The organism is Photorhabdus laumondii subsp. laumondii (assembly GCF_003343245.1).
In the GTDB taxonomy this organism is placed as follows: Bacteria; Pseudomonadota; Gammaproteobacteria; order Enterobacterales; family Enterobacteriaceae; genus Photorhabdus; species Photorhabdus laumondii.
On sequence record NZ_CP024901.1, the window covers coordinates 3,287,274 to 3,344,944 of the forward strand.

Here is a 57,671-nt window from a genome sequence, read left to right on the forward strand (position 1 = left end):
ATATGTCCCTGCTTTTTCAATACTAACTAATGCATTTTTCCTGCACTGCGCAACAGCACAATTACCAGCAACAATAGTAATACCTTCAATAAAAACTGAGGGTTCACGGAGCGCCATAAATAATGCAACTGCATCATCGGAAGCCGTATCTGTATCAATAATGAAATGTCTCATAGCCTATTTCCCTTTATCATATTCCTTACATTAATCTATAAATTCCGCCAAAAAAAAGTCACATGACCTTTTTCCAGAATTAAGAAACAATGTGCGCAGAGATAGATAACCAATATGTGATCTATTTCACAATTTACCATCAATAAACAATTCGCAGGAATATGTTCTATACACTATGGACTATATTTTTTTGCATTTTATCACCCGTTTAAATTCTCTTGAAAATTAAGCGATATAATCTCACAACCGTAAAGAAAACGAAGGTAACAGAAGCAGCCTCATTTGCATAATTTCTGGAGCCGACTCGAAAAAACTGACAAAAAACGCCTTAATTTGCCTTAAAAAGCGCTTCCTTGACATATTTTCCACATTTTCTCCATTTTTTAGCCTATCCTCACTGTCTAAACTAATAGCATGAGATTAAACCGATATTTCAGTCGGACATAATCAAGCAACATCTTAGCCTTGCGTTTGAGAGAATGTCGAAGAAATGAATCAAAATAATAAACACCGTACCCTCCTTTTCCGTGCAGCACTGGCCGCTATTGCCATTGCTGCCGCTATATTTTTCTGGTACCAACTTAAAACCCCTCAACAATCGAGCCCATCGGATCAATCCTCTGGTTTAAGACATTCCCCTTTACCCCCTGTACAGGTTGCCACAGCAAAAGAGCAGGCAGTCCCTCGCTTTCTGGCCGGGCTTGGCACCATTCAAGCCGCCAATACCGCCACGGTAACCAGCCGGGTTGAAGGTCAGCTTATCGCTTTGCACTTTCAAGAAGGCCAACAAATTAAACAAGGGGATTTACTGGCAGAAATTGATCCACGCCCTTTTCAGGTTCAACTAGCGCAAGCCAAAGGCCAGCTTGCTAAAGATGAAGCAATATTGGCGAATGCTCGTCAGGATCTCAATCGCTACCAGAAATTGGCAAACACTCACCTGATTTCCCAACAAGAAATGGATAATCAACGTGCACTTGTCCGCCAACACGAAGCCAGTCTGAAAGTTGATCAAGCCGCAATTGATAGTGCAAAACTTCAACTCACTTACAGCCGTATTACAGCTCCCATTTCCGGTAAAGTGGGCTTGAAACAGATCGATGTAGGAAATTTTATTTCCAGTGGTAACAGCTCCTCTATCGTGGTTATTACCCAAACCGATCCGGTAGATGTGCTGTTTTCACTCCCTGAAAACGATATCAATGCTGTTTTACAAGCTCAGAAAACGAATCATGACGTCGTTGTTAGTGCCTGGGATCGCAATAATCAGCAACAACTTGCCGCAGGCAAGCTGTTGAGCATTGATAATCAAATTGATGCCACTACCGGCACAATTAAGCTAAAAGCCCGTTTTTCCAATCAAGAAAGCATCTTATTCCCAAATCAGTTTGTTAATGTCCGTATTAAAGTCGATACACTGGAAAATGCAGTGGTGATCCCAAATGCTGCCCTGCAAATGGGTAATGAAGGGAATTTTGTCTGGATGTTAGGTAAAGAGAATAAAGTCAGCAAACATCTGGTCACGGTCAAATTGCAGGATACAAAACGTGTTGTTATCAGTGCCGGCTTAGCAGCAGGTGATAAAGTGGTCACTGATGGTATCGATCGCCTGACAGATGGCGCTAAAGTGGATATTGTCACACCGATGGTAAATAAGCCTCAACCACAAAAACACGATCAAACGGAGAATTCCTGATGCAGGCAGGCTCCCCAATCCCAGGTGGCGGACCATCACGCCTGTTCATCTTACGACCTGTTGCCACCACTCTGTTTATGGCAGCAATCCTGCTAGCAGGTATTATCGGCTATCGCATGTTGCCCGTGTCTGCATTACCGGAAGTGGACTATCCCACCATTCAGGTTGTCACACTCTACCCCGGTGCAAGCCCCGATGTGATGACTTCGGCAGTCACCGCACCACTTGAGCGCCAACTCGGACAGATGTCTGGCCTTAAACAGATGGCCTCTCAAAGTTCCGGCGGGGCTTCTGTTATCACATTACAATTCCAGCTAACTTTGCCGTTAGATGTCGCCGAGCAGGAAGTGCAGGCGGCTATCAATGCAGCCAGTAATTTATTGCCGAATGACCTGCCTTATCCCCCTATCTACAGCAAAGTTAATCCCGCTGATCCACCGATTCTAATGCTAGCAGTCACCTCCGATGCAATGCCAATGACACAGATTCAAGATATGGTGGAAACCCGTATTGCGCAGAAAATTTCACAGGTCAACGGTGTAGGATTGGTGACACTCGCCGGCGGCCAGCGACCAGCCGTCAGAGTGAAGCTAAATGCCCAAGCGGTCGCTGCACAGGGATTGGATAGCGAAACCATCCGCACCGCTATCAACAATGCTAACGTTAATTCCGCCAAAGGTAGCCTTGATGGTCCGACTCGCTCTGTCACGCTTTCGGCCAACGATCAAATGAAGTCAGTAAATGATTACCGCAACTTGATCATCGCCTATAAAAATGGCTCACCGGTACGGTTACAAGATGTCGCAACCATTGAACAAGGCGCTGAAAATACCAAACTAGGTGCATGGTCCAATAACACACAAGCGATTGTGATTAATGTTCAGCGCCAGCCAGGTGCCAATGTGATTGAAACTACAGATAACATTCGCCAGATGTTGCCGGAACTCATCAGCAGCTTGCCAAAATCCGTCGATATGAAAATCCTGACTGACCGCACAACAACCATTCGCGCCTCAGTGAAAGATGTTCAGTTTGAGCTATTACTGGCAATTGCACTGGTTGTTATGGTGATTTATCTGTTTTTACGTAACGGTATCGCAACACTTATCCCCAGTATCGCCGTTCCCCTTTCACTGATCGGCACATTCGCAGTGATGTATTTCTGCGGTTTCTCCGTCAATAATCTGACGCTAATGGCGCTCACCATTGCTACCGGTTTTGTCGTAGACGATGCCATTGTGGTCATTGAAAATATCTCTCGTTATATAGAACAAGGCGAGAAACCGATGACAGCCGCATTGAAAGGCGCGGGTGAAATCGGTTTTACCATTATCTCCCTGACTTTCTCTTTGATTGCGGTGCTGATCCCGCTGCTTTTTATGGGCGATATCGTTGGCCGCCTGTTTCGTGAGTTTGCAATTACCCTGGCCGTGGCAATTCTGATTTCAGCCGTTGTCTCACTGACATTAACCCCCATGATGTGCGCTCGAATCCTGAAACCGGAATCACAGATAAAACACAATCGTTTTGAACAAGCCAGTGGACGATTTTTTGAACAAATGATTGCCGGTTATGCTGTATGGCTAAAAAGAGCACTGAATCACCCGTGGATCACCTTTGGCATCGCCCTAAGTACATTGGCGCTAACTGCCCTGCTCTATCTGATGATTCCAAAAGGATTTTTTCCATCACAGGATAATGGGCTGATTCAGGGAACACTGGAAGCGCCACAATCCATTTCCTTCACCGCAATGGTGAATAAACAACAACAGGTTTCATCCTTATTGCTGCAAGACCCGGCAGTAGAAAATATCACCACTTTTGTGGGCGTTGATGGCAGTAACCCAACATTGAATAACGGGCGACTGCAAATCACACTAAAACCACTCAATCAGCGTGATGACAGAATCGTTGACATTATTCCGCGTTTGCAGGAAAAAGTTGCCGCTATACCCGGCATAAAGCTCTATCTGCAACCGATGCAGGATTTGACGATTGACACTCAGGTTACCCGTACCCAATACCAATTCACTTTGCAGGCAACCTCTCTGGATGAACTGAGTATCTGGGTGCCAAAATTGCTGGCTGAACTAAAGCAGAGAGCAGAGCTAGTTGATATCAGCAGTGACTGGCAAGATCAGGGGCTGATCGCCTACGTTAAAGTAGACCGAGACATTGCCAGCCGATTGGGCATCTCAATGGCTGCTATAGATAACGCACTCTATAACGCATTCGGCCAGCGGCTAATTTCAACCATTTATACGCAAGCTAATCAGTATCGGATCATCTTGGAACATGATGTAACATCGACTCCGGGGCTGGCAGCATTTGATAACATCCGCCTTAACGGAACTGATGGCCATGTCGTACCTCTCAGAACTATTGCAACTATTGAACAAAAATTTGGCCCACTGGCAATCAATCACCTAGCTCAATTTCCCTCAGCAACATTTTCTTTCAACGTTGCCGAGGATGCTTCTCTCGAACAGGCGGTCAATGCTGTTCGTGATGCCGCGCAATTGATCAACATGCCCAAAGACATTTCCACCCAATTCCAAGGAACAACACTGGCATTTGAAAGCGCACTGGGTAATACATTGTGGCTAATCGCGGCTGCCATTATCGCCATGTATATCGTGCTAGGCATACTGTATGAAAGCTTCATCCATCCGGTGACCATTCTCTCCACATTGCCAACAGCAGGAGTAGGTGCACTATTAGCGCTGATGATGGCAGGTCATGAACTGGATGTCATTGCGATCATCGGCATTATCTTGTTGATAGGTATTGTGAAGAAAAACGCCATCATGATGATCGATTTTGCGTTGGCAGCGGAGCGTGAACAGGGACTATCGCCTTACGAAGCCATTTATCAAGCGTGCTTATTGCGCTTCCGTCCGATTCTGATGACCACAATGGCGGCGTTGCTTGGGGCACTCCCCTTGATGCTCAGCACCGGTGTCGGTGCTGAATTACGTCGTCCTTTGGGTATCTGTATGGTAGGTGGATTGATTATGAGCCAGATCCTGACACTGTTTACTACGCCAGTGATCTATTTGCTGTTTGATCGTCTGGCCCACTATCGCCGCAATCGCCAGCTCTCAGTTTCAAACACGCCATCTATTGATCATCAGGAGCCGCGGTGAAATTTTTTGCCTTATTTATCCAACGCCCTGTTGCCACCACGCTATTGAGTTTAGCCATAACCCTATGTGGGGTATTGGGATTTACCCTGTTGCCGGTTTCTCCTTTACCACAAGTGGATTTTCCGGTGATCTCGGTTTACGCCTCATTACCGGGCGCTTCACCGGAAACAATGGCCTCATCTGTCGCGACGCCATTGGAGCACGCCCTAGGCCGAATTGCCGGAGTCAATGAAATGACCTCCAGTAGCTCCCTTGGTAGTACCAATATCACGCTCGAATTTGATCTCAATCGTGATATTAACAGTGCAGCACGGGATGTACAGGCAGCGCTGAATGCCGCTCAAAGTCTGTTGCCTTCAGGTATGCCTAGCCGGCCGCATTATTACAAAGTCAACCCGACTGATGCCCCAATCATGATCCTCACATTGACTTCCGATACCTATAATCAGGGGCAGCTTTATGATTTTGCCTCTACTCAACTGGCTCAGAAAATCGCCCAAGTTGAAGGCGTCAGTGAAGTCTCTGTTGGCGGCAGTTCATTACCGGCAGTCAGAGTTGAATTGAATCCTGGCGTCCTGTTTCATCAGGGGGTTTCGCTAGATGCGGTACGCAAAGCTATCAGCAATGCCAATGTTCGCCGCCCACAAGGATATGTGGATTCCGAGCAGCAACACTGGCAAATTCAAATGAATGATGAGTTAAAAACAGCCGAAAACTATCGCCCGATCATCGTTCACTACAACAACAATTCACCGGTGCGATTGCAGGATGTAGCAAATGTAAAAGATTCTGTTCAGAATGTCAGAGCAGCCGGAATGTCTGGCGGTGAGCCGGCTATTTTGTTGATCATTCGCCGTGAGGCTGGCGCGAATATTATCGCCACAGTAAACCGTATCCGTGAACAATTACCTGCATTACATGAATCTATTCCTGCCAGTATTCAACTTAAAGTTGCTCAAGACCGCACACCCACTATTCGTGCTTCAATAGTGGAAGTAGAACGAGCATTGGTGATTGCTATCGGGCTGGTCATTCTGGTGGTATTCCTGTTCTTGCGTTCTGGTCGCGCAACATTGATCCCTGCCATTGCTGTACCGGTTTCACTCATTGGCACCTTTACCGCTATGTATCTGTGCGGTTTCAGTTTGAACAATCTTTCCTTAATGGCGCTGACGGTTGCCACAGGATTTGTGGTAGATGATGCGATTGTGGTACTGGAGAATATTTCCCGCCACCTTGAAGCCGGCATAAAACCCATGCAAGCGGCCCTACAGGGTGTCCGGGAAGTGGGTTTTACGGTCCTCTCAATGAGTATTTCACTGGTAGCCGTCTTTATCCCGCTTCTGCTCATGGATGGATTGGTTGGTCGGCTGTTCCGTGAATTTGCCATTACCCTAACCACATCAATCAGCATCTCATTATTGGTTTCTCTAACACTAACGCCAATGATGTGCGCTCATTTACTAAAATCTCAGCGTCCCAAAGCACAGAAGAAAATACGAGGATTCGGTAAAGTTCTACTGAAAATTCAGCAAGTTTACGGGCGCTCCCTGATGTGGGTTCTTAATCATAGCCGTTGGGTATTGTTAATTTTGGCCGGCATCATTGCCCTAAATGTTTGGCTCTATATCAATATCCCCAAAACTTTCTTCCCAGAGCAGGATACCGGTCGGTTACTAGGGTTTGTTCGGGCAGATCAAAGTATCTCTTTCCAGTCTATGCGTGAAAAAATGAAAAACTTCATGCAGACAATCAATGCAGATCCTACGGTAGACAGCGTTATCGGTTTTACCGGTGGTGGGCGGGTAAATAATGGCTTTATGTTTATCTCTCTAAAGCCATTGAAAGAGCGTTCAGAAAACGCTGAACAGATTATCTCGCGCCTGAGAATTAAACTTGCCAATGAACCGGGAGCAAATCTATTTCTCATTCCGGTACAAGATATCAGGGCTGGCGGTCGCCAGGCTAATGCCAGCTATCAATTCACATTGCTGGCAGATGATCTGAATGATCTTCGCAAATGGGAGCCTGTTATCCGTAAAGCATTAGGGCAATTGCCGCAACTGACTGACGTGAATTCAGATAAGGAGGATAAAGGCGCTGAAATGGCAATAATCTATGACCGCGATACCATGTCTCGTCTGGGCATTAATGTCAGTGAAGCCAATAATTTGCTGAATAATGCTTTTGGTCAGCGACAAATATCCACCATTTATCAACCACTTAATCAGTACAAGGTGGTGATGGAAGTTGCACCAGAATATACACAGGATGTCAGCGCACTGGAAAAAATGTTTGTGATTAATAATCAAGGAAAAGCCATTCCGCTCTCCTATTTTGCTCACTGGCAACCGGCTAACGCGCCGCTAAGTGTCAATCATCAAGGGCTTTCTGCTGCTTCAACCATTGCTTTCAATGTACCCGAAGGCTATACCCTCTCTGATGCTATCAATGCGATTGAAAGAACCACAACCGAACTTAGGGTACCTTCAACGGTTCGTGGCACTTTTGCAGGCACCGCCCAGATTTTTCAGGAAACCCTGAAATCACAATTATTCTTGATTCTGGCGGCCATTATTACCGTCTATCTGGTGCTAGGGATACTGTATGAAAGTTATATCCATCCATTGACTATTCTCTCTACCCTGCCTTCCGCCGGTATTGGTGCCCTGCTGGCATTAGAACTGTTTGACACACCATTCAGCCTGATAGCATTAATCGGCATCATGTTATTGATTGGTATCGTGAAAAAGAATGCCATTATTATGGTGGACTTTGCGATTGAAGCTCAACGTAACGGTAATATCTGCGCCCGTGATGCGATATTCCAAGCCAGCCTATTACGTTTCCGTCCGATTCTGATGACCACACTGGCCGCCTTGTTTGGTTCCCTGCCACTGGTTTTGAGTAGTGGCGACGGTACGGAATTACGCCAACCTTTAGGAATCACCATTGTGGGTGGTTTGGTTATGAGCCAGCTTTTAACACTATATACCACACCGGTTGTCTATCTCTGTTTTGATCGACTAAGAGCCTATCCCAATAGGCGTAATTGTTGCAGGCAGTTTGAACACGGACAGCGCGGAAAAACCGGAACGTACACGTAGTACGTGAGGATTTTGAGCACTGCCCAGGTTCAAAATGGCAAATAAAATAGCCCTATTGGAATAGGCAGTAAGGGAAAAGTGGCAACAACGGCGTACTACCAAGCAAATTATGGAGCCATCATGAAACTCGGCATCAGTGGTAAACTGTTTATGGCCATTTTCGCCACTTGCATGCTAGTACTCATCACCATGCACTGGGGCGTAAGAAGCAGCTTCCAGCATGGTTTTATTGGTTATATAAAACAAAATATCCAGCTACGTACTGCCATGTTAGCCGAAGCACTGGCTGAACAATATCAACAACATGGCAACTGGAAATTCTTAAAGAGGAATGACCGGGCAATTTTTCAAATCATCCGCTCCATTGAACAAACCAGTGAAAGCCGTCAAGGTCCACCACCTCGCGGTTGGCGAACTCAATTTTGGGTGGTGGACAGTGACATGAAACTGCTGGTCGGTCATGAAGGTAAAATCCCGTCAGAGACTTATCGCAAACCGATTATCTATCATCATCAAGTCGTTGGTTGGGTCATTGTTAGCACATCAGATAAAATTACCCGTCAAGCTGATATCAGTTTTGATCGCCAGCAACAACTGACAAGCTGGATAATTGCCGGTTTATCTACCTTGCTGGCAATGATAGCCACGCTATTATTATCCCGCGGTATGTTAAAACCCGTTAAACGTTTGGTTGAAGGAACACATAAACTGGCAGCCGGTGATTTTAGTGTCCGAGTCACACCATCAAGTAAAGATGAAATTGGTCAGCTTGCCCACAATTTTAACCAACTCGCCAGTACCCTGGAAAAAAACGAGCAGATGCGTCGCGATTATATGGCCGATATTTCTCATGAACTGCGCACTCCCCTTTCCATATTGCGTGGTGAATTGGAAGCGTTACAGGATGGTGTTCACAAACCAACGCCAGAAACTCTCAATTCGTTATTGGCTGAAATTACCACATTGACCAAACTGGTTGATGATTTACATCAACTATCTCTATCCGATCGCGGGGCGCTGGCATACCGGAAAGAATTTATCAACATCAGTGAGTTAATTCAGGTTGCTATCGCATCTTATCATGGCCGTTTCCTTGATAAACAAATCCAAGTGGATGTTAAACTTCCTGAAATGATTACGTTGTTTGCTGACCCAAGCAGATTGACTCAGCTATTTCATAATTTACTGGAAAATAGTCTTCGCTATACCGCTGATAATGGAAAATTGATCATTAAAGGTTGTTCTGACGATAACCACTTCATTCTGAATTGGGAGGACAGCAAGCCCGGTTTGTCACCAGAGCAATGCCAACGGGTTTTTGAACGATTCTACCGCAGTGAATCCTCACGAAACCGCGCCAGTGGTGGCTCAGGACTTGGTTTAGCCATTTGCTATAACATCGTTGAAGCCCATAACGGTACGATCCATGCCGAACCCTCACCTTTAGGTGGCCTGAGAATTATCGTAGAATTGTCGCTCACTGAATCCCTCGACGGCGAAACGTTATGAGTACAGAATTTGAGCATTATACTGTTTTGATTGTTGAAGATGAGCCAAAACTTGGGCAATTGCTGGTTGATTACTTGCAGGCGGCTGATTACGAAACCCAGTGGCTACTGCGAGGTGATGAAGCTGTCTCCCATGTACAGCAACATAATCCAGATATTATTTTGCTGGATTTGATGCTTCCAGGCTGTGATGGCATCACTATTTGTCGGGAAATTCGCCGCTTCTCTGATGTACCGATTATTATGGTCACCGCCAAAACGGAAGAAATTGACCGTTTACTTGGATTGGAAATCGGGGCAGATGATTATATTTGTAAACCTTACAGCCCACGTGAAATTGTCGCGCGAGTTAAAACGATTCTTCGTCGCTGTTACCGACCACAAGATATTGTCAAACAAAGCGATTTACACATTGATGAAGCCTGTTTCCAGGCGCGTTACCGCGATAAAATACTGGATTTGACCCCGGTTGAATTCCGGTTATTAAAAACGATGGCAAGTCGCCCTGGGCAAGTATTTTCCCGCGATAAGTTATTGAATAACCTATATGATGATCACCGAATCGTGACAGACCGTACCATTGATAGCCACATTAAAAATTTACGCCGTAAACTGGAACAATTGGATAACAGTAAAACATTCATTCGTTCTATTTATGGACTTGGTTACCGATGGGAAGCAGATATATGCCGTTTGTTATAACTGTCACACTTTAACTGAATTAAATTTCTCTCAACCTTTCACCGGTCAGAAATTCAGCTATATTAAAAATACTTACCTGTAATTGGAGGAATTTCTTATGGCTGTGGGTCATTATGATCTTAAGAGAACAAAAAACAAGCAGTATTACTTCAATTTAAAAGCATCGAACGGTGAAGTTATCCTTACCAGTGAAATGTATACGACCAAGGCAGCAGCGAATAAAGGAATTCGTTCTGTCCAAGCAAATTCACCGGCAGAAAAAAACTTCGAAATCAGAGAAAACAAATCTGGCAAGTCCTATTTCGTGCTGAAAGCGAGAAACTATCAAGTTATCGGCATCAGCGAGTCTTACGATAATGAAGTCGCGGTCAAAAAAGGCATTCAATCTGCGATTAAACATGGCTCTAGCGTCAATGTTCGAGATCTAACAAAGTCAGAATAATATTTTTTCATGATAAACCGCACCTTATCAGTTGAAAGTCATCGTCAATTGATAAGGCGCTCTCCATCGATCAAGAGAACCGAACGTTTCATACTAATAAATTTGTATCCGCAACAAAATACGCGTTAGAATCCCCGGCCTTATCCTTACTTTTTATAGTGAAAACTCATCTCAACTCAAACCGAGAATTTTTTAACCATGTTTACTCCAGAATTACTTTCCCCTGCCGGTTCGCTAAAAAATATGCGCTATGCTTTTGCCTATGGCGCAGATGCCGTATATGCTGGTCAACCACGTTACAGCCTGCGTGTTCGCAATAATGAATTTAATCACGAAAATCTGGCACTCGGCATTAAAGAGGCTCATGAGCTTGGTAAACGCTTTTACGTCGTGGTCAATATTGCTCCTCACAATGCCAAATTGAAAACTTTTATCCGTGATCTAAAGCCTGTCATTGATATGGGACCTGATGCCCTCATTATGTCTGATCCCGGGCTGATTATGATGGTTCGTGAAGCTTTTCCTGAAATGGAAATTCATCTTTCCGTTCAAGCTAACGCGGTTAACTGGGCGACAGTAAAATTCTGGCAACAAATGGGACTAACGCGGGTTATTCTTTCCCGTGAACTTTCTCTGGATGAAATTAACGAGATTCGCCAGCAGGTTCCCGATATGGAACTGGAAATTTTCGTACATGGGGCATTGTGTATGGCCTATTCCGGTCGTTGCCTATTATCCGGCTATATTAATAAACGCGATCCCAATCAGGGAACCTGCACTAATGCCTGCCGTTGGGAATATCATGTCCAAGAAGGCAAAGAAGATGATATCGGTAATATTGTGCATATGCATGAACCGATACCGACAAAAAATATCGAGCCAACATTGGGAAAAGGCACACCAACAGATAAAGTATTTACCTTCGAAGAAGCAAAACGCCCTGGTGAATATATGTCAGCTTTCGAAGATGAACATGGTACTTACATCATGAATTCCAAAGACTTACGTGCAGTTGAGCATGTTGAGCGATTAACTAAAATGGGCGTTCACTCTCTGAAAATCGAAGGACGAACAAAATCCTTCTATTACTGCGCTCGCACAGCACAAGTTTACCGCCGAGCCATTGATGATGCCGTTGCAGGGAAACCTTTTGATCCAACGCTGCTAACAACATTAGAAGGACTTGCTCATCGCGGCTATACCGAAGGATTTTTGCGCCGTCATACCCATGATGCCTATCAGACTTATGAATACGGTTACTCGATATCCGATACCCAACAATTTGTTGGTGAATTTACGGGTGAGCGAGTCAACGGATTGGCTGAAGTGGCTGTCAAGAATAAATTCATGATCGGAGACCGTCTCGAATTAATGACACCATCAGGCAATATCCAGTTTACACTGGAAACAATGCAGGATAAAAAAGGCCAACCAATGGAAGTTGCGCCTGGGGATGGGTATATTGTCTATTTACCAATTCCTAAACAAATTGATATTAATTACGCCTTATTAATACGTAATCTAAATGGTATTAATTCTCAATATCCTCAAACGAACCGAAACTCAGACAAATAATCATCAATATCCCCTCCTGACGATGATATATTTCTTTTTTTAGAAACAGATCACATCAATACTATTTTATTTACCGTAGTATTGTTGGTGAAAAATAAAAAATTAAAAAAGTTTTACAGTAAGACTAGGAACCACCTCCTTGGCCGGCTCAATCTCCCTTGAGCTGGCCTTTTCTTTTTTGCTCTGGGAAATAAAATCAACAAGTTACAGAATTCATTTACATGATTAATTACATAGAGAAATTTAACTATTAAATCAATGAATATTTATATTCATGTGTTTCTGATACCCTACATATTAATAAGAAAATATTTCTACTTATTGAAATATCACACTATCTAAAGAAATGTAATTAAAATTTTCCACTGTTTAATCATTCAGGAAATCCATCATATTTAGACCAAATATTATACAATTTGATAGAATTAATCAGGTGAAGATTATGAAAACAGATAATTACAATTTACTTATTGTTAAAACTATTAGTTCAACATTTACCTGACTATACCCACTTAACAACCCAAAATGGATTCTGTTTTATATACCCACAATATGAGCAAGGGAAAAATAGCCAAACCACCCCAGAGCTGATAAACAACAATGCAGTACATGTTACCCTTCCATAAAGATGAAATTTAATCCCACAATAGGAGCCACTCAGTAAACCAAAAAACTAAACCTAAAAGCTAAACCTAAAAACAATAAAAACGCATTTTTACACCGGAGCAAGCATGAAAAATACCATCTAACAATAACATCAGGAAAAATCAGACTAGCAAGTAACCGCGATAAGCATTCAACCTTCATCTATCAAGCTCTCACCCTGTATCAATAGATCCAATAACTTTATAAAATATCGTTTGCAAACAAGTTACTACAGAAGAAATGTAATAAGAAATTACTCTTGGTAAATGGAAGAAACCGAAATGTCACTATTAACAATAAAAACATGAGAAATTTTCCATCTGTGATAACATCAAATTATATTGATATATTTTCTAATCAATTAATTAATTGATGAATACAAGGCAAAACTAAAAATTTAGTATAATTATTATTTTATACTATTATCATTTTTACGAAAGAATAAATAACCATATTGACTGTTGCTTACAGGATTATGTAGATTAAAAAACATTGACGTCAAAAATGGTTATTTATCATATATAATACCGCAACTTGGTTATCAATAAATTGACAAAATAAAAAATCATTCATATGAATAATTAAAATCAATTAAATTCATATCAATAGAGAGAAAGAAATATGAAAAATAATTTTTTAAAATTCATAAAAATAATAGAAAAACACATTATGTCTTTGTGAAAAATCCATATAATAAATAATCAGTTTAGCTATAAAAAGAGAAAATATAAAGACTGACTTTATTATCCGGTTAATTGAACCAGGAAAATAATTCAATATTAATCAATGAGTTATTTATTAAAATGATAAATCCATATTAGTTTTTACTCTAAAAACACTCAGTATTATTATCAATTCCACCTAACAACATTGTAATGCTATATACCCGTCATCTTTCAAGTTGTTTCTTTGTTGGCTGTACTCGCTCACCCCGGTCACATCGTTATCTATGCTCCCGGGGATTCGCTCCCTTGCCGTCGCGATCCATCTTGAAATCCATAAGGTATAAATTAACAAAAAAATAACAATGAAAAAATTCCATAGAAACAATAACATATCTCAAATATATGATAAAAACATTTAATTGTTGAATAATAAAAGCCAATAAAATATTAACAAGTTCAATAAAGACGAGCAGTTTAACCATATTTAACTATATTTAACTATATTTAACTATATTGATATTTCAATTTATCAATGCCAAATTAATATCTATATTATAAATACAGTGAATAATTTATTCTTTATCAGTATTAAATCTCATACACCTATTTATCTTATCCTAGAAAATTGTTTGTTAGCAAACGATAAGAATGATGAGAACATATAATCCAGCACATAAAGATCTTACGCTTTCGCCTCCATACTCCTTAAAGGAATGGTAATGTCACTTTTTCGCTAAATAGCCACTTTCCAGATAATAAAATACTCTTTAAAGTCCGACCTGAAGCGATCCACTACCACTTCCCCCCCAATATAACTTGTTATCCTAAAAAGGATAAATGACAATCGATAGTATCTTTTCATAACTGGAGTAAAACATGACTGATATCGCTAAGTTGTTAGGCAAAGATGCGGACAGTTTATTGCAACATCGTTGTAATACCATTCTAAGTGAAAATCTTTATCTGCCCGGTGCCGATTTTGTTGACCGCGTAATGATCGACAATAACCGACCTAATACAGTTCTGCGCTCCATGCAAACATTGTTAAATCATGGTCGCCTTGCAGGTACGGGTTATTTGTCTATTTTGCCGGTGGATCAAGGTGTAGAACATTCTGCTGCCGCTTCTTTTGCAGCAAACCCACTCTATTTCGATCCAAAAAATATCGTTGAACTGGCTATTGAAGCCGGCTGTAACTGTGTTGCCTCTACTTATGGCGTGTTATCCGCGGTTTCTCGTCGTTATGCTCATAAGATCCCATTTCTGGTTAAACTGAACCACAATGAAGCACTGAGCTATCCCGCTCAATATGATCAAACTTTATATGCTAGTGTTGAACAAGCATTCGAGATGGGTGCTGTCGCCGTTGGAGCAACAATTTACTTTGGCTCTATTGAATCACGGCGTCAAATTGAGGAAATTTCAGCCGCCTTTAAACGGGCGCATGAATTGGGCATGGTAACAGTATTGTGGGCCTACCTGCGTAATTCTGCCTTCAAGAAAGAGGGGGTAGATTATCACGCCAGTGCAGACCTCACAGGCCAGGCTAACCATTTAGCAGCCACTATCGGTGCCGATATCGTTAAACAAAAAATGGCCGAAAATAACGGCGGCTATACGGCGATTGGCTTTGGTCATACCGATAAACGTGTTTACACTGATTTAACTACCGATCATCCTATCGATCTGGTCCGTTATCAGATAGCTAACTGCTACATGGGTCGCGCCGGTATGATTAACTCAGGTGGTGCATCCGGTAATAATGATTTAAGTGACTCCGTTCGTACCGCCGTCATTAATAAACGCGCAGGCGGTATGGGGTTAATCCTCGGCCGTAAGGCTTTCAAAAAATCCATGAAAGAGGGTATTGAGCTGATTAATGCGGTTCAAGATGTCTATCTGGATAAGCAAGTGACTATCGCGTAAACCAAGCACCAAGCTTGTCAGCGTAAATCAAACTTGTCGCCGGTGATAATGAATAGATAGTAAGTCGCTACCAATGTTGAGTTATACCCGTTATCTTTCAAGTTGCTTCTTTGTTGGCTGCACTCACTCACCCCGGTCACATCGTTATCTATGCTCCCGGGGATTCGCTCCCTTGCCGCCGCGATCCATCTTGAAATCCATAGGGTATATACTACTCTCACAGCATAAACACCTTATTCTTCTTAATTCATTATCACTTTCTCATCAAATCCCAAAAACGCCAATCAGCTACTCTCACCACCACTGATGAAAATGGTGCACAGGCCCGATTCCTTTTCCTACCTCTAACGAGTCCGCCTGTTCTAACGCCGCCTGGAGGTATGATTTGGCAACAGGCAGGGTTGTTTGCCAATTCGAATAACGCGGACGCAGAGCAGCCAGTGCGGCGGAGAGCGTACATCCTGTACCATGAGTATGACGAGTATTAATTCTCGGCGCAGTAAAACGCCATTCTCCCTCAGCAGTAAATAACCAATCAGGGCTTTCATGTTCTGTAAGGTGCCCGCCTTTCAGTAAAACGGCTTCGCATCCTAGCGATAATAGTTCACGCCCTTGTTTTTGCATGTCCGTTTCAGTTTCTGCTACAGAGCATTGCAATATCACGGCGGCTTCCGGCAAATTTGGGGTAATCAACGAAACCTTCGGTAATAATCGTTCAACAACCTCGGAAACCGCTTCCGGTGCCAACAACGGATCGCCACTTTTCGCAATCATTACCGTATCCAATACAACATAAGGAACGGCATAACGGCTTATTGCATCGGCAACGACAACAACATTGGCCGCATTGGATAACATGCCTATCTTAGCGCTATCAATTCTGATATCTGACAGCACAGATTCAAGCTGTGCCGCAACAAAAGTAGGATCGATATCATAAACAGATTGCACACCACAGGTGTTTTGCGCCACAAGCGCGGTCATTACTGTTGTGCCATAAGCACCAAGTGCGGAGAAAGCTTTTAGGTCGGCTTGAATGCCAGCACCGCCACTAGGATCAGTACCGGCAATTGTCAGTGAATTGATTCTCATTATAGCTACCCTTCCAACCAGCAAAAGAAAAGCAAGTATATCCGTTATCTTTCAAGTTGCCTCTTTGTTGGCTGCACTCGCTCACCCCGGCCACATCGTTACCTATGCTCCCGGGGACTCACTCCCTTGCCGTCGCGATCCATCTTGAAATCCATACTCTGTGAAAAGCACCCCAAGTCAAAACAAAAACACCCTATCAGATAACTAACAGGGTGATATCGGTATGTCATTGTTGCCAATAAAAAATCAAACAGACAACAAATTTACTTCGTCAATCCAAAATGATTGACAAAAAGAAGTTATGCTGCTGTAACGTTTGCTGCTGAAGGACCTTTCTGACCGTCCTGAATTTCAAACTCAACTTTTTGACCTTCGGCCAAAGTTTTAAAACCCTCGCTCTGAATAGCGCTAAAATGTACAAACACATCTTTGCTACCATCAGCTGGAGTAATAAAACCAAAACCTTTAGATTCGTTGAACCACTTTACAGTACCAGTGATTTTTGCCATTTTAAGAATTTCCTTTGGATCACTTAATTCTAATTCGCCGTTCGGCGCAACATAAAAACTAGAGCAAGTTGCTGCTATTAACAGAGTTGTATAACAGAACCATACCTCGTTTACCCGAACGATTTATCACATATTCTTAATATGATGGCAAGCCATTTTTTATCAGCTATGGAGCTAACGCACATATTTAAAATTCTTAACAACAATTATTGTTTAACATAGCTGCAAAAATTTGAAAACCCAAGGTTATCCTAATTAGCTTACAGTTTATCCACTCAACAAAACCCCAGATAACATAAATAACTCTAATTTATTTTGCCTGTCTTATTATTAGATTTTCTATATCTATAGTATGGTCATAGAGACCCATCTCTACTGTTTGAGTGAAAGAAAAAATCAACACATTCCCCATATTAGTCAACTAAAATATCAGTATTTTATATACCCAGTTAATACCTATCACATCTTAATATTAATTTTTCGTTTAACTTTTATTGAAAATAGCAAGAGTAGAATTCCTGAATTTAGATGTTTGTCATATTTTACGTGATACAAAGGATCTCCCCAATTTATGCCGTCGGGAAATTGGAGCAATAAATAATGAAGTTTGATTTAACCGCAGCCTGTACCCTATCAGCCACGCTTTTAGTCTCATCTGGGACAGTATTTGCAACAACAGCAAATACTGCTAACAAATCATTAACAACCATTGAATCTCACACACCGATCAGTTATGGCAACAATTCGAGCAGTTTATGGGAAAAATTCAATAATAATGTCGCTCTTACTTGGGATGCACCCAACAATGAACTTTATCTGCCGGTAATTACTTGGCATAACAGACATACCTACGATAAAGAGAAAACCGATAGATATAATGAGCGGCCTTGGGGTTTCGGCTATGGTAAATATCGTTACGACGAAGACAACGATTGGCATTCCCTTTATGCAATGGCTTTTATGGATTCTCATAACCGTTTGGAACCCATCGTTGGCTATGGCTTTCAGAAGATGTGGATACCCGGTGATTTAGAGGGTTTCCGAATGGGAATTGGTTTCACTCTGAGCGTTACAGCTCGTCATGATTATTATTATGTCCCTATTCCACTCCCATTACCGTTATTCTCCATAGAATATGATCGGTTATCGTTTCAAGGAACGTACATTCCCGGCACATATAACAACGGTAATGTACTCTTCGCTTGGTTACGCTGGCAATGGTAATCGGATAAAAAATACCAGGCTATACCCGTTATCTTTCAAGTTGCTTCTTTGTTGGCTGCACTCACTCACCCCGGTCACATCGTTATCTATGCTCCCGGGGATTCGCTCCCTTGCCGCCGCGATCCATCTTGAAATCCATAGGGTATATATCATATCAGCCTGGTATCTTTAATAGAGATAATCCAGTTATACCCGTTATCCTTCAAGTTGCCTCTTTGTTGGCTGCGCTCACTCACCCCGGTCACATCGTTATCTATGCTCCCGGGGATTCGCTCCCTTGCCGTCGCAATGCATCTTGAAATCCATAGGGTATAGATATTATCCCAGCTCCTCTGTTTTCATTTTATCACGGCGAGAATGGGACATTAAAAACCCGAGCCATAACACCCCCACCCAGAATGGCATCAGGATGACTGAAATACGGATGCTATCCATCATTAAAATAATGACAAGTATAAAAGCAAGGAAAACCAGACACAGATAATTACCGAACGGATACCAAAATGCCTTAAATGACGGCGCTATCCCCTGTTTAACTTTTTCTGCCCGGAATTTTAAATGCGCCATACAGATCATGACCCAATTAATCACCAACGTTGTTACCACCAACGCCATTAATAACTCAAATGCTTTGCCCGGCATCACATAATTAATCAATACGCCAATGGACGTTGCTAAAGCAGACATGACAATGGCTCTGATAGGCACACCACTTTCATTAACTTTTGTCAGCATTTCAGGAGCATTACCTTGTTTTGCTAAACCGTACAGCATCCGACTGTTGCAATACACACCGCTGTTATAAACGGACAATGCCGCTGTTAGGACAACAATATTCAGAATGTTAGCCACCCAGAAACTATCCAGGTTATGAAAAATCATCACAAATGGGCTTTCACCTTCAACGACATTGCCCCACGGATAAAGCGACAATAACACCGTCAGAGAACCAATATAGAAAATCAATATTCTGTATACCACCTGATTGGTGGCCTTAGGAATGCTGATACGTGGATTTTCCGCTTCTGCTGCGGTAATACCCACCAGTTCCAATCCACCAAAAGAGAACATGATGACAGCCATTGCCATAATAAGGCTGGAGATCCCATTAGGCATAAAGCCACCATGCTGCCAAAGGTTAGTAATGCTGGCCTGAGGCCCGCCATTTCCGCTGACTAACAGGTAAGAGCCAAAAACAATCATACAGATAATTGCGGTCACTTTAATGATGGAAAACCAAAATTCTGTTTCACCATATAACCGGACATTAATTAAATTTACCGTATTGATTAAAACAAAGAAGATGGTTGCAGAAACCCAGGTTGGAATATCAGGCCACCAATAGTGGATATACATGCCCACAGCCGTTAGTTCAGCCATTCCGACCAGAGTAAACATCGCCCAATAATTCCAGCCTGATAAAAACCCGGGAAAATCGCCCCAATATTTATATGCAAAATGGCTAAACGACCCCGCTACAGGCTCCTCGACTACCATCTCACCTAGCTGACGCATAATCAGAAATGCAATAAAGCCTGCGATAGCGTAGCCTAAAATTACGGAGGGACCTGCCATTTTTATAGTTTGTGCAATACCGAGAAACAACCCAGTCCCGACCGACCCCCCCAAAGCAATAAGTTGAATATGCCGGTTTTTTAAACCGCGTTTAAGTGTTGAGCGCTGCGATTGTCCTGCCATCTTGTCCTCTTGATACAACTTCTATCTTGTTATTAGTGGGAAAACAACCGCTTCCCCTTATCTGCTTTATTCAAAGCAAACAAAACACTAGCTTTAAAGGGTGGATATTGAAGATATACCCGTCATCTTTCAAGTTGCCTCTTTGTTGGCTGCACTCGTTCACCCCGGTCACATAGTTATCTATGCTCCCGGGGATTCACTCCCTTGCCGTCGCGATGCATCTTGAAATCCATTGGGTATATATGTTAGCACAGATATATTATATGACGGGAAAATGGCTGATGAGTATCAGCAACTAATCAGAAAGGCAGATATCGAGTCACAGAACAAATACCTGAATCAAACTGTTCCCCCTGATCACAATAGCTATCCAAAGCTAGCAGGTACAAGAACAGACATATTCCAAGTAATGCTAAGATTGCAATGGTTTTTTTTATGTCCAATTCTATTTCCTTCAAGTTCGGTCAGAACGCAATACGTTAAGAATAAAGTTGGGAAATGATATTTTACAGCAATGAAACAAGAAAAATATTCATCCTGTGCTTTCATTGTGAAAAAATCGAACCAGCAACAGTATGCATGCTAACAATGTAATCAGAACGCATTTAAACAAACACTAACCATGTGGATTCTATTCACTATAACAAAAAAATCAATTGTCACATTCAGTTACAATTTAAATCGTTATGTCAAGGCTTTGTCATCTTTAGAAAAAGTTGTGTATACTTCCTTCCACTTTCAACCAGAACAAAATTGTTAATGCCACAGGATAATCACTTAGCACTTGTATGTGCTCTCAGCAAATGGATTGAGAATCACCTTGGCCGGGTAATCCACCTGGAAGAACTGGCAACTTACTCCGGTTACTCGCTTTGGCACATGCAGAAAATATTCAAGGAAGTCACCGGAATTTCTCTTGGTAAATATATCCGCCAACGACGCCTGGCTGGCGCTGTTCATCTTTTAAGAAACAGCGCGTTGCCTATTTTTGATATCGCCTTAGATTTCGGCTTTGGCTCTCAATCTCATTTCACTTATATGTTCCGCAAAGAGTATGGCATAACTCCCTATGATTTCCGGCAGAATCCAGAGATTGAGCTCGAAGTTAAATTACCGCTGCATTTCACTACTCACTGTTCATGACACGATAACCTAGAGAACAACATTGAAACGGGCAATTACCCAACCAATGCAACTGTGCTTTCCGGCGAAAGACAAAGAGCTTCAACCTTTGTGTTCTGACCTTTTATTTGATGCCAGACATCATACTTCCCTTAACAAGGCTCTCTGGGTTTCATGATTAGATGGACAGAGAGCTCTGTCGAATTTTTTAACGGCACTTGGTTTCCGTTAACATGAATTTGAAAAACGGACAACCCTGATGTCAGTACCTTTGATATTTCATCCCTGATATCCATAGGGTATATTCTTATTCTTGTTCTTTGTCATACTGAATTAAGTAAATCAATACCAGAATGATAGTGATAAAAAAACGGAAAGCACTAGACACACCATCCCATTGTTTGGACATCCACATCCCAAACCATTCTCCACCAATTGACATAAATGCCACTTGCCAAGTCAAGAATCCCAAGGTCAAACCAACTATCGCAATAGATTTCTTTTTATTAAAGACAGCAGCATTAGATTTTAAATTTACCAGTAAATGAATACCGCCAATCCAACATAACACTGCCGTTAAAGTTTCTAAAGAAATAATGACAATATAACCAATGTGGTGTAGCAACGGTGAATGAATTGCACGATAGGTAATAGTTGTATCTGGGAAAATAGTATCCATCATTAATACATGCTGTACAAATGCGAAATTAGTCGCATAGTCTGTAATATTGCCAAAAGCCGCTAATGTCGCAAACAAAGCTATTGCAAAAATCATCAAAGTCTTAGATAAGCGAATAATCATTTGTCAAGTCCTCAAAGAATGGGTTAAACACCAAAAAGATCATAAACAACACAAACTATACCCTATGGATTTCAAGATGGATCGCGGCGGCAAGGGAGCGAATCCCCGGGAGCATGGATAACGATGTGACCGGGGTGAACGAGTGCAGCCAACAAAGAGGCAACTTGAAAGATAACGGGTATATCATATAATTTAACAATCATCACCTTATTTATACATATTTATCTTAAAATTACGTTTTAAATATTCTCATATAATATCTGACTGATATTTTTCTGTTCATACCATCACTAGATCAGTTATTATCTGCTCCATTTTTATTTACCTGACCATTATTTATGGACGATTCTCCAGTTAGTGCAATGAAAAGCTATTTCAGTCAAAAATTGAGTAGAAAAGATTATATTATTAGTTTTATTAAAATAGCGGTTATTTTCGGAATATTAATCTTTCTCTCTGGTTACCTAGCAGAAAATAATTATGCCGCCCATATGCAATATGAGTTATCAGTGTGGCTGTACATGATCTCTATTGGTTTATGGGCAATGTGCTCCTTCGCTACGATTTACTATTTAATCATGAAAACAGCTTACAGATTTAATGACGTGGGGTTATATGGCTGGTTAATCTCTATTTTTATCTATCTGTGCAGCGTCTTACCAAACTATTTTTCCGAAAAAATAATAATGTATTCACCTCTTATTAGCCTAATTGGGATTATTCTTGCATTTATTCTGCCTGGAGGAAAAAATCATAATAAAGAGTAATATTCTCGCCATATTGCAAAAATTTCATTCAATCTGACTATTACTTAAACTAGTAATATACCTTATGGATTTCAAGATGAATCGCGACGACAAGGGAGCGAATCCCCGGGAGCATGGATAACGTTGTGACCGGGTGAGAGAATGCAGCCAACAAAGAGGCAACTTGAAAGATGACGGGTATAGGCTAATGAGAAAAACCATGCCATATAAAGTCACTCCAATAAAGTTCTTTCTATGGCACGATCTCATAAGATACTAAAAACTATTTTTTATATTTCTCAACCAAAGCCAGAGCTATTGATTCAGTTTGTGCATCAGGGTTACCGCTGATGTCATCTGGTCTGAAATGCATCTGGAATGCACTGATGGTCTTACGGGTATCTTCATCAAGTACACCCGTTTGTGGAATGGTGTAGCCATATTTAGCCAATGTCTTCTGAATTAACTCAACAGAAGCCTTATCATGCCATTTTCTGCCAGCCATATATTTTTCAACGGTTGCATCTTCAGGCCATGCACCGATACCTTGCTCAGCCAAATTCTTCCAAGGGAAAAGTTTGCCTGGATCATACTTTCTCAAAGGTGCAATATCACTGTGACCAACGACATTAATAGGTTCAATGCCATAACGTTGAATAATATCTTTCGCCAAACGCGTTAATAGATCGATCTGCTGCTCATTAAACGGATACCACTCTTTCTCAAGTAGCATTTCCGTAAATCCTTTATTAACAATTTCAATGCCAATCGAAGTGTCATTCAAGTCTTTCCGACCATTCCATCCACTAACACCAGCATGCCATGCCCTCTTCTCTTCAGGAACCAGTTGTAGAATAACAGGCTTTCCTCTCACATAATTCGGTAACGATGGGATTAAATAATGAGCACTAACACCGCCCTGAGTGAGTATACGTAAAGAATCTTTATCATCGACAGCGGTATAGTGGAACACCAAAAACCTTACTCTGTCATTTTGACCTTGTGAAGGAAAAGAGCTATCAACTTTATAAGCACCCCGATCTTCCAGACTGGAACACCCCGCCAATAGCATAAATAAGCCAACCAATATGATCTTCTTCATCATTTCCCTGTCCCACCTATTAATTGAATAGCAATATAATAACACAAAGAAATCAAATGAATACAAAATAAAATTTATGTTTTACATGATTTTTTTATAAAATTATCGGTTTTGTTCTTGACATAAAGCACAAATGAAGATGCCTTATTCCCATAATTTATACCCGTTATCCTTCAAGTTGCCTCTTTGTTGGCTGCACTCGCTCACCCCCGGTCACATAGTTCTCTATGCTCCCGGTGATTCACTCCCTTGCCGTCGCGATGCAGCTTGAAATCTATAGGGTATGTACTTTGTTCTAGCATTTCACTTGTGGCCAGCCACTTGGTTCGATTTGGCAAGACTTGCCGTTTCTTCCCAAATACCAACTTCGACCTTTTTCTGAATTTCAGGATACTGATTAATATCAAATGTCGGTAACTTACCGACACGTCTCTGTTGGTTGTAATCTTTTGCGAGTTTAAATGCGACGCCAGAAAGCAACAAGATAGCGGTCAGATTGGTAATTGCCATCAATGCCATAGACAAATCAGCCATTTTCCAAACTAAAGGCAATTCAGCCAACGCACCAAACATCACCATACCCAACGCCGCCAGACGTAAGATCATCAAGCCCGCGGTATGATTACGTTCAAGGAATACAATATTGCTTTCAGCATAAGCATAATTCGCAATGATTGATGTGAATGCGAAAAAGAAGATAGCCAGTGCAATAAATTCAGATCCCCAATCACCAACAGCGGAAGACAATGCCCGCTGAGTCAATTCTATTCCACTTATTCCTGAAATATTGCCATCAAGTACACCCGATGACAGGATGATAACAGCAGTCGCGCTACAGATAACCAGCGTATCCATAAAAACACCTAGCATTTGCACATAACCCTGAGATGCTGGATGAGGAGGATATGGAGAAGCAGAAGCAGCAGCATTGGGCGCTGACCCCATCCCGGCTTCATTTGAAAACAACCCGCGTTGAACACCTTGTGTCATCGCCTGTGCAACACCATAACCAACGGTCCCTGAAACGGCTTCCTGCAAACCGAATGCGCTTTTGAAAATCAATGCAAACACTTCCGGCATTCGTTCAAAGTTATGCCCGACGACCCAGAACGCCAAGATCAGATAAGCTATCGCCATAAAAGGGACAACTAATTCTGCAACCCGAGCAATAGAGCGCAAGCCACCAAAAATAATGAATCCGCTAAGAATCACCAAACCAATGCCGACATACAAAGGATCGAAATCAAATGCGAAAGCAGCAGCCTGAACAATAGAATTTGCCTGAACAGCATTAAATACCAGACCAAAAGCAATAATAAGAAATATGGAGAACATCACGCCCATCCAGCGTACTCCAAGCCCCTTTTCCATATAGTAGGCCGGACCACCGCGGTAATTCCCCTTATCGTCTTTTGTCTTGTACAGCTGGGCAAGTGTACTCTCAATAAAAGAGGTTGCCATTCCAATCAGAGCAACCACCCACATCCAAAAAATGGCACCAGGCCCACCCGCCGTTAAGGCGATTGCCACACCAGTAAGGTTGCCGGTACCAACCCGTGCAGCTAAACTGGTACACAGAGCCTGGAATGATGAAATACCTGCACTGTCAGATTTTTTACTGTTTTTCAATACTGAAAACATGTGCCCAAAATGGCGAATCTGTATAAAACCCGTGCGTATAGTGAAGTAAATACCCGCCCCAAGAAGAAGATAAATCAACACGGAGCCCCAAAGGATACTGTTAAAAAAGCTAATTAGTTCCGTCAAGTTAGTCAAGATATTTTTCCCCTTAAATTAGTAAACCCAATCTGACCATAAAATCGTATCCGGCAGAATTCATTGCGTTTAATATGCCTTTATAATTAACAAGTAACGCAATGCTGTATTAAGAAACACAGAGATACTGGTCAGAAAAACGCTATAAATGTAACACAAGTTTGAAATTAATGTGTAATGTTTACTGACCTTTTTACATTATCCATCAGATTAAATGAATGTTTGGTGTACTGTTTTTGACTGATAGTTAATAGATATGTCATTCAATCGACTATTGCCCGCCAGTCACTTCATACACTTTTAGCTATGCCTCCTATCAGTGATTCACAACAAGCAGTGATTCACAACAAGCTACATATATGAAACCCGTTACTTTAGCCCCCACACAAGTAAAAGAAGTTCTACCAATGAGCCGATTGTTAATTAAATCAACAACCCATTAATATCAAGAAAAAAATTCAAAAATAAGATATTGTGATTAATTTTGTGAGCAGATTATCAGCTTTAACAAAAAAATCCTCATTAATTTAGAAAATTTCGCATAGTGACATTTATCACATAAGACTTTAGAAATCAAAAAGATAAAAAACTCACTTATCGGATCACAATGAAATACCAACACATATGCTCAATGTAGGAAATATCATCCCAATAAATAACATAATATGCAAAAAACTAATAAACATCTCAACCTATATCTGACATTTATCTGTAGACTTCCTCAATCACAAGAGCAAATGATATTTCCCCTCAACTATTTGTGTTAAGTTATCATTAACATTAAAAAGTTTTTAACGACTGTTACCTACTTCTTTAATTAATTATAACGAATACATTTTTGCCTATTTATCTATTCTCTGAATATATTCAAATATATATCTAACCGTTCCCATTATTCTATTCTCTATAAGATGATTGTCTAATATTTCCACAAGCGGATTAAAATGAAATAACAATAAAGCCGAGATAATAAGATCCTTTTTTATAAAAGTTCGAGCAGTACTTTGATTACCTGCCAGATAGACCAAACTTTTAACAACATTTGTAGAAAATTTGCTGAATGAGCAACTGAGTTCTAAGCAAAATCGGGTACACTGCAAACCAAAATCATTACAATAATATTACCACTTTAAATTTCCCTAAGACCGGATACGACGAGCACAGATGTCTTAGATAAATCAAAAAACGCAAGACTTAACTTTGACAATTTACCGTGATGGTCAGCTAAAGACAGTTTAACTCAAATCACACCTATACCCTCTGGATTTCAAAATGGATCGCGACGGCAAGGGAGGAATCCCCGGTCACATAGCAAACTATGTGACCGGGGTGAGTGAGTGCAGCCAACAAAGAGGCAACTTGAAAGATAACGGGTATATATCAGTTACATGATTAATCGCCATCGCATTAGACGATAAAAACAACAGGCTTAACCCAACTACACATAATTAAAACCAACTTTTACTTTACATTACATTAACACTATGTTTTAATTTCATTAAAATATTATTTCATGTAAAAACAATATTGTAAAAAATATGAAAAAACTTCTCTCATATGCAACATAAAACTGGATCTTTTATTATCTACTGCTAATATTTTCATTTGTTATCTTTTACAAAAAAAATATGTTTATGAAGTTAATATTGTATAAATATCTCACTTTTATTCTAAATGCATAATTTAAACAATATACGTTGAGGTTATGAATGATGTTAAGAAGAAAAAGGAAGAATCCCACTGATAACAATTTACCTATAAGAGTCTATCGTGGGAGATCTAAATATGAATATCACCCTCCATCAGGAGGTTCAATATCCATTTGTTGTTTAAGTTCACCATTATCTGTCGTTTGGGAGGAATATGAAAAAATTCTTAATAAGGAAAAACAATAACTAAATAATAACATTTCAAATATTATACAGTAAGTACTTTATTTACAGTTATAAAACCAGCGGGAGAACAAACTCCCGTTAGCGTTTTTATCTAAATACACCAACAATAAAGATTTTTACACGACATTAAATTAACTATCCAGTTTTAACTTCTCATATACCCTATAGATTTCAAGATGGATCGCGACGGCAAGGGAACGAATCCCCGGGAGCATAGATAACGATGTGACCGGGGTGAGTGAGTGCAGCCAACAAAGAGGCAACTTGAAAGATAAAGGGTATACCTACTTATCGTTTATCAAACCAAGCTGATCATCAAATTCCTTCTCAAGATAGGAATCTTAAGTCCCCTACTTTGGTTGGCATGAAAACGCTCATCGGATTATTGGAAAAGAATAGCCAAATATTTGTCAAAAATTCGCAATTCTCTACAAATTTAGAAGATTGCGAATTGCACTTTTAAGTCCTAGCAGAGTTTTAAAGCCCTTTTCCCCTACCAGGATCAATAAACATTGTGGTACAAATTTCCAACCCGTTCTTTGAACCGTACAAGTTCTTCTGTTAACGGGGAGTCAAGCCTAAGCATATACGTCACCAGTTTAGGAATACCACCAGCAAATGGTCTTATAGCAACGTCGCCATGCCGAGCCAAATTGATCTGTGACTCTCCCGCCACACCAATCCCATACCCGGCAGCCACTAAAGTTAACAAGAGATCAAAACTGGCAACCTTTTCGGAGATACATGGAACTAACTTTGCATTTTGGAATATAGACAGAACTTGTCTCAGAAATCCCTCGTGAGTTTCCTGACCACAGACAATCAGTGAATAGCGCAAAAATTCATTCAGCGGTAATTCTTTATATGCCAAAAGCGGATGCCTGGCGGGAATAACCGCCACCAATGAATCATACCAAGCCGGTATTGCAATGATGCCATCTCGCACTATCGTAGATTGAGCGAATCCCACATCAAAAAGGTTATCACGTAATCCATTCATATGTTGAGCTAAAGGTACCTCGTGTAAACGAATATCCGTCTCCGGCTCGTCCTCACGACATTTTGCTAACAGCTCAGCTAATTTGGATGGTGTAACGCCATCAGATAACGCAATACGAAGTTGACTATGGAATCCGGCCGCAACCGCTTTCACACTATCACGAGCCTGGCCGAGTACTGAAAAGATGCGAGGAGTTTGCTCCAGTAAAATTTCCCCTGCACGTGTGAGCCGGGTATTCCTTGTAGTACGTACGAATAACATCGTACCAAGATCGTCTTCCAATTTTTTGATTATTCTTGATAACGGTGATTGTTCTATATGCAGGCGTTCCGCAGCTCTAGCAAAATGTAATTCTTCTGCTACTACTACAAAACACCGTAAATGTCGTAACTTCATATATATGTAACCTCAATCTTTCACTAAACAGACTTATGCCTATTCTTTCTAAACGCTTCTTTAATTTGAATTTGTTCTTTCAGATCATCTAAATACGTTCAGCTTTAGTTGGTATTGTCCCGTAGGTTAGATCAGGGGTGACATCTCCCATATTATAAATGCCGAATTACATAAAAACCTCCTTTGAGTAAACATGAAATAACCGATCACCAGGCAAGATCTGCCTAGTTTTAGAAGAAAATAGCATTTGATGATCTTAAAATAGTTAGCTATCTAGATACCCCAAATTCATTAATTTATTTAATCAATATTTATCAAACTGTACGTCAATACATTTACAATAACAATAAATAAAGCTCACTCTTTCCTTAACTATAACTATTCCCTAGAAAGCTAATTATTAAATATTTATATAAAAAACCGAAAAAACGGCCAAACAGATCCGACTGAATGCATGATTTCACCAATAACTAAGTGGTGGGACCAGAAAACAAGGATACCAATATCAGCTTACCTGATTAAGACCTAAAAGGTCTTAAATATGACTGCAAAGGACATGATACCCACCATTATTTTATTTAGGATTCAGATAGTAAGAAGTTAAATACCGATCCGTTAAATGGAAATATGCGTTTCTCCAAACGGATCATAATGAACCATCTAGTTACAATAACGAGGTGCCTATGCCGACGGTGGAGCCAGGAGACTTGGAAGTTGCCACACATGGATTTGCCGATGGAATATCCATGCAATTAGCAAAAAAGCGCGCATTACACGGACCCAATGAGGTTCTAACCAAAACAGAACTTAACCTTATTATAGATGAAGCTGCTATATCATTCGGAGAATTCCTGACTGCTCTTGGCGTTGACTGGAAAAATGATCCTAACTCAAAAGACACGCCGAGACGTGTTGCAAAGGCTTATGTTCTTGACCTATGGAAAGGCCGATACAAACCAATGGGACCCATCACTACATTTCCGGCAGATAACTACGATGGCATTGTATTCGACGGCTGGATAGCGCTCGATTCCATGTGCTCTCACCATCATCAAGCAATCAGTGGCTATGTTCACGTTGCCTATATGCCAAGTCAATACGGGCGTGTTCTTGGCTTGTCAAAGTTAAACCGAATAGTCGAACATTTCGGCAGACGTGGGCTCATACAAGAACGGTTAACAGCAGCAATCCACAATGCAGTAAACCAAGTATGTGAAAGAAACCAAGGCGTCGCAGTATTAGTCGATGCATCGCACAATTGTGTACGTTGCAGAGGTGTACGCCACCAGAGAAGCCGTATGAAGACACAAATGTTTTCAGGTGCATTCGCTGAAGCTGATTCACCGGCAAAACAAGAGTTCTATGAATTGATTAGAGGTATTGCATGACAATTCAATATATTACTCGCAAAGGCTCTTTTGATTCCGCTCATCGCGTAATGAATGAAAGGGTCAAATGCTTCAATATCCACGGACACACTTATCTGTATGAACTTACTTTCTCATTTGAACAGATGCAACCAATTGGATACGCGATAGATTTCAAAGAGATAAAGCGCATAGGTGCCGCATGGATTGATGAGTTTCTGGATCACGCCTCAATTCTTAATCCCAAGGATGCAGACTTTATATCCGCTGTTCATGCTACACGCAGTAAATTCCGACTGATGAGCTTAAATCGTCATGGGGAGTACTGTAATCCAACAGTTGAGAATATTGCCAAAGAAATATTCCTCACTATGGAGGTTCTTTTTAATGAATGGGATAACCTAAAAATTCATCACATCAGACTCTATGAAACACCCAATTGTTTTACAGATTGCAATGCCGAGTCAATTCATGAAGAAGAACGCAGCGCATTTCTCAGTCAACGGTTTGAGGAACTCAAAGCTTATTCACAGGCAATGGGCCGGTTTGAATATGACTCAAGAAATGTTGTGACATCCGATTCTACTCATGAGCGCTTATAAAGTAACGAATCACGATGAATGAGGGTTGACGAATATGGACAGCGATATCTTACGGACATCTCTACTAATACGAGAAACGGAAGAAGCATTGTTACGTCTTTATTCCACTGGAGAGCTCCATGGAACAGTGCATACATGCATTGGGCAAGAGTTAACAGGCGCAATAGTATGCAAGTTTCTGAAAAAAAATGACTGGGTATTCTCCAATCATAGATGTCACGGCCACTTTCTTTCGCGGACAGGCGATGTTACAGGACTGATCGCAGAGGTGATGGGAAAAGAGACCGGCGTGTGTGGAGGCCGTGGAGGAAGTCAACATCTATGCAAAGAGGGATTTTTTTCTAACGGGATTCAAGGCGGGATCTTACCGGTAGCAACCGGGGCAGCTTTCGCCAAGAAGTTACGCCATGATAATTCCATCTCAATAGCATTTATCGGAGATGGCACTCTCGGAGAGGGTGTCGTATATGAAGTATTAAATATCGCAGCAAAGTGGGATCTACCGCTATTGATCGTGTTAGAAAACAATCAATACGCACAATCTACTCATATCTCAGAGACATTATCAGGCAGCATAAGCAAACGCGCACAGGCTTTTGGCATGAGATATACGAAATCTGATGTTTGGAATTGGGAACATCTGATAGCTGAGACAGAAGAGCTGATAAATTATACTAGAAACCAAAGACACCCCGCTTTTCTACAAATCGATACTTACCGTCTCAAAGCTCACTCCAAAGGAGACGATCTAAGAAACATCGATGAAATCGAACACTTTAATACTATCGATCCCATCAATGTCATTCTGCGTGAACGTGCTGCTGAATTGGAGACAGAAGTCGCCGGAGTTCAAGAAAGAGTAAATGACGCAATAAGAAAGGCAAAACAGGCTCGCTCATCACCGTTTTACGGCGCTGAAACACAATTGCAATCGCGATCTTCCACATTTCATCCGCTACCCAGCCAGGGGTCTAAGATTCGGCTATCCCGTGCAATCAATAAGGCATTTTTGGAAATCATGGAGCTGGATAAAAATATCCTGTTCATAGGAGAAGACGTGAAAGCGCCTTATGGCGGCGCATTTAAGATATCCGATGGCCTGTCCGATAGCTTTCCCGAACAAGTCATAAATACTCCCATCTCCGAAAGCGCTATTGTCGGCATCGGATGTGGGCTCGCCATGCATGGATATTGTCCTTTTGTGGAAATCATGTTCGGCGACTTCTTGACTTTAGCGTTTGACCAAATATTGAATCACGCAGCCAAGTTCAGGGACATGTACAACGATCAGGTGAAAGTTCCATTAGTGATCCGGACACCAATGGGCGCTGGCCGCGGTTACGGGCCTACCCATAGTCAAACTCTGGAAAAGCATTTCATGGGAATACCAGGTCTGACGATACTGGCAATTAACAATCTTATCGATCCGGCAATAGTCTATAAAACACTTGCAAAACAGGAGGAAGGTCCTGTTCTTCTTATTGAAAATAAAATCCTCTATACCAAGAGCATTCGAAATGCTCCATTGGGGTTCACAAGCTATGCCTCTGACGATCCATTCCCAGCGGTCGTTGTAAGCCCTCTGTCAACAAACGTCGACGTTGTAATCTTCGGTTATGGTGGGCTGAGCGATCTACTGGTAGATGTAGCAGAAGAACTTTTCGTAGAACACGATGTGATTGCTCAAGTTATCTGCCCACTCCAGATATATCCGTTTAGTGTAATCCCATATATCAAACTCGTATCGAAATGCAAAATCGCCATTATCGTTGAAGAAGGTCAGGGATTTGCGGGTTTCGGTTCAGAAGTCGTTGCTCAATTGACTGAAATTTTGGGTAAGTTATTACCTCGTACAATACGCATATATCCTTCCAGTATGGCGATACCCTCAAGTAAAGCCCTTGAAAACCTTATGATTCCAGGAAAAGACATGCTGATTGAACGTATTCTTAAGGCATACATATCAGAGGCTGAGCCTCAACAATAAATGTCTTTAATTGAAATTAATACGACCACAATAGGTATATTATGAAAAATACCATTATTCTTGAGAAGCTAAGCGCCAACGACGAGACAATGTTAATCTCAGAATGGTTGGTCGAAGAGGGAGATTATGTCACTGTCGGGCAAATGATCGCGAGGGTAGAAGCTTCCAAAGCCATAGTGGAAATCCATAGCCCTATGTCAGGATATCTGCTTAAGAGGTATCAAGCAGGAGATGAGGTTGCTGTAGGAAATGTTATCGCTGAAATCGTCCAAGAACCTACTTCCACCCCAACCAAGGAAGATCCCGACGCATCCATGTTCCAAGTGGATAGAAGCAACGCAACGGCCAGATTCTCTAAGGCCGCTACCGCATATCTCGAACACCACAGAATTAATCCTTCAAAACTGGGATTCAGCGGCCTCATAACTTTGGATTACCTCAGACAACATTTCGCTGTGGAAAAACACATTCAAAAGCCATTCACAACTACACTATTAGCTGACCCCCACGAATCGGATAAGATTTTATCATTAGTCGAAAATATCACGACTACGGAACCGATCGAAGTTTCGAAACAAGCTGAAATACGCATTCTCTCTGACGCTCAGAATGGCTCATTACCCAGTTCTATCACCGTGCAGTTCAATTCCATCAATCTACGGGAAAAATTGCGAAATGATACAAATTCCAGTGGACAAATTTTCCCTTATCTTTTGTGGATACTCGGTATTACACTGCAAGACTGGCCACAATTACGCTCTTATTATGAGAAACAACGGATTCATCGCTACAGCACAGTGAATATTGGCGTTGCAATTGACATGAATCATGGCCTGCGAGTCCCCGTGATTCGGCAAATAAATCAATTAGCATTGCCAAATGTGGAAGCCGCTGTCGCCGATTATGTCTGCCGATACCATGAAAACAAATTAAGCCTTGAAGATGTTACGGGAGCGACCTTTACCGTTTCCGACCTGTCTGGTCAGAATGTTCTTCATTTTCAGCCCATGTTAAATAAGCAGCAATGCGCCATCCTAGGAATCGGAGGTGATAAAGATCTTGAGGGATACCCCATGTCACTCACCTTAGTATTCGATCATAGAGTCATCACTGGTGCCATCGCAGCACAATTTTTAAATGACTTTAAACGAAGACTACTCACCAGCAATGCCACTAAATTACACTTATCCGATACAGAAGCTCAGCAACCGACCCCGGTTCACAATCGCTTTTCCCCGACAAATTTAAAATTAGCTGACGATATCAGCAATATTTGGCAATCGCAGCTTGAATGCCAAGGAGTGAATCCATCAGACAATTTCTTCAAACTCGGCGGTGACTCGATGAAGGCTGCCCACACGATATCGCAAGTCGCGGCTCATATTGCCGTTGCTGTACCTCTGCGATTGCTTTTCGAAAACCCCACCCTTCAAAAATTCACCCAGAAAATTACACAGCTGATTAATGAAACACCACGAAACATTGACGATCTTTTACCTGCGTCGCCGGATAACTACGCCACACTCTCTCTTCAACAAGAGAGATTACTCAAATTATGCGCTGATGGAGATCCCTCTGACTATAACCTTTTCCGCGCTTATCGGCTCATTGGTCATCTCGATAGAGAGGCATTAAGGCAAGCACTGCATCACCTAACAAAACGACACGAAATCCTTCGTAGCCGATTCGATTGGACCACCGCTTCATTGATTGGGTACTTTGAAGAAGATGCCGATCTGCCAATTGAGATAATTGACCTTTCTGCAATAACCAAAGAAGGTCAAGACGAACAATTAATGTCCGCCTTACAACGTAATTCACAATGTATCTGGCATGCAGGCGACTGGCTGTTTCACGTAAGCCTGATTCTTCTCAAAACAGACGAGCAGGTTTTAACACTTTGTCTACATCACTTGATTGCAGATGGTGAGTCTATTCGAATTCTCGCTGCCGAATTATCAACTTTCTATGCCCATGCATGCGGTGACAAATCAGTCGCTTTGCCAAAAGATCTACAACGACAATATCGCCACTATGCTAACTGGCAACAACAATATATCCGTGATGTATCTGTAAAACGTCAAATAAGTTACTGGAAACATAAAATGGAAGGTGCACCTTCCCTACTCGCTCTCCCTATATGCAATCAATCAGAAATCTATCAAACAAGATGTTCCGCATCAGAAGTGTTTCAGATCCCACAAGAGATTGGTGTCCTTGAATTCAGCCGCCATATAGGAGCCACACCCTATACGGTTCTTATGTCAGCTTGGGCAATTGTTCTTTCCCATTATTCATCCCAACAAGAAGTCGTTATTGGCACTGCGGCGGACAACAGACAACCGGAATATGGAAATAATCTCGGTTTCTTTGCAAACAATTGGGCTGCACGCATATTCGTTGAAGATACACAAGCATTCACATTACTGACTAAATCGATACGCCGAATCACTCTGGACGCAAAGGATAATATTGATTGGTCTTTCGGCACAATTGCCGATGCACTCGCTCCTTATGAAAAACACAAAGTACGATCACGCATCTTTCAGGTCATGTTAATCATGCTTCCCAACGCAAAATTGACCTTACGAAACATCGAGACCATACCCATGAACTTAGATATAGGGCGTGGCAGAGAACCTTTTGACGGTACAGTTTTAGATATGACGCTATGGATATCTGTAGAGCATGAAAATATATATGCAAAGCTAGTATATAACGTTGATCTCTTTCAACAGAAAACCGTGAAATCCATAGTTCGATCATTCACAGCAGTCCTTCGGAAAGCATGTTCGGAGAGCAGTATTACGCTGCTTAAACTTAAAGATACTTGTGAAACCATTGAGTAATCAAGCATGATACCAGCTCAAGAATTACACCGATTAGCACACGAAGCATTAAATCGTCAAGATTTCGAACACTGCGCCAAATATTGTTACACACAGCTCAGGGCTGCAAATGAACCGTATTGTCTGCAAGATGAAATCACTCTAGATTGTATTTATATGCTACTGTTTATACATGACATTTATAATCAACAATGCCATCTCCCTTTCACTGAGAAATGGACAAGACATGATCTATTCTCCTTGGCAGAAACTTATTATACTAAGAAAATATCACTTGATACGCATATTAAACTGAAAGTTCTCAAAGGAAAGTACCTCGCCAATACACAATCATCGGAAGCAGCCATCTTGGCAATACAAGATGCAGTCATTTTAGCTGAAAACAGTTGTACTCCCTATATCAAAGCCCTTGCATTAGCTGAATTAGGCCACAAGACTATGAAAATCAGCCTTAAGCATGGGAGAGAATTGATCCGGCAAGCCCACGATATCCTGCATCAGAGTCCAGTAAGTCATGAACTGTCATTGGAAAACCAAAGGCATATCCATTTTATTTCTTCGATACATGGAGTTTGCGAATTCGATTTTGGAAACTACGAAGCAGCAATGAAACATCTGTCCAAAGTTTACGAGTCAAGCCTGCACCTCGGCATCAAATTCGACATTTCCATCTTCTGCAACTACCTGGCACAAGTCCATATCAGTCTAGGAGATTATGAAACCGCTGAGTCGCTTCTACTCAGCTGCCTTGAATATTTCATCCCTGAGAAAACGCCACACGCATGGAATGCAAATAATCGTGCACTCCTTGGCAAGGTCTATATGGAATGGGGAAAATATGACAAGGCACGTGAACACCTCATAACAGGGTGGAAAGAGAGCAGATTAGCTCGCAGCTTACCGTTGATAACGCTTGTCAGAAATTACTATGCAGAATTTCTTTTACAACGAGAAAGTAGTCCGTCCAAACAAAATATCTCCTTGGCCGAAGAAATCTTGCAGGAAAATATCTCTGAAGCACACCAAGCGGGAATATATCGTAGCGAAATCCTTTCTTTATCGCTTATGGGACAAATTTCCCTCAGCCGAAATGACTTTGACGCCGCCAAAAAATATAGCCAATCTGCTATTGATATGCTCATTCACATGGGATGGCTACCCGCTCTCCGCGCACAGGAGATCTACATGAACCACTATACCGTAGCAATCAGCTGTGGAGATATGGAGCAGGAAAAATACTGGTTATCGGAAGCTTATAATGTGGTAATGAGTATAGCTCGTCGTATTCTTGATGATACCAGACGCCTTTCATTTTTAAATCGGGTAAAAATCAATGAAATGATTGTTCACAAATATATGGAAACTTAATTTATCTGTATTCGTGAGATCTACTTTAATGACGGAAAATCAATATGAAAAATGAACATTCTACATCAATGCGAAAGCGACGAGTTGCACTGATCACGGGTGCTGCCAGAAGATTAGGCGCGGTTATCGCAAAAACATTGCATGCTGAGGGATTCAATATAGTGGTACACTGTAATACATCCCAATTAGAGGCCAACCAACTCGTTCAGGAATTAAATTCGATACGAGCCCAATCTACAATATCCGTGCAAGCCGATCTGAGTAATTTATGCAATTGTGAACCCATCATAAATGCAGCAATAAGCGAATGGGGACAATTGGATATATTAGTCAATAATGCCTCAACCTATTACCCAACAGAAATTGGATCTGTTTCCCATAGCCAATGGCATGATTTGGTCGATATTAATCTAAAAATACCGTTTTTTCTGATCCAAACTGCCATGCCTTGGCTGCATCAGGTTCGTGGGAACATAGTCAATATTGTAGATATCAATGCTAAGCGTCCTCTAAAAGGATATCCTGTCTATTGTGCTGCAAAAGCGGGCCTCGCACTACTCACAGAAGCCCTCGCTTTAGAGTTAGCACCCAATATCCGGGTGAATGGCGTTGCTCCGGGAACGATCATGTGGCCTGAAAAAAGTAATAAATTGGACGATAACGAAAAATTCACCACTTTGAAAAAAATCCCCCTTGGCCGAATTGGTGATGGCAAAGACATCGCTGAGGCGGTACGATTTCTTGCAATTTCAGAGTATATTACAGGTCACATCATCAGGATCGATGGCGGTGCAATACTTTCCAGATAAAAGTTCCACGCTAGCAACATACGGTTTCATGATGGAATAATAAGTGTCAGGTGATTTAATTTTTTGCGAGTAAATATGATATGAAGCACGAAAAAGTCATAGCAGCAGTAGCAATTGGAAGTAATCTTAGTCAGCCTTATTACAACTTGTTAACAGCAGAAAATCATTTGCTGGCATTGAAGGAAAGTACAAACTTCCGATTTAGTCCGATATATAAAACAGCACCGATTGACAGTACAGGAGCACCAGACTACTTGAATGCCGTTGTTGTCTTTGAAACATCGCTAACACCGGTCGTTTTGCTCACCGAATTGCTAAGTATTGAAACTCTCAACGGCAGGAAACGCTCGTTTGTCAATGCTCCTCGAACGCTGGATCTTGATTTACTCTTATACGGAGACAAGGTTATATCTACGGAGAACCTGATTGTTCCTCATCCGAGGTTTCATAAGCGCTTCTTTGTTTTGACACCACTCAATGACTTATTACCTGAAACACAACATCCACTCCTTAAAGCATCGATTAATGAACTTGAGCAAAGATTGCAAACACTGTATGAAAAAGAGAAATATATATCTCATTTCGACCAAACATTTCGATCTGTTTCTACTAACATTCATTAGAAAAGGGCCAAAAACGACACATTGTTATCAATCAAATTTCTGTGTATTAACATGAATGATTCATAAATATGAATATGGCTTCATAATAATGGGTTATTAGAGCAAAGGAATTCAACACAGCTCAGACCGTTTCAGTGTGAGCTGGAAAACACCGTAGCAAAAGGGATGAAATAATGGATAGAAGAATGAGTTAGCAGTAACTTGCAGGAGATTGCAAGTTACTGGATAACAGCAGCCGCCTTAAAAATATATTCTTTGAATAGCAACGCCAGTGCCGCCGCAACAATAAACCATTGAAGTCGATCAAATTTACCTTCAAGTTTATCAAAACGTTTATCTATAGATTCAAAACGTTTATCCATAACATCGAAACGTTTATCTATAGATTCGAAGCGTCTATCTATTAATTCGAATCGCTTCTCAACAGATTCAAAGCGTTTATCAATAGATTCGAAACACTTATCAAGTGATGCAAAGTTAACCTCGGTCTCACGGCGCAGATTATCAACACTTTCCTGAGTTGCAAGATGTTGCATATTCTGCCCTCGGTGTAAGAGAGCATTCAGTACATCGCTCGTATTAAACTCTATTTTTTTATCATCTGAGCCACTCATTTTTTACTCCCTCTCTCTATTAGACAGAACGAATATTACTTTCAGTATACACTCACTGGCAAAATTTAGAAAACCCCACGGAAGCATTAGCTACCGTGAAGTCTTCGCAAGATGACAGATTACATATGCTGAATAATCGCGTCACCAAATTCACTGCATTTCAGCAGCTTAGCCCCTTCCATCAGACGTTCGAAATCATAAGTCACAGTCTTCGCGGCAATCGCGCCTTCCATACCTTTAACAATCAGATCTGCGGCTTCTGTCCACCCCATATGGCGTAACATCATCTCAGCGGAAAGAATCACAGAACCTGGATTCACCTTATCCTGACCGGCATATTTAGGTGCTGTACCATGAGTCGCTTCAAACAGAGCACATTCATCACCGATATTTGCTCCCGGAGCGATACCGATACCACCAACCTGAGCAGCTAGTGCATCAGAAATATAGTCACCATTCAGGTTCATACAGGCAATAACATCATATTCAGCAGGACGCAGCAGAATCTGTTGTAAAAACGCATCTGCGATGACATCTTTGACAATGATCTCTTTACCGTTTTTCGGATTCTTAATTTTTACCCAAGGACCACCATCCAACAGTTCACCGCCGAACTCTTCACGAGCAAGCTGATAACCCCAATCTTTGAAAGCACCTTCGGTGAACTTCATAATGTTGCCTTTGTGAACCAGAGTGACAGATTCACGGTCATTATCAATTGCGTATTCGATGGCAGCACGAACTAAGCGTTTAGTGCCCTCTTCAGAACAGGGTTTCACACCGATACCACATTGCTGTGGGAAACGGATTTTATTCACGCCCATCTCTTCTTGCAGGAATTTGATCACTTTATCCGCTTCAACAGACCCCGCTTTCCATTCAATACCGGCGTAAATATCTTCCGCGTTTTCACGGAAAATAACCATATCGGTCAATTCAGGTTGTTTGACCGGGCTTGGCGTTCCCTGATAATAACGAACAGGACGCAGGCAAACATACAGATCTAATTGCTGGCGCAATGCTACGTTCAGAGAACGAATGCCGCCACCAACTGGCGTCGTCAGAGGGCCTTTAATGGCGACGCGATATTCACGGATCAGATCCAACGTTTCATCCGGCAACCAAACATCTTTACCGTATACATGAGTCGATTTTTCACCGGTGTAGATTTCCATCCAGGAAATTTTACGCTCACCCTGATAGGCTTTCTGAACCGCTGCATCGACAACTTTCAACATTGCAGGGGTAACATCGACACCAATCCCATCCCCTTCGATATAAGGGATGACCGGGTTATTCGGAACAACCAGTTTACCTTTAGCGTCGACTGTTATTTTTTTACCTTCCGCCGGAATAACTACTTTGCTTTCCATTAACCTCTCCTTTCAAGTAAGCGTAATACCTTGTTAATTTTTTGTAAGGGACGTGTCAATACTACTTGAATATTCTGCAAACGCCAATTGATAGCAGATTAATGTATAATGCCCCTTCCATTTTATTCAGTGATCTATGATGACAAATATCGCTATTAAAAAACACAAACTTAACCGATTCAGCCAAAGAAAAATATCGCATTCTGTCAAAAAACCAATAGAACCTCGTCGAGTGTTGATATTTAACAAACCTTATGATGTTTTACCCCAATTCACTGATGAAATGGGCAGAACAACGTTAAAAGATTTTATCCCGTTCCCTAATGTGTATGCTGCCGGGCGTTTAGATCGTGACAGTGAAGGATTACTAATTCTGACGAATGACGGTAAACTTCAAGCACAGCTAACCCAACCGCATAAAAAAACAGCCAAAGTTTATTATGTGCAAGTTGAAGGCGTTCCCGATGAAATCTCTCTCGATAAGTTACGCAATGGCATCATATTAAAAGATGGGCCTACCCTACCCGCAGGTGTCGAGTTAGTTCATGAACCGACATGGCTCTGGAGTCGCCATCCACCGATTCGTGAACGTAAAAATATTCCGGTAAGCTGGTTAAAAATAACACTTTATGAAGGCCGAAATCGTCAAGTGCGCAGAATGACAGCACATATCGGTTTTCCTACACTTCGGCTGATTCGTTTTAGTATGGGAAACTTACCATTAGGCAAGATGAAACCCGGTGAATGGAAGGAGATTAATTTTGTTTAGCCCCCACATCACAGTTGCCTGTATTGTCCATGCCCAAAATAAATTCCTGGTCGTTGAAGAGACAATTAATGGCAAAGCATTATGGAATCAACCCGCTGGTCATCTTGAGGCTGGTGAAACATTGTTACAAGCGGCGGAACGCGAATTATGGGAAGAAGCCGGGATTCAGGCTAAGCCGCAAGCACTGCTGAAAGTTCATCAGTGGGTTGCACCAGACGGCACCCCCTTTATCCGTTTTCTGTTTCTGGTTGAAATGGAACAACAAACCGTACCCCATCCGCAAGACCGTGATATTGATTGTTGCCATTGGGTTACAGCAGAACAAATATTCAGTAGCCATTATCTTCGTTCTCCACTCGTCGCAGAAAGTATTCGCTGTTACCTGCAAAACGAAAAGCATCCTCTCACTCTACTGGATAGTTATGTTTCTCCGTTTATTTAATGGCAAAACAGTGATACGTTTGATGCACCCCGATTTGCAACGTGTTAAAGTACGGCGCTTGTTTTTTTCTCCAGTGAGATTCCCATGTCAGATAACAGCCAGAAAAAAGTCATTGTCGGCATGTCCGGCGGTGTAGACTCCTCCGTTTCCGCCTATTTGCTACAACAGCAAGGTTATCAAGTGGCTGGCTTGTTCATGAAGAATTGGGAAGAAGATGATGATGAAGAGTACTGTTCAGCCGCGACTGATCTGGCTGATGCCCAATCCGTTTGCGATAAGTTGGGCATCGAACTTCATACCGTCAATTTTGCTGCCGAATATTGGGATAATGTTTTCGAACATTTTCTTGCTGAATATCGAGCAGGCAGAACACCTAACCCAGATATTCTATGTAACAAAGAAATTAAGTTTAAAGCATTTCTGGAATTCGCTGCTGAGGATTTAAACGCGGATTACATCGCAACAGGTCACTATGTTCGCCGCAGAGATATTAACGGTAAAAGCCAATTATTGCGTGGGCTGGATAATAATAAAGACCAAAGCTACTTCTTATACACGTTAAGCCACCAGCAAATTGCTCAAAGCCTATTTCCGGTCGGTGAACTGGAAAAACCAGAGGTTCGTCGTATCGCTGAAAAAATCGGTCTGGTGACGGCAAAGAAAAAAGATTCCACCGGTATCTGTTTTATTGGCGAGCGCAAATTCCGTGACTTCCTTGGCCGTTATTTACCCGCCAAACCTGGCCCGATTATGACAGTAGATGGAGAATCCCTTGGTGAACATCAGGGGCTGATGTACCACACATTGGGTCAACGTAAAGGTCTGGGAATCGGTGGAACGAAAGAAGGCAGCGAAGAGCCGTGGTATGTCATAGATAAAGACGTTCAGAACAACATCCTGATCGTGGCACAGGGGCATGAACACCCCCGTTTAATGTCTACCGGCCTTATTGCTCAGCAACTTTACTGGGTTGACAGACAGACATTAACTGAAAAAATCCATTGCGTCGTCAAAACACGTTATCGTCAGCAAGATATTCCTTGCTCTGTCACCCCTATAAGCGAAGATAAAATAGAAGTCCATTTTGCTAATCCTGTCGCCGCAGTCACCCCCGGCCAATCAGCCGTCTTTTATCAGGGTGAAGTTTGTCTTGGCGGTGGAGTGATCGAACAACGTTTGCAGGAGTAATTGTGGCAAAGAATCATTACAACATTACACTAGCGCTGGCGGGAATTTGCCAGTCAGGTCGCTTGGTACAACAACTGTCTCATGAAAACCAGTGTGATACTGATGCTGTTACCACCATGGTTAATAGCATTTTAAACACCAACCCGGCATCTGTTTTAGATGTGTTCGGCAATCATGAACGCAATCTGAAAATTGGGCTGAACGCAATGCTAGGGATGTTTAATAGCTCTAACAATGGTATTTCTGCCGATCTTACCCGCTATATCTTGAGTCTGATAGCATTGGAGCGCCGGCTAATGAAAAATCAGGCAGCTTCCGATGCATTGGGTAACCGTATCAGTTTACTTGAACGTCAACAGGCATATTTCGAACCCATGTCAGAAGGGATGTTCAATGCGTTGGCCGGTATTTATGTCGATGTTATCAGCCCATTAGGTCCACGCATCCAAGTGACTGGTTCCCCTGATATCCTGCGCAATCCACTGGTACAAGCGAAAGTCCGGGCTATTTTACTGGCTGGCGTCCGTTGCGCGGTCTTATGGCAACAAGTTGGCGGTGGTCGCTTGCAATTAATGTTTTCTCGTCAACGTCTGATCCAACAGGCGAAAGATATTCTTTCTCATTGTTAAATAAAATCCGGGAGTTGCTACCAATGGAATTATCCTCACTGACTGCTGTTTCTCCGATCGATGGCCGTTACGGCGATAAAGTCAGCGTATTACGTACCATTTTTAGTGAGTTTGGCTTACTGAAATTCCGCGTACAGGTTGAAGTACGTTGGCTGCAAAAACTGGCAGAATGTGCTGAAATTAAAGAAGTTCCCGCGTTTGATACAGACGCAAACGCTTACCTGAATGAAATTATCGCAAATTTCAATGAACAGGATGCAATGCGTATTAAAACTATCGAACGCACCACTAACCACGATGTCAAAGCAGTGGAATATTTTCTGAAAGAGAAAGTTGCACATATTCCTGCACTACATCAAGTTTCTGAGTTTATTCACTTTGCCTGTACTTCTGAAGATATTAACAATCTAGCTTATGCGCTGATGCTACAAACCGCCCGAGAAGAAGTACTTTTACCCCAATGGCGTCAGATGATTGATACCATCAAAAAAATGGCGAGTGAATATCGAGACTTACCACTGTTATCTCGCACTCACGGCCAACCAGCCACACCTTCCACGGTTGGTAAAGAGTTTGCCAATGTTGCTCACCGGATGGAACGCCAGTATCGCCAACTGGAACAAGTCGAAATACTCGGTAAAATTAATGGTGCCGTAGGTAACTATAATGCCCATATAGCCGCTTACCCACAGGTTGATTGGCATCAGTTTAGTGAAACTTTTGTGACTTCACTCGGCATCAAATGGAATCCATACACGACCCAAATCGAACCCCATGATTATATTGCTGAATTGTTCGATACTATCGCCCGTTTCAACACGATTCTGATCGATTTTGACCGTGACATTTGGGGTTACATCGCACTTAACCATTTCAAACAGAAAACGGTTGCCGGTGAAATCGGTTCTTCCACTATGCCACACAAAGTCAATCCAATTGATTTTGAAAACTCGGAAGGCAATTTGGGGCTGGCAAATGCGGTATTTGGTCATCTGGCAAGCAAGTTACCGATTTCCCGTTGGCAACGAGATCTGACTGATTCAACTGTATTGCGTAACCTTGGAGTTGGCCTGGGATATGCTCTGATCGCTTATCAATCTACGATGAAAGGCTTAAATAAGTTAGAAGTCAATGAGCAGCACCTGCTGGATGAGCTAGATAAAAACTGGGAAGTGCTGGCTGAACCTATCCAGACAGTGATGCGTCGCTATGGTATCGAAAAGCCTTATGAAAAACTCAAAGAACTTACCCGCGGTAAACGCGTCAACGGTGAAGGAATGAAAACCTTTATCGATGGACTGGATTTACCGGAAGAAGAGAAAATACGATTGAAAGCCATGACGCCAGCAAATTATATTGGCCGTGCAATCACACTGGTTGATGAATTGAAGTAGTTGATATTCAACAGACGGATAAAACATCCGTCTGTTGCTATCCTTATATAAACCAATCCCAAACATACTCTAAAGTTATATTCTCTATTTCCACTTAACGTCTTGCTGTTACAGATCCATGTATCTAACATACTCAGCAGAACCATGACATTGAATTTTTTACTGGCAGTTTTGTCTATATAATAGTCCGAATGAATTGATTATTACAATAACTGCCTGCTGGAGAGGAATTATTCCATGCGGATATTGATCGTTGAAGACAACATGTTACTGCGTCACCATCTAACGGTACAGCTTCGTGACACCGGTCATCTAGTTGATGCCGCTGCAAACGCCAAAGAAGCCGATTACTATCTGGTCGAGAGCGAACCCGATATTGCCATTGTTGATCTTGGTTTGCCCGGAGAAGATGGTTTGAGTTTGATCCGTCGCTGGCGCCAAAAAGATGAAAAACTCCCCATTCTTGTTTTGACCGCCCGCGAAAGCTGGCAAGAAAAAGTCACGGTTCTTGATGCAGGAGCAGATGATTATGTTACCAAGCCCTTTCATCTTGAGGAAATTATTGCCCGTATGCAGGCACTCCTACGCCGTAATAATGGGCTGGTTTCTCAGATTATTGAATTCCCACCTTTCAAAATCGATCTGTCACGCAAGGAATTTACAGTTTACGGGGAGAGCGTCAAACTAACGGCGTTTGAATACCGAATCATTGAAATACTGATGTGTAATAGCGATAAAGTTGTCACTAAAGAGTCATTAATGCGCCAATTATATCCCGATGCTGAACTGCGCGAAGGTCACTCCATCGATGTCTTAATCGGCCGACTAAGAAAAAAAATATTAGATATTTGGCCTTATGAAGCTATCGTGACTGTCCGGGGCCAAGGCTATCGCTTCGATGTGTAAAACTTTCATAGGTAAAAAAGTGCTTAAGCACAAAAAGCAGCCTTTCTCACTCCGTACCCGGTTTTTAATGGCAACTGCTGCGGTTATTCTTGCTCTTACCATGTCTTACGGTATTGTTGCCATTGTCGGTTACCTGGTCAGTTTTGATAAAACTGCTTATACACTGCTACGTAGTCAGAGTAATCTATTTTTCAGCCTTGCTCAGTGGAATAACAATCAGCTAGATATTTCAGTCCCCCCCAATTTCACACTGAATAACCCATCATTGGTTCTGATTTATAACAACAAAGGTGCCATCCTCTGGCGTCAACACCATATCCCAAAAGTCGAAAACTCTATTCCTAGTGAATGGTTAAAAGAAGACGGTTTATATGAACTAGATACTGACCTAAAAAGCAGCCGGGATTTGCTAAAAAACTCGGCTAACACACAAGGACAATTAGGTAAACTTAATTCACTTGACGAAAATGAAGATAATGAGCTAACTCACTCCGTCTCTGTCAACAGATATAGTGCAACAGCTCATTTGCCAGCGTTAACCATTGTCGTCATCGATACCATTCCACAGGATTTACAAAAAACAGTTCTAGTGTGGGAATGGTTCGGTTATGTATTGATTGCCAATCTTATTCTGGTTATCCCATTAATCTGGCTGGCCGCACACTGGAGTTTACGGCCAATTAAATCGCTTATTCATCAGATCAGTTCATTAGAAAAAGGTGAGCGGGAAAAATTGGATGAAAATCCACCAACAGAGCTGCGGGGGCTAGTTCGTAACCTTAATGTGTTGCTCAATAATGAACGCAATCGCTATACAAAATACCGAACAACACTGGCTGATCTGACACACAGCTTGAAAACGCCACTGGCTGTTTTACAATCAACTCTCCGTTCTTTGCGTGACAGCAAACAAATGACTATTCAACAGGCAGAACCTATCATGCTTGAGCAAATTGGCCGTATTTCTCAGCAGATAGGCTATTATCTGCATCGTGCCAGTATGCGCAGTGAACACAGTACTATTATGCGGAAAGTCTCTTCTGTTCCTGCTTTACTAGATAGCCTATGCAGCGCTTTAACAAAAGTCTATCAGCGTAAAAGTGTCAGTCTCACGTTAGATGTCTCACCGGAGATCACCTGGCTTGGTGAGAAAAATGACTTTATGGAAGTCATGGGTAATGTGTTGGAAAACGCCTGTAAGTACTGCCTTAAATTTGTTGAGATCTCTGTGACGATTGATCACGATTCGGTAATGATTATTGTCGACGACGATGGTCCAGGGGTGCCAATTGAAAAATGGGACATCATTTTCCAACGAGGTCAACGTGTTGATACTTTGAAGCCTGGTCAAGGGCTTGGATTGTCAATTGCTTCTGAAATTATCGAACAATATAAAGGTGATATCAGTATCAGTGACAGTCCACTTGGTGGTGCCAGAATTTGCGTTATATTCCGATGCCAGCAAATTAATGATGATGATTAGTTAAATATGCCAGTGTAGTCTGATACTGAGTTTAACTATTCGTTATAATACCCTGAAATTCACTTCACACTCAGGATGTCACTATGGACTATCAGTTGAATCTGGACTGGCAGGCATTTTTGCATAATCATTGGCAAAAACGGCCTTTACTGATTAAACAAGGCTTCCGTCAATTCATTGATCCCCTTACTCCCGATGAACTCGCGGGGCTGGCTATGGAAAATGAAGTTGACTGCCGTCTGGTCAGCCAGAAAAATGGCCGTTGGGATGTCTCTCATGGTCCATTCGAAAGTTACGATCATTTAGGTGAAAAAGAGTGGTCACTGCTGGTACAAGCGGTTAATCACTGGCACCGTCCTTCCGCCGCATTAATGCAACCATTCCGCGTATTATCTGACTGGCGGATAGATGATCTGATGGTCTCCTTCTCCGTTCCCGGTGGTGGTGTTGGTCCGCATCTAGACCAATACGATGTGTTTATCATTCAAGGAATGGGCCGCCGTCGCTGGCGCGTTGGGGAAAAGCTACCAATGGAACAACGCTGCCCTCACCCCGATCTATTACAGGTCGATCCCTTTAGTGCCGTTATTGACGAAGAGATGGAACCAGGCGATATCCTCTATATCCCACCAGGATTTCCTCATGAAGGTTATTCCATCGAAGATTCACTAAATTATTCAGTTGGTTTCCGCGCCCCCAATTCCCGTGAACTGTTCAGTAGCTTCGCCGATTATGTGCTGGCTAATGATTTAGGCAGCTATCGTTATAGCGATGCCGATCTGACTTTCCGCGAAAATCCGGCGCTGGTCCAGCCGCATGAATTATCAGCGCTACACACCATGATGAACGAGTTATTGGCACAGCCTGACACTTTCCAACAATGGTTTGGTGAATTCATTTCTCAGTCACGGCATGAACTTGATATTGCGCCACCAGAGCCACCTTATGAAAGTGATGAAATTTATGAATTAATGAAACAAGGTGAAAATCTCCACCGTCTTAACGGATTACGGGTTATCAGGGTTGGTGATCAGTGCTTTGTTAACGGTGAATTAATAGATACACCTCATATTAAAGCGGCTGATGTTCTTTGCTGCCATTATGAAATTAATGCAGAAATGCTTGGTGAAGCGATAGATGATGTTCGTTTTATCAGACTGCTCACTGCATTGGTCAATAGTGGTTACTGGTACTTTAATGATTGATACCTCATCCCAAGAGGTTGATTTCAATAATATTGATTTTCTCCCCACTAAATCACAAGTGATTATAGTGGGGACTTCTTAAGTTCGCTTCGCTCTCAATTAGCATTCAGGAAGGAAAATTCCGCAGAGTTTGTTAAGAACTGGTAGTGCCAGGGTTTGCCGTTAATATCCGATCAAATTAACTCCTACTGCAAAACGCCTGACTCATTTCCGACTTTTTAGACAACAGTGCGGTTAATTCAGCAATGCGCATAACAACACTGACAGCCTGTTCCATTCCTTCCAACGAAACAAATTCATGTTTGCCATGATAATTATACCCCCCCATGAATATATTCGGGCAAGGTAAACCACGAAACGACAATTGTGCGCCATGAGTACCGCCACGAATCGGTTTAATAATGGGTTCAATATTACAATCCAGCATTGCCTGTTTGGCAATCTCAATAACATGCGGATATTTGATAACTTCATCATGCATGTTGTAATAATTGTCATCGATAGTCAGTTCGATATAACAACCAGGATGCAATCCCTCACCGGCTTTTTCAGCAATTTTAATCATCTTCTTTTTACGTTCTTCGAAGTTATTCCGATCAAAATCACGAATGATATAGTGCATTTCAGCACACTCAACTGTGCCTTTAATACGTTGCAAATGATAGAAGCCTTCATACCCATCGGTATGTTCCGGTGTCTCTTCCGATGGCAATGCTTGATGGATATGGATCGCCAGTGATAAAGCATTGATCATCACATTCTTAGCACTACCAGAGTGAACATTATTACCAACAATCTTAACGGTTACTACCGCCGCATTGAAATTTTCAAATGCCAGTTCACCTACACCACCACCATCTACGGTATATGCCCACTCAGCATCAAATGAATTAATATCAAAATAGCGTGCTCCCTTACCTATCTCCTCATCAGGTGTAAACGCAATCCGAATATCACCATGTAAGATATTGCTATTTTTCAGACGAACCATTGCAGTAATGATTTCTGCAATACCCGCTTTATCATCGGCACCAAGCAACGTTTTACCATCGGTGGTAATCAGTGTTTTCCCCAACATATTATGCAAAATAGGAAACATAACCGGTGATAACACTTCATTACCCGCCCCCAGCGCAATTTCACCACCTCGATAATTTTCCAACATTTGTGGACTTATATTTTTTCCAGAAAAATCAGGTGAAGTATCAAGGTGAGCAATAAAACCGATAGCAGGTACAGGCCAAGATGTATTGGCAGGTAATGTTGCCATAACACAGCCATGAGCATCCTGTACCACATTGGAAAAACCTAATTCGATCAACTCCTGTTTCAGCGCTTTGGCGAGTTCGAGCTGCCCATGACTACTGGGAATCGTCTTCGCTGACGGCTTTGACTGAGTATCAAAAGATATGTATTTAAAAAAACGTTCTAGTAATCTGTCCATTATTCTCTTCCCCCAGGGATTTTGTTACCCATTATGAGGAAGAGAAACACAATAATTATTGCGTCAAATCAGCTTTAAATTCTTTAATACTATCAATTAACCTTCGAGCATACTCATCGACTATCTTACTGGCTGGTCCATAATGCTTTTCATCAAATAAACTTTCTACCTGACTCGGTTCTAAGTTCAGCTCTACCGTGTGCGCCCCTGCCAGTTTAGCTTCATGTACAAATCCAGCCGCAGGATAAACATGGCCAGAAGTGCCAATAGCGATAAAAATATCTGCCTGAGCCAGTGCAGAATAGATCTGTTCCATCTCCAAAGGCATTTCACCAAACCAAACAACATGTGGGCGCAATGGTGAAGGGAACTGACAACAATGGCAACGTTCATCTGTCGTTAAATCGTCTGTCCACTCAAACACTTGCCCAGATTGGCAACAACGAATTTTGAACAACTCACCATGCATATGCACCGTGCGATAGCTACCCGCCCGCTCATGAAGATCATCGATATTCTGAGTAATCAACAAAAAATTATCGCCAAGTTCATGCTCCAGCGCGGCTAAAGCATAATGCGCTACGTTCGGTTTTATCTCTGATTGCTGAAGTTGATGACGCCGAGCATTATAAAATGCCTGCACCAATTCTGGATCCTTCTGAAAACCTTCAGGTGTAGCAACATCTTCCACCCGATGTTCTTCCCACAACCCATCAGAGGAACGGAAAGTCCGAATACCCGATTCGGCCGAAATACCGGCTCCTGTCAATACCACGATGTAAGGTTTTTTCATATTAAGCGCCAATCGATTGTCCCTATAAAAAATCCGGCTACGAAATCTCTGATGCCTCAAACGCTTAACCTTACGAAGCCGGCCAAGCCGACTAAGCCGACGACGAACTCGCATACTGATTTCCTTCAAGATTTCTTAAATGTTGCTTAGGTTTCTATTTTTTATACCATAACGTTTTGATTAGCTCATGCCAATAATAGATTAATTATTTTCCACTTAAAATTCGTGCCGGATCAAGTCTACTTGCCCGCCTTGCCGGATACCAACTGGCTAATAAACTCAGAATCAGAGCCGTCGCCAGAACATACAGAACATCCATGCCATGCAACTCAGATGGCAGGAAATCAATGAAGTAAACATCACCGGAAAGAAATTGATGCCCGATCAGCTTTTCCAGCCCATGAATAAGCGCTGTCAGATTCAGTGATGCCAACACGCCAGCTACAGCACCAGCAATACTGCCCGTCATCCCCGTCAATAACCCATACCAGAGAAAAACTGCTCTAATTTGCCTATCCTTAGCGCCGAGGGTTCGCAGGATAGCAATATCACTGCTTTTATCTTTTACCGCCATAATCAGGGTAGAAACGATATTAAAACATGCCACGCCAATCACCAGAATCATCGCCAGATACATAATGCTACGTACCATCTGAATATCATGATACATATAGCCATAATTTCTTATCCAACTACTGATATAGACATATTCCTGTGATGCTTCCCCGGCAGACCTTACTCGTTGATCAGCGGCAAATACATCATCAACCTTGATTGCAATGCCAGTGATCCCTTGCCCATAATCTAAATATTGTTGAGCATCGGCCAAAGGGACCAAAGCCAAACTATGATCAAGCAAACCACTCAATTGAAAAATCCCGCTAACTTGTAAACGAATCCGTTTTGGTTGCAACAGTTTCATTTCGGGATCATTGTTCGGGATCATGACAGTCAACCAATCACCCTGCTTAACCTTTAAAGCATTAGCAACTCCCTGCCCCAGAATGACCTGTTGATGACCCGCCTGAAAATTTTGCCAGACATTATCTTGGACAAATTGTGGTAATGAGCTGACCTGAGATTCCGTGGCTAAATCAACCCCTCTCACCTGAACAGCATGCAAGCTGGCACCTTTTTCCATCAATCCAGTGAAAGTAATATAAGGTGAAGCCGCAACCACACCGGTGGTGTTTTTTACCCGTTCCAATGCAGGCTGCCACTGTTCAAAAGGCTGATGAACCGTATAAATTTCACCATGAGGAACAACAGAAAGGATGCGGTTTCTCAATTCTCGTTCAAAACCATTCATGGCACTTAGACCAATGATGAGAACAGCGACACCAAGCATAATCCCTAACGTAGAAATCACCGAAATCAGAGATACCATACCGCCACGGCGACGCCCGCGACTAAATCTCAAGGCAGTGACCAAAGAGAGAGGCAAATTCGCCATTACAACGCTCCCGTCACGGTCAATTCATCCTGTAAATAGCCATCACGCATCTCCACCTGACGATTTAACCTGCCGGCGAGATTCAAATCATGGGTGACAACCAGAAATGCCGTGCCTTGCTGCCGGTTAAGCTCACCCAATAATGCAAAGATGCTATCTGCATTACGTAAATCGAGGTTACCGGTAGGTTCATCCGCTAAAACTAAAGAAGGTTCATTAACCAACGCTCTGGCAATTGCCACACGCTGGCGTTCTCCCCCTGACAATTCTGATGGACGGTGATGAGCACGCTTCTCCAAACCAACAGCCGCCAGCATTTCGAATGCTTTCTTCTGTGCCTGACCGCGATTTTTACCACCAATTAACAGTGGCATAGCGACATTCTCTACCGCATTAAAATCTGGCAACAGATGGTGAAACTGATAAATAAAGCCCAATTCATGATTTCGCAGTTCTGCTCTGGCTCCGGAGGACATTTTATTCAAAGAGTGCCCTTTAAAAAGGACTTCACCAGAAGTCGGTGTATCCAACCCACCAAGCAAATGCAGAAGCGTACTCTTACCTGAACCGGAACTTCCCACAATCGCCATCATTTCACTCTGATTGATAGCAAAAGTGACATTTTTCAGCACTTCGGTCAGTACTTGCCCTTCCTGGTATTTTTTACACAGATTATTACACAACAATAGTGGTTGATTATTCATAACGCAAAGCCTCAGCAGGTTGAATGGCAGCAGCACGCCAGGAAGGATATAACGTAGACAATAGAGCAATCGCCATCGCTGAAATTGCGATTGTAGCAACCTGTAGCGGCTCAATGGCAACAGGCAGCTCAACACCTGAGGTCAATAAGCCAATCAGTGGCATTAAGTTATTAAGCTGACTGGAAAGCAGAACACCAAGCCCAGTTCCCAGTAAAGTGCCGATGATCCCGGCTCCGGCTCCCTGGATCATAAAAATCGCCATAACCTGACGACGTACCAGTCCCTGTGTCTGCAAAATCGCCACTTCTCCCTGTTTTTCCATGACCAGTAAACCAAGCGAAGTGATGATATTGAACGCAGCCACGGCAATAATCAGGCTTAACAATAAGCCCATCATATTTTTTTCCATCCTGACCGCTTGGAAAAACTCACCTTTACGTTCGCGCCAATCTTTCCATAACAACCCTTCCGGCATGGTTTGTAAGCTCAAACTATCTACAGCCAATGGTTCTGAGAGATAGAGACGCCAGCCAGTGATGTGACCTGGTGGATAGCGCATCAGACGAGCTGCATCTTGCTGATTAACCAGAATCTGTGTGCCATCGACTTCGCTATTAGACGCAAAAGTGCCAATAACAGTAAATAGACGCTGACTAGGAATACGCCCCATTGGTGTCAACTGACTTGCACCAGGCACCATCAGGCGAATGCGATCACCGCGTTTTACCCCAAGCTCCCCAGCCAGTTTTTCGCCCAAAATAGCATTGTAGCTACCGGGTTCAAGTTGATGACGATAAGCGCCGGTTAAATATTCAGTCAGCGGCTCATATTCATCAAAAGCGATACCCAGCATCACACCAACACCGACATTCCGGGCGCTTTGCAATACAACATCCCCCATCACCAATGGCGTCATCCTGTCAACCTGCTTGAGAGCCGCAAGTTCACTGGCAGGATGCGCTTTTGGGTCTAGCGAGCCGTTTACCGACGTCACAACCGCCTGTGGCATCAAGCCAAGAATACTGGTTTCCAGTGAACGCTCAAAACCATTCATCACAGACAATACTGTAATTAATGCGGCAACACCGAGAGTAATGCCAATGGTTGACAGCCAGGAAACAAACCGACCAAATTTATCAGCCGCCCGACCACGCATATACCGCAAACCTATAAATAATGAGACAGATTGAAACATGAAATCTGTTACGCCCCTGTTGCCAAAGCAAAGTGTTCGGGGATAATAAAGGGTAGTTATATTTTATGGAACCACCAACATCCAGATTCTGTGGTTTTTTTATTTTCTCTCAACCCGCCAGCGTGTTTACTTGAAGACCATTATGTGTCGAAAGCCTGTTGGGAATGGACTGAATCATAGAGAACACATTGACGCCTATGTCCTCAAAATATCGTTATGAACTTCCCGAACGTCGCGGTGATAACCGTCAATTAGGCCAACTTACTGGTGCCGCTTGCGCGGTAGAGTGTGCTGAAATTATCGAACGCCATCAAGGCCCTGTCGTACTGATAACCAAGGATATGCAAAACGCCTTACGTCTGCATGATGAAATCCATCAGTTTACCGACTGCTCCGTTGATCTCCTTTCCGATTGGGAAACACTGCCGTATGACAGTTTTTCTCCTCATCAGGAGATCATTTCCAACCGTCTGTCTACACTTTACCGTCTGCCGACGATGACCAAAGGTGTTTTAATCCTGCCGATAAATACCTTAATGCAACGGGTTTGCCCTCATGAGTACCTTAACGGGCATGCACTCGTTATGCACAAAGATCAGAGACTCTCACGGGATAAACTCCGTACTGAATTAGAACAGGCTGGCTATCGTAGTGTCGAACAAGTTCTTGAACACGGCGAATTCGCTACTCGTGGCGCACTACTTGATCTTTTCCCTATGGGAAGTGAGCATCCCTATCGTATTGATTTTTTCGATGATGAAATCGACAGCTTACGCATTTTCGATGTTGACAGCCAACGCACGCTGACTGAAGTTAAACAAATCAACCTACTGCCTGCTCATGAATTCCCAACCGATAAAGAGACAATTGAACTGTTTCGCAGCCAGTGGCGGGAACGTTTTGAAGTCCGTCGTGACAATGAGCATATTTATCAGCAAGTCAGTAAAGGCACGTTACCGGCCGGGATAGAATACTGGCAACCGTTGTTTTTTAACCAACCCTTGCCTTCATTGTTTGATTATCTACCCGACAACACTTTGCTTATCAGTCAAGAAATAAACCATTCCGCCGAACGTTTTTGGCAAGACATCCAACAACGCTTTGAGAGCCGTAAAATTGACCCAATGCGCCCTCTCTTACCCCCAGAAGAGCTTTGGCTTCCGGCTGACAATTTATTCTCAGCGCTAAAAAACTGGCCCCGCATTCAACTTAAAACAGAGGAATTGAGCAAAAAAGCGAGTCACGTAAATCTTGATTATCAACTGCTGCCTGATCTCTCCGTTGTTGCGCAAAATAAGGCACCTCTGGATAAGCTTCGCCGATTCCTTGAACAATTCAGTGGCCGCGTTATTTTCTCTGTTGAGAGCGAAGGACGGAAAGAAACGTTACAGGAATTATTGTCACGAATAAAGATTAAACCCATTAAAATCAGCAAATTGCATCAAGCACAACAGCCAGGTCACTTTTTGATGATTGGTGCCGCTGAACATGGTTTTATCGATACAAAGAATGAACTGGCTCTAATCTGTGAAAGCGACATGCTTGGTGAACGTGTTGTCCGCCGCCGTCAAGATACCCGTCGCACGATTAATACCGATACCCTGATCCGTAACCTTGCAGAATTACGCCCCAGTCAGCCAGTGGTCCATTTGGAACATGGCGTTGGTCGTTACCAGGGGCTAACTACGCTGGAAGCAGGTGGTATCAAAGCTGAATATCTGATCTTAAGTTATGCCGGTAACGACAAACTTTATGTTCCGGTCTCTTCCCTGCATTTGATCAGCCGCTACGCAGGGGGTGCTGATGAAAATGCCCCATTACATAAATTGGGCGGAGAGGCATGGAACAAAGCCCGCCAGAAAGCTGCCGAAAAAGTACGCGATGTCGCTGCGGAGTTGCTTGACATTTATGCTCACCGCGCCGTAAAACCAGGATTTGCGTTTAAACATGATTGGGAACAATACCAATTGTTCTGTCAAAGCTTTCCATTTGAAACAACGCCAGATCAGGAACAGGCAATTAACGCAGTTCTGAATGATATGTGTCAGCCAATCGCGATGGATCGCTTAATTTGCGGTGATGTAGGCTTTGGCAAAACCGAAGTTGCAATGCGCTCCGCATTTCTGGCAGTCCATAATGACAAGCAGGTGGCGGTCCTGGTTCCGACAACCCTGTTGGCTCAGCAACATTTTGATAATTTCCGCGACCGTTTTGCTAATTGGCCTGTACGTATTGAGATGATATCCCGTTTCCGCAGCGCCAAGGAACAGCAACAAATCGTTGAAATGGCAGCCGAAGGTAAAGTCGATATTATTATTGGTACGCATAAGTTGCTACAAAGCGACTTGCGCTGGAAAGACCTGGGTTTGTTAATTGTGGATGAAGAGCATCGGTTTGGTGTTCGCCACAAAGAGCAGATCAAAGCCATGCGTGCCGATGTCGATATTCTGACCCTCACCGCAACCCCTATTCCACGAACGCTCAATATGGCAATGAGTAGTATGCGGGATCTCTCAATTATTTCGACCCCGCCCGCTCGCCGTCTGGCAGTCAAAACCTTCGTGCGCGAATATGACAGTTTGCTGGTGCGAGAAGCCATACTGCGTGAAGTTTTGCGCGGTGGTCAAGTCTACTACCTCTATAATGATGTTGAAAATATTGAGAAAGCGAAGCTGCGTCTTGAAGAATTAGTACCAGAAGCACGGATCGCCATTGGTCATGGGCAGATGCGTGAACGGGATTTGGAACGGGTGATGACCGATTTCCATCATCAACGATTTAATGTTCTGATTTGTACCACAATTATTGAGACAGGCATCGATATTCCAAGCGCCAATACCATCATTATTGAACGTGCTGACCATTTTGGCCTGGCCCAACTGCACCAATTGCGGGGGCGTGTCGGACGTTCTCACCATCAGGCTTATGCTTACCTGCTGACACCACATCCGAAAGCAATGACAACCGACGCACACAAACGTCTGGAAGCCATCGCCTCCCTTGAAGATTTAGGGGCGGGTTTTGCACTGGCAACTCACGATCTTGAAATCCGTGGAGCCGGCGAACTCCTAGGTGAAGAACAAAGCGGTCAGATGACAACAATCGGCTTCACTCTCTACATGGAGCTGTTAGAAAGTGCTGTCGATGCACTAAAAGCAGGCCGCAAACCCTCACTTGAAGACTTGACCAATAGTCAAACTGACGTTGAATTGCGGATGCCTATTTTGTTACCTGATGATTATATTCCTGATGTCAATATGCGTTTGTCTTTTTATAAACGTATTGCCAGCGCCAAAGACGCATCAGAATTAGCAGAATTGAAGGTTGAATTGATAGACCGGTTCGGCACATTACCTGATCCGGGGCGTCACTTATTACACTCAGCAGCCATTCGCCTGTTAGCTCAGAAATTAGGTATTAAACGAATAGAAGCCCATGAAAAGGGAGGGTTCATTGAGTTTAGTGAAAAAAATAAAGTTGATCCAACTTATCTGATCGGCCTGTTACAAAAACAACCTGAAATTTA

Annotated in this window: 44 protein-coding genes (2 of these 44 cut by a window edge); 27 read left to right on the forward strand and 17 right to left on the reverse strand. The window is 42.3% G+C overall.

Annotation, left to right across the window (positions count from 1 at the left end; all coding sequences use genetic code 11):
* Nucleotides 1-174, reverse strand: partial view of a nucleoside hydrolase gene (locus PluTT01m_RS14280; protein WP_011146993.1) — the beginning only. 756 nt of this gene lie to the left of the window's left edge; only the first 174 of its 930 coding nucleotides appear in the window; it begins with the start codon at nt 172-174; its stop codon lies beyond the left edge, outside the window.
* A gap of 490 nt (nt 175-664) precedes the next feature.
* On the opposite strand from PluTT01m_RS14280, the gene PluTT01m_RS14285 reads away from it, so the two are divergent.
* The 8 genes from PluTT01m_RS14285 to fbaB all read left to right on the forward strand — a co-directional run bounded on the left by PluTT01m_RS14285 (nt 665) and on the right by fbaB (nt 15,586).
* Nucleotides 665-1,870 carry an MdtA/MuxA family multidrug efflux RND transporter periplasmic adaptor subunit gene (locus tag PluTT01m_RS14285; RefSeq protein ID WP_011146994.1) on the forward strand — a complete coding sequence of 402 codons (1,206 nt, stop codon included), beginning with the start codon at nt 665-667 and terminating at the stop codon, nt 1,868-1,870.
* Nucleotides 1,870-5,016, forward strand: a complete 3,147-nt coding sequence (locus PluTT01m_RS14290; protein WP_011146995.1) for an MdtB/MuxB family multidrug efflux RND transporter permease subunit — start codon at nt 1,870-1,872, stop codon at nt 5,014-5,016. The genes PluTT01m_RS14285 and PluTT01m_RS14290 overlap by 1 nt, the downstream gene beginning before the upstream one ends.
* The gene (gene mdtC, locus PluTT01m_RS14295) at nt 5,013-8,123 is read left to right on the forward strand and encodes a multidrug efflux RND transporter permease subunit MdtC (protein WP_011146996.1); all 3,111 of its coding nucleotides are present in this window, start codon (nt 5,013-5,015) and stop codon (nt 8,121-8,123) included. Before PluTT01m_RS14290 ends, mdtC begins: the two co-directional genes overlap by 4 nt.
* A 120-nt stretch (nt 8,124-8,243) precedes the next feature.
* Nucleotides 8,244-9,632, forward strand: a complete 1,389-nt coding sequence (gene baeS, locus PluTT01m_RS14300; RefSeq protein ID WP_011146997.1) for an envelope stress sensor histidine kinase BaeS — start codon at nt 8,244-8,246, stop codon at nt 9,630-9,632.
* Entirely contained in the window at nt 9,629-10,333 is a 705-nt protein-coding gene (gene baeR / locus PluTT01m_RS14305; protein ID WP_011146998.1) for an envelope stress response regulator BaeR, read from the forward strand. Before baeS ends, baeR begins: the two co-directional genes overlap by 4 nt.
* Nucleotides 10,334-10,430: 97 nt before the next feature.
* Complete coding sequence (locus PluTT01m_RS14310) at nt 10,431-10,775, forward strand: YegP family protein (RefSeq protein ID WP_011146999.1); 345 nt, start codon at nt 10,431-10,433, stop codon at nt 10,773-10,775.
* A gap of 198 nt (nt 10,776-10,973) precedes the next feature.
* Entirely contained in the window at nt 10,974-12,350 is a 1,377-nt protein-coding gene (gene trhP, locus PluTT01m_RS14315) for a prephenate-dependent tRNA uridine(34) hydroxylase TrhP (protein ID WP_011147000.1), read from the forward strand.
* A 2,186-nt stretch (nt 12,351-14,536) separates the two neighbouring features.
* A complete protein-coding gene (gene fbaB, locus PluTT01m_RS14320) occupies nt 14,537-15,586 on the forward strand; it encodes a class I fructose-bisphosphate aldolase (protein WP_011147001.1) in 1,050 nt (349 codons plus the stop codon).
* 17 nt (nt 15,587-15,603) lie between these two features.
* Here the strand turns inward: fbaB and PluTT01m_RS26025 are convergent, their stop codons facing one another.
* The 3 genes from PluTT01m_RS26025 to cspE all read right to left on the reverse strand — a co-directional run bounded on the left by PluTT01m_RS26025 (nt 15,604) and on the right by cspE (nt 17,187).
* Nucleotides 15,604-15,807: a hypothetical protein gene (locus PluTT01m_RS26025; protein WP_133248387.1), complete on the reverse strand. Its 204-nt coding sequence runs from the start codon at nt 15,805-15,807 to the stop codon at nt 15,604-15,606.
* A gap of 73 nt (nt 15,808-15,880) precedes the next feature.
* Nucleotides 15,881-16,681, reverse strand: a complete 801-nt coding sequence (thiD, locus tag PluTT01m_RS14325; RefSeq protein WP_173362529.1) for a bifunctional hydroxymethylpyrimidine kinase/phosphomethylpyrimidine kinase — start codon at nt 16,679-16,681, stop codon at nt 15,881-15,883.
* 296 nt (nt 16,682-16,977) lie between these two features.
* On the reverse strand, nt 16,978-17,187 hold the full coding sequence (gene cspE / locus PluTT01m_RS14330; protein WP_011147003.1) for a transcription antiterminator/RNA stability regulator CspE: 210 nt from the start codon (nt 17,185-17,187) through the stop codon (nt 16,978-16,980).
* A 600-nt stretch (nt 17,188-17,787) separates the two neighbouring features.
* Between cspE and pagP the strand changes: the two genes are divergently transcribed.
* Nucleotides 17,788-18,411: a lipid IV(A) palmitoyltransferase PagP gene (gene pagP / locus PluTT01m_RS14335; protein WP_011147004.1), complete on the forward strand. Its 624-nt coding sequence runs from the start codon at nt 17,788-17,790 to the stop codon at nt 18,409-18,411.
* Between the two features lie 318 nt (nt 18,412-18,729).
* Here the strand turns inward: pagP and PluTT01m_RS14340 are convergent, their stop codons facing one another.
* Both PluTT01m_RS14340 and mgrB read right to left on the reverse strand, forming a co-directional pair.
* Nucleotides 18,730-20,109, reverse strand: coding sequence for an amino acid permease (locus tag PluTT01m_RS14340; protein WP_011147005.1), 1,380 nt, complete (start codon nt 20,107-20,109; stop codon nt 18,730-18,732).
* A 299-nt stretch (nt 20,110-20,408) separates the two neighbouring features.
* The gene (mgrB, locus tag PluTT01m_RS28085; RefSeq protein WP_011147006.1) at nt 20,409-20,552 is read right to left on the reverse strand and encodes a PhoP/PhoQ regulatory lipoprotein MgrB; all 144 of its coding nucleotides are present in this window, start codon (nt 20,550-20,552) and stop codon (nt 20,409-20,411) included.
* A 316-nt stretch (nt 20,553-20,868) separates the two neighbouring features.
* On the opposite strand from mgrB, the gene PluTT01m_RS14350 reads away from it, so the two are divergent.
* Nucleotides 20,869-21,252 (forward strand): helix-turn-helix domain-containing protein, encoded by a 384-nt coding sequence (locus PluTT01m_RS14350; protein ID WP_041380116.1) that lies wholly within the window; start codon nt 20,869-20,871, stop codon nt 21,250-21,252.
* Nucleotides 21,253-21,538: 286 nt separating this feature from the next.
* Here the strand turns inward: PluTT01m_RS14350 and PluTT01m_RS14355 are convergent, their stop codons facing one another.
* On the reverse strand, nt 21,539-22,033 hold the full coding sequence (locus PluTT01m_RS14355; protein WP_011147008.1) for a DUF2165 family protein: 495 nt from the start codon (nt 22,031-22,033) through the stop codon (nt 21,539-21,541).
* A gap of 338 nt (nt 22,034-22,371) precedes the next feature.
* On the opposite strand from PluTT01m_RS14355, the gene PluTT01m_RS14360 reads away from it, so the two are divergent.
* The gene (locus PluTT01m_RS14360; RefSeq protein ID WP_011147009.1) at nt 22,372-22,800 is read left to right on the forward strand and encodes a DUF805 domain-containing protein; all 429 of its coding nucleotides are present in this window, start codon (nt 22,372-22,374) and stop codon (nt 22,798-22,800) included.
* 262 nt (nt 22,801-23,062) lie between these two features.
* On the opposite strand, the gene PluTT01m_RS14365 is transcribed toward PluTT01m_RS14360, so the two are convergent.
* The 3 genes from PluTT01m_RS14365 to PluTT01m_RS14375 form a co-directional block, all read right to left on the reverse strand.
* Nucleotides 23,063-23,881: an N-acetylmuramoyl-L-alanine amidase gene (locus tag PluTT01m_RS14365; RefSeq protein WP_041380915.1), complete on the reverse strand. Its 819-nt coding sequence runs from the start codon at nt 23,879-23,881 to the stop codon at nt 23,063-23,065.
* Nucleotides 23,882-24,184: 303 nt separating this feature from the next.
* Nucleotides 24,185-25,648 (reverse strand): alanine/glycine:cation symporter family protein, encoded by a 1,464-nt coding sequence (locus tag PluTT01m_RS14370; RefSeq protein ID WP_041380917.1) that lies wholly within the window; start codon nt 25,646-25,648, stop codon nt 24,185-24,187.
* A 2,406-nt stretch (nt 25,649-28,054) separates the two neighbouring features.
* Nucleotides 28,055-28,948, reverse strand: coding sequence for a LysR family transcriptional regulator (locus PluTT01m_RS14375; protein WP_011147012.1), 894 nt, complete (start codon nt 28,946-28,948; stop codon nt 28,055-28,057).
* 707 nt (nt 28,949-29,655) lie between these two features.
* Between PluTT01m_RS14375 and folE the strand changes: the two genes are divergently transcribed.
* The 7 genes from folE (at nt 29,656) to folK (ending at nt 38,553) form a co-directional block, all read left to right on the forward strand.
* Complete coding sequence (gene folE / locus PluTT01m_RS14380) at nt 29,656-30,336, forward strand: GTP cyclohydrolase I (protein WP_201742980.1); 681 nt, start codon at nt 29,656-29,658, stop codon at nt 30,334-30,336.
* Nucleotides 30,333-30,917: a 6-carboxytetrahydropterin synthase gene (locus PluTT01m_RS14385; protein WP_011147014.1), complete on the forward strand. Its 585-nt coding sequence runs from the start codon at nt 30,333-30,335 to the stop codon at nt 30,915-30,917. Before folE ends, PluTT01m_RS14385 begins: the two co-directional genes overlap by 4 nt.
* 34 nt (nt 30,918-30,951) lie before the next feature.
* The gene (locus PluTT01m_RS14390; protein WP_011147015.1) at nt 30,952-32,904 is read left to right on the forward strand and encodes a dehydrogenase E1 component subunit alpha/beta; all 1,953 of its coding nucleotides are present in this window, start codon (nt 30,952-30,954) and stop codon (nt 32,902-32,904) included.
* Nucleotides 32,905-32,945: 41 nt separating this feature from the next.
* Complete coding sequence (locus tag PluTT01m_RS14395; protein ID WP_011147016.1) at nt 32,946-35,753, forward strand: condensation domain-containing protein; 2,808 nt, start codon at nt 32,946-32,948, stop codon at nt 35,751-35,753.
* A 6-nt stretch (nt 35,754-35,759) separates the two neighbouring features.
* Nucleotides 35,760-37,121 (forward strand): tetratricopeptide repeat protein, encoded by a 1,362-nt coding sequence (locus PluTT01m_RS14400; protein ID WP_011147017.1) that lies wholly within the window; start codon nt 35,760-35,762, stop codon nt 37,119-37,121.
* Between the two features lie 44 nt (nt 37,122-37,165).
* On the forward strand, nt 37,166-37,930 hold the full coding sequence (locus tag PluTT01m_RS14405) for a pteridine reductase (protein WP_011147018.1): 765 nt from the start codon (nt 37,166-37,168) through the stop codon (nt 37,928-37,930).
* Nucleotides 37,931-38,010: 80 nt separating this feature from the next.
* On the forward strand, nt 38,011-38,553 hold the full coding sequence (gene folK / locus PluTT01m_RS14410) for a 2-amino-4-hydroxy-6-hydroxymethyldihydropteridine diphosphokinase (protein WP_011147019.1): 543 nt from the start codon (nt 38,011-38,013) through the stop codon (nt 38,551-38,553).
* A gap of 218 nt (nt 38,554-38,771) precedes the next feature.
* On the opposite strand, the gene PluTT01m_RS14415 is transcribed toward folK, so the two are convergent.
* Nucleotides 38,772-39,167 carry a hypothetical protein gene (locus PluTT01m_RS14415; protein WP_011147020.1) on the reverse strand — a complete coding sequence of 132 codons (396 nt, stop codon included), beginning with the start codon at nt 39,165-39,167 and terminating at the stop codon, nt 38,772-38,774.
* Between the two features lie 119 nt (nt 39,168-39,286).
* Nucleotides 39,287-40,540: an NADP-dependent isocitrate dehydrogenase gene (gene icd, locus PluTT01m_RS14420; RefSeq protein ID WP_011147021.1), complete on the reverse strand. Its 1,254-nt coding sequence runs from the start codon at nt 40,538-40,540 to the stop codon at nt 39,287-39,289.
* A 139-nt stretch (nt 40,541-40,679) separates the two neighbouring features.
* Here icd and rluE point away from each other — a divergent pair, with 139 nt between their 5' ends.
* The 8 genes from rluE (at nt 40,680) to PluTT01m_RS14460 (ending at nt 48,556) form a co-directional block, all read left to right on the forward strand.
* Nucleotides 40,680-41,309 carry a 23S rRNA pseudouridine(2457) synthase RluE gene (gene rluE, locus PluTT01m_RS14425; RefSeq protein WP_041380117.1) on the forward strand — a complete coding sequence of 210 codons (630 nt, stop codon included), beginning with the start codon at nt 40,680-40,682 and terminating at the stop codon, nt 41,307-41,309.
* A complete protein-coding gene (locus PluTT01m_RS14430; protein WP_011147023.1) occupies nt 41,302-41,751 on the forward strand; it encodes an NUDIX domain-containing protein in 450 nt (149 codons plus the stop codon). Before rluE ends, PluTT01m_RS14430 begins: the two co-directional genes overlap by 8 nt.
* Nucleotides 41,752-41,835: 84 nt before the next feature.
* Complete coding sequence (gene mnmA, locus PluTT01m_RS14435; protein ID WP_011147024.1) at nt 41,836-42,939, forward strand: tRNA 2-thiouridine(34) synthase MnmA; 1,104 nt, start codon at nt 41,836-41,838, stop codon at nt 42,937-42,939.
* Nucleotides 42,940-42,941: 2 nt separating this feature from the next.
* Nucleotides 42,942-43,568 (forward strand): high frequency lysogenization protein HflD, encoded by a 627-nt coding sequence (gene hflD / locus PluTT01m_RS14440; RefSeq protein WP_011147025.1) that lies wholly within the window; start codon nt 42,942-42,944, stop codon nt 43,566-43,568.
* A gap of 23 nt (nt 43,569-43,591) precedes the next feature.
* Nucleotides 43,592-44,962, forward strand: a complete 1,371-nt coding sequence (gene purB, locus PluTT01m_RS14445; RefSeq protein ID WP_011147026.1) for an adenylosuccinate lyase — start codon at nt 43,592-43,594, stop codon at nt 44,960-44,962.
* Between the two features lie 237 nt (nt 44,963-45,199).
* Nucleotides 45,200-45,868, forward strand: a complete 669-nt coding sequence (gene phoP / locus PluTT01m_RS14450) for a two-component system response regulator PhoP (protein WP_011147027.1) — start codon at nt 45,200-45,202, stop codon at nt 45,866-45,868.
* A 19-nt stretch (nt 45,869-45,887) separates the two neighbouring features.
* A complete protein-coding gene (phoQ, locus tag PluTT01m_RS14455; RefSeq protein WP_011147028.1) occupies nt 45,888-47,351 on the forward strand; it encodes a two-component system sensor histidine kinase PhoQ in 1,464 nt (487 codons plus the stop codon).
* Nucleotides 47,352-47,434: 83 nt separating this feature from the next.
* Nucleotides 47,435-48,556 (forward strand): ribosomal protein uL16 3-hydroxylase, encoded by a 1,122-nt coding sequence (locus PluTT01m_RS14460; RefSeq protein WP_011147029.1) that lies wholly within the window; start codon nt 47,435-47,437, stop codon nt 48,554-48,556.
* 178 nt (nt 48,557-48,734) lie between these two features.
* Here PluTT01m_RS14460 and pepT read toward each other — a convergent pair whose 3' ends face one another.
* From pepT to lolC, 5 genes are all read right to left on the reverse strand, one after another.
* Nucleotides 48,735-50,000, reverse strand: a complete 1,266-nt coding sequence (gene pepT, locus PluTT01m_RS14465) for a peptidase T (RefSeq protein WP_011147030.1) — start codon at nt 49,998-50,000, stop codon at nt 48,735-48,737.
* 55 nt (nt 50,001-50,055) lie between these two features.
* The gene (cobB, locus tag PluTT01m_RS14470; protein ID WP_011147031.1) at nt 50,056-50,907 is read right to left on the reverse strand and encodes a Sir2 family NAD+-dependent deacetylase; all 852 of its coding nucleotides are present in this window, start codon (nt 50,905-50,907) and stop codon (nt 50,056-50,058) included.
* A gap of 91 nt (nt 50,908-50,998) precedes the next feature.
* Nucleotides 50,999-52,246, reverse strand: a complete 1,248-nt coding sequence (gene lolE, locus PluTT01m_RS14475; RefSeq protein WP_011147032.1) for a lipoprotein-releasing ABC transporter permease subunit LolE — start codon at nt 52,244-52,246, stop codon at nt 50,999-51,001.
* Nucleotides 52,246-52,950: a lipoprotein-releasing ABC transporter ATP-binding protein LolD gene (gene lolD / locus PluTT01m_RS14480; protein WP_011147033.1), complete on the reverse strand. Its 705-nt coding sequence runs from the start codon at nt 52,948-52,950 to the stop codon at nt 52,246-52,248. Before lolD ends, lolE begins: the two co-directional genes overlap by 1 nt.
* A complete protein-coding gene (lolC, locus tag PluTT01m_RS14485) occupies nt 52,943-54,145 on the reverse strand; it encodes a lipoprotein-releasing ABC transporter permease subunit LolC (protein ID WP_011147034.1) in 1,203 nt (400 codons plus the stop codon). Before lolC ends, lolD begins: the two co-directional genes overlap by 8 nt.
* A 197-nt stretch (nt 54,146-54,342) precedes the next feature.
* On the opposite strand from lolC, the gene mfd reads away from it, so the two are divergent.
* Nucleotides 54,343-57,671, forward strand: partial view of a transcription-repair coupling factor gene (gene mfd, locus PluTT01m_RS14490; RefSeq protein WP_011147035.1) — the 5' portion only. 118 nt of this gene lie beyond the right edge of the window; only the first 3,329 of its 3,447 coding nucleotides appear in the window; its start codon is at nt 54,343-54,345; its stop codon lies beyond the right edge, outside the window.

Coding starts and splice junctions, on each gene's coding strand:
- PluTT01m_RS14285 (WP_011146994.1), top strand. CDS start 665: ATGAATCAAAATAATAAACACCGTACCCTCCTTTTCCGTGCAGCACTG.
- PluTT01m_RS14290 (WP_011146995.1), top strand. CDS start 1,870: ATGCAGGCAGGCTCCCCAATCCCAGGTGGCGGACCATCACGCCTGTTC.
- baeS (WP_011146997.1), top strand. CDS start 8,244: ATGAAACTCGGCATCAGTGGTAAACTGTTTATGGCCATTTTCGCCACT.
- baeR (WP_011146998.1), top strand. CDS start 9,629: ATGAGTACAGAATTTGAGCATTATACTGTTTTGATTGTTGAAGATGAG.
- PluTT01m_RS14310 (WP_011146999.1), top strand. CDS start 10,431: ATGGCTGTGGGTCATTATGATCTTAAGAGAACAAAAAACAAGCAGTAT.
- trhP (WP_011147000.1), top strand. CDS start 10,974: ATGTTTACTCCAGAATTACTTTCCCCTGCCGGTTCGCTAAAAAATATG.
- fbaB (WP_011147001.1), top strand. CDS start 14,537: ATGACTGATATCGCTAAGTTGTTAGGCAAAGATGCGGACAGTTTATTG.
- cspE (WP_011147003.1), bottom strand. CDS start 17,187: ATGGCAAAAATCACTGGTACTGTAAAGTGGTTCAACGAATCTAAAGGT.
- pagP (WP_011147004.1), top strand. CDS start 17,788: ATGAAGTTTGATTTAACCGCAGCCTGTACCCTATCAGCCACGCTTTTA.
- PluTT01m_RS14340 (WP_011147005.1), bottom strand. CDS start 20,109: ATGGCAGGACAATCGCAGCGCTCAACACTTAAACGCGGTTTAAAAAAC.
- PluTT01m_RS14350 (WP_041380116.1), top strand. CDS start 20,869: ATGCCACAGGATAATCACTTAGCACTTGTATGTGCTCTCAGCAAATGG.
- PluTT01m_RS14355 (WP_011147008.1), bottom strand. CDS start 22,033: ATGATTATTCGCTTATCTAAGACTTTGATGATTTTTGCAATAGCTTTG.
- PluTT01m_RS14360 (WP_011147009.1), top strand. CDS start 22,372: ATGGACGATTCTCCAGTTAGTGCAATGAAAAGCTATTTCAGTCAAAAA.
- PluTT01m_RS14365 (WP_041380915.1), bottom strand. CDS start 23,881: ATGAAGAAGATCATATTGGTTGGCTTATTTATGCTATTGGCGGGGTGT.
- PluTT01m_RS14375 (WP_011147012.1), bottom strand. CDS start 28,948: ATGAAGTTACGACATTTACGGTGTTTTGTAGTAGTAGCAGAAGAATTA.
- PluTT01m_RS14385 (WP_011147014.1), top strand. CDS start 30,333: ATGACAATTCAATATATTACTCGCAAAGGCTCTTTTGATTCCGCTCAT.
- PluTT01m_RS14390 (WP_011147015.1), top strand. CDS start 30,952: ATGGACAGCGATATCTTACGGACATCTCTACTAATACGAGAAACGGAA.
- PluTT01m_RS14395 (WP_011147016.1), top strand. CDS start 32,946: ATGAAAAATACCATTATTCTTGAGAAGCTAAGCGCCAACGACGAGACA.
- PluTT01m_RS14400 (WP_011147017.1), top strand. CDS start 35,760: ATGATACCAGCTCAAGAATTACACCGATTAGCACACGAAGCATTAAAT.
- PluTT01m_RS14405 (WP_011147018.1), top strand. CDS start 37,166: ATGAAAAATGAACATTCTACATCAATGCGAAAGCGACGAGTTGCACTG.
- folK (WP_011147019.1), top strand. CDS start 38,011: ATGAAGCACGAAAAAGTCATAGCAGCAGTAGCAATTGGAAGTAATCTT.
- PluTT01m_RS14415 (WP_011147020.1), bottom strand. CDS start 39,167: ATGAGTGGCTCAGATGATAAAAAAATAGAGTTTAATACGAGCGATGTA.
- icd (WP_011147021.1), bottom strand. CDS start 40,540: ATGGAAAGCAAAGTAGTTATTCCGGCGGAAGGTAAAAAAATAACAGTC.
- rluE (WP_041380117.1), top strand. CDS start 40,680: ATGACAAATATCGCTATTAAAAAACACAAACTTAACCGATTCAGCCAA.
- mnmA (WP_011147024.1), top strand. CDS start 41,836: ATGTCAGATAACAGCCAGAAAAAAGTCATTGTCGGCATGTCCGGCGGT.
- purB (WP_011147026.1), top strand. CDS start 43,592: ATGGAATTATCCTCACTGACTGCTGTTTCTCCGATCGATGGCCGTTAC.
- phoP (WP_011147027.1), top strand. CDS start 45,200: ATGCGGATATTGATCGTTGAAGACAACATGTTACTGCGTCACCATCTA.
- PluTT01m_RS14460 (WP_011147029.1), top strand. CDS start 47,435: ATGGACTATCAGTTGAATCTGGACTGGCAGGCATTTTTGCATAATCAT.
- pepT (WP_011147030.1), bottom strand. CDS start 50,000: ATGGACAGATTACTAGAACGTTTTTTTAAATACATATCTTTTGATACT.
- cobB (WP_011147031.1), bottom strand. CDS start 50,907: ATGCGAGTTCGTCGTCGGCTTAGTCGGCTTGGCCGGCTTCGTAAGGTT.
- lolE (WP_011147032.1), bottom strand. CDS start 52,246: ATGGCGAATTTGCCTCTCTCTTTGGTCACTGCCTTGAGATTTAGTCGC.
- lolD (WP_011147033.1), bottom strand. CDS start 52,950: ATGAATAATCAACCACTATTGTTGTGTAATAATCTGTGTAAAAAATAC.
- lolC (WP_011147034.1), bottom strand. CDS start 54,145: ATGTTTCAATCTGTCTCATTATTTATAGGTTTGCGGTATATGCGTGGT.